This is a genomic window from Phyllobacterium sp. A18/5-2 (genome assembly GCF_025452215.1).
Taxonomy (GTDB): domain Bacteria; phylum Pseudomonadota; class Alphaproteobacteria; order Rhizobiales; family Rhizobiaceae; genus Phyllobacterium; species Phyllobacterium sophorae.
The window spans coordinates 1,318,906-1,376,576 of record NZ_CP104967.1; the positions used below are offsets into that span (position 1 = coordinate 1,318,906).

The window sequence follows — 57,671 nt, forward strand, 5'->3', positions numbered from 1 at the left end:
TTGCCCATGTCGTTTATTGTTTGCGATCGATATTGGTTGGTTCCGTCTCGTCAGCGTCAGCAACGTCAACCGATACGCCATCGTCATTATCCGAAAGTGGCATTCGATGGTAATGGTCTAGGGATTGAACCTTTTCTTCGGCGGCATCACAAAGGACCTGCCAGGTTCTTGCCAAACGTTCTGCAGCTTGGCGATAGGTTTCCTCGACTTCCGCGCTTTCCATAAGTTGCAGCACCTCATCAAAATCGCGCGCGCCTTTTTCAATCACCGTACGCAAGCGGGCGGCGTGGTCAAATGTCAGACTTGGCCGATCGAGAGCCTTGGGAACTTCTTCAGCAAGCTTCTGAACGAGTTCGGCGTGTCCCCTTAACCTTGGAATCCAATCAACAGTCATGGAATTTTCCCCCAATGGAAACTCACCAAAGGATACTACCCCATTATAACAATGGTTCCAACGTAGTGGCTCTTGCGCATTACCGGCGCGCAGGCGAACCAGGCTGAATCGGGCATTTGCCGAAATTAGAAAACACGGGAAATAGCCATTTTTTGCACTGCCGACCTTTAGGCTAAATACTGCATCGCCTGCTAATCAAATGCATTTCAGGCGGCTTTTAGTGGCCGTACCGGGCTAGTGTCCCAACCGGATGACGCGCGGGCAGAACATTGGCAAGATGGTCAAGTCCGTTCGTCGTGGTGTAAAAAGAGCGAACACCGCGCCGCTTCGATGCATGATCGATCGATAGCAGTCCATTGCGCAAAAGCCATTTCATTCGATAACGCAGGAGGTTGTTACCGCATGGCAGCCATCTCCAAATAGGCTCCATATCACGATCGAAATGCGAAAATGGAACATAGGCCGTCGGGCGCGCAGCCAATTTCAAAATTTGCACATCCATTCGGTTCAATAACGTCGTCATGTAGGTGCGCGTTTCCGTTTGTCGAGAGCGCAAAATTGCATGGTAGTTATGCCTTCTGCGTCACCCCAATTTCAGTGAAATGGCGATGGCGAAGATACAGTCTGTCCCGATCCGGTCACCTAATCAAGCCCGTCGAATTAAATCCCTGCCCATATTGAGAACAGTGGAACAACCGCGTTGGGTTCTTCGTTGATCAAACTGTGATCGGCTCATCAATATCACGCAGCGACCCAACGCGTCGTGGTTGCGAACAAAATGCTCCATCACGGGTTCAATTGTCGAACGATCTGTGGTACTAGAATATATCCCACACGAAAAGTAACTTCTCCGCACTCCTCGTGCGTTTAATGCATATTTTTTGCAACGAAAAGATGAGTAGGTATATTGGAACATCTTAGCTACGACGCAGCCGGCAAGATAAACTTGAACAATATTTACAATAACCCTGATCCGACTGCTTACTTTTCGACTTTATCGCGGCTCAGTTATCGAATTCCTCAGGACGCAAAACCTCGATTTCAACAGTTAATCGAGGCGCGGCGTAAAACCACCGAGACCGAAGCGTCTAAAGTGGTCGATCTTGGTTGCTTGTATGGGGTCAATAGCGCCCCTCAAGCACGGGTTTTCCATGGATGAACGCTACCGAATCTGTGAAACGGCGGAAGCCGACGATCCCGCGTTTCTTCTTCAGCAAGACCGCGATCGCTATGCTGAACGGAGCGATGCCGCGCTTGAAATGGTTGGTGTCGATCCGGCGGGCCGCGCGGTGTCCTATGCGGTAGATGCAGGCATACTCGACGCGGGTGTCGCGACCAACCTCGAGGAACGAGAACCGACAGCACAAGACGTTGCGGTGATCGAAAACGCCGATCTTATCATTTCGACGGGCTGTGTTGGCTATGTTACAGAGATTTTGCTGGAACGACTCCTGCAAGCGAGCCTCGACAGCCGCCCTTGGATGGCGCATTTCGTGCTGCGCATGTTTGATTTCGGTGCTGCAGAAGAAATGCTGAGCCAACACGGCTATGTCACAGAAAAGCTGCAGGGCCTGTTTCCCCAGCGCCGGTTTGCTTGCACCGAAGAACAGCAGCACGTGCTCGATAATCTTTCCCGGTTGGGCATCGATGCCACGGGTGCTGAGGAGACCGGTTGGTACCTCGCCGAATTGCATGTTGCACGCCCGGAAGCGGTCGCGAAATCGTTGCCGCTCAACGAGGTCCTAAAGGACAATTCTCTACATACCGCTTAAGCTGTTAGGAGTGATGACGGCAACCACTGGTAGCGTCAAATAGTGCAGCCGCCACGAGTGTGCGCTTATTCGATGGTTTTTGAATGCCTAGCGCCGTTCGAGAGCGCGAAGCGGATCAGGTTGCAGCACCGCTCGAAATGAGCCGATATTCGGCTTTATCAAAACAATCGATTTATCGAAACACGAGAAATTTCGATGTGGGCGCCCATTGAGTTACCGGAAATTGTTTTGAAGATGATAGTGATCTGGAGAATGTGGCACGTTCTTCGGAGTCCTGAATGCGTGAGCTAATACGAAAGCGATATGATCCCGAGTGGGAAGACATGTCGGATTATGTTGTCCATTTCACCAAGAAGACACCCGAGAATGATTGCGTGCGCAATATGACGAGTATGTTGCTCGCCGGAGAGATCGAGGCAAGAACGAAGTTTGGGGTTGGTCGGTACTATCCCCATTGCCCGAGTTCGGTTTGCCTGAGCGAAATACCAATTCATAATCTCTCACGAATTAAGCGACTTCGGGGATCGTATGGAATTGGATTTACCAAGGAATTTATTGGGCAGATTGGCGGAGGACCGCTCTTTTACACCATGGATGAAAGATATGAGGCTGTTGCGGAGTTAATGTCGCAATCAAGGAACGATCCGAAAGCGCCAATTTGGATTTTGGTTCCCTTCATCGATGTGCTCAGGACCAATTATCAGTTCGATTGGGAGCGTGAGTGGAGGGTACCGCATCATATCAAGTTTGACCCAAAAGATGTGAGCTTTGTGCTCCTTCCCGAGGATGAACACGATGTTTTTTCCGCCTATTGCATTAGCAAACACGCAGAGGGATCCATGCCGCTATACGACTGCCCGTTGATTGATCATCGCTGGCCGAAAGAAAGGATAAGGGTTACGCTCGGCTGATGCATGGTCGAGATGCGTGACCTTTTCACCGCACTGATGAATTTGTGGTTGCAATTTGGCGTACGACTTGTGCCGCGCAACATGCGTCTCAAATTGCGTTATTGAACATCCCGTCATGTTGTCGTTACCCGCCCGCTTTCAAACATGAGATATGGCTTGGCTACACCGCATCGATAGATCAGAGCGATAGTCCGTGAGCCGTCTTCGAGCGGGTCTGGGAGGCGGGATCTCGTGAATGGAACGGTATTCCAGGAGACAATGCCAAGGCATCAAAGTCCGACTTTGCGCAATGTCGGCGCTGCCGGTTATCTGTCGAGCGAGTTGGCGATGGTGCTGCATTCGCACCGCCCTGCATCGGAACCTTAAACTTTCGCATGAACGGCGCCTGTGTCGGCTAGGCGCAACAAAGAAACCACTTACCCACCCCAACATGCCTCGTTGTGTCATAAATCCTTCCGGCTACCCAGCCGGAAGGATTGTCCACGAACTATCGTATGAAATGGGTAGCAGGGAGCACGAGGTCGGAAACCTTGTATTTGTGAAACTCGCTTGTTGAGACGGTGTCCAATAGCTTGAACTTTTCGACGAAGACGCGATCGGAGAAGAATTCCGCGACGTTGTTCTAATCGCGGATTGCCTCGATGTTGACGACGGTTTTGCCGTCGGTGCTTTTTGACAGGTTGCTCCAAATAAATCCTTTCGTTGCGCAACCTAGTGCACGACATCCTGGATGATTTCGAACGCTTCCTCCTGTTTGCCCGGGTGGGCATGGATGACGTTCACGATGAACACGGTGGCTTCGGGAGTGATTTGAAATTCGGCCTTGTGAGGATGTGTCACTTTATCTCCATTCGCGATTGAGGGCGGCAGTAAGATCCGCGGGCTCGAAGTTAGGCCGCGACATGCGTTGAAGAAATGGGCTATTGCTCCATTGATCACGGACATCAGCGTGCGCAATGGAGTGTACCCGGGTGGACAATATCGGCGCGTTGAATGTATTCATGGTTGCGGCGGAAACCCGCAGTTTTGTAAGGGCGGGCGAAGCCCTCGGCGTCTCGTCATCGGCCGTTGGCAAAACAATGGCCCGCTTGGAGAAGAGGCTCGGTGTTCGGTTGTTTCACCGTAACACCCGCAGCATCGCGATCACGGCAGAGGGGATCATGTTCCTTGAACGCTGCCGATGCGTTTTTTCGAGATAGAAGCGGCCGAACAGGAGCTGTCGCAAATCAGCATGGCCGAGGAAGGACTTGGTCTGGCCTGTTGCCGCTGTTCACCATCGGCAGGCAGATCGCGGATGAAAGGCTCGTGGCGGTTCTTGACAAGCACATTGAGGTTGTCGGCGAGTTCCGCATTCTGTGGCCGTCGAGTCGGCACCTGTCTCCTAAAATACAGGCCTTCGTAAAGTTCATGGCGGAAAACCTGTTTCGTTACTGACGACGTTATCTTCAAAAATGGCGATGAGAAACTGCAATGCGTGACGTTACCTTGATTTTTGCCATTGATAACAGTCGTCCTTTTGGCTTGCCAAAGCGAACTTGATGATCGACCGTCTGAACGGGCCATGGGACGCGTTCGCACGAGGCGACATAGCGCTATTGCTTCAGTCGGGCGAGCGTGGGTCAATTGGCGTGACCGGACGCAGATCCAAAATGAGTTCAAGCGCACGCGCTGCGGCCAAGACATGTCCCTCGGCACGTCCGCGGCCAACAATTTGCAGTCCAACCGGGCGTCCATCGCTGGTGAACCCGCAGGGAAGGCTAATCGCCGGCGAAGTCGTCAGTGTGATCGCGTATGCGATCGCAGCCACTCGACATAGTTTGAGAATGTGTAACCGGCACACTCCTTTACGTACCGCTCGCTCGCGGGATAGGCGGCAACGATCGTGGCGGGACAAAGAAGTAGATCAAAGGTGTCGAAAAAAGCATTCATCCTGTGGAACAGGGCAGCGCGATTGTTTTCCGCCCGGATCACGTCTGCCATGGAGTAGCTAAGGCCCTTTTCGATATTCCAGACGACTTCCGGCTTCATCTGGTCTCGATGCCGTTTCAAAAGCTCTGCATAACTTGAGGCGAAGGCCATGCCCCGCATGACCTGGAATGTATCATGTGCCTCGGAGAGGTCTGGATGTGCCTCGTCCACAACGGTACCCATCTCGCTAAAACGTGTGGCCGCAGCGCGACAAATCGCAGCCACCTCCGGATCAACCGGCGTGATGCCAAGATCAGCGGAGAAAGCAACCCGCGCTGGCCGCCAGCCAGAACGCGCAGCAGCAAGGAAGTTTTCAGTCCTCGGCAACGACAGAGGGTCTGCGGGACTTTCGCCCGTCATCGCATCGAGAAGAAGTGCCGTGTCTTCGACGCAACGACCCATCGGGCCCTTGACGCTCAGCAGGCTATCGATCTTGGCTGCTTTATGGCTCGCAACGCGACCGGGACTGGGGCGTAGTCCCACCACACCGCAGAAGCTTGCGGGATTGCGTAAGCTGCCTCCAAGATCAGACCCTTGTGCCACCCAAGCCGTCCCGGTGGCAAGTGCGACGGCGGCTCCGCCCGACGAGCCCGCGGCGGAGAGTTTCGTGTTCCAGGGATTGAGTGTAGTGCCGAAGACATCGTTGAAGGTATTGCCGCCCGCGCCAAATTCTGGCGTGTTCGATTTGGCGTAAATGACGCCGCCTTCCGCCTCAATTGTCTCGACGAGAATGTCAGACTTGTCGGGAATGTGATCGGCAAAAATGGTTGAGCCATAGGTGGTGCGCACACCGGCCACGTCGGTCAGGTCCTTAATGGGCACCGGCAGCCCTGCCAAACGGCCGCGGCTACCCACTGGTCGTTGCATTAGCCGGCGCACTTGATCGTAAGCGCGATCAAAGCAGAGGATCGGCAGCGCATTGACGGCACCTTCGACAATCGCCATACGGGCCTCAAGAGCATCGAGACAGTCGAGCGGCGTCACCTCACCCCGATTTAGCAGATCGACGACGTCGCAGGCGCGCATGCGCGTTAGACCCATATCCCCAGCCATGATCTAATCCTCTGTCGAAGCGCCCAAGACAAGTACTATACGTGTCTTGAGAGTGGTGTCCAACCAGCGTCTCGAGACGATAGTTTGATTTCCGGAAAATGGTCCTTGAGGAAGGCACTGCACGTAAAATTTCTGATGAGCAACCAGTTGGGGTCCTCAGACGTTTCATCCGGCGGCACAAGTTTCCTCGAAGGATTATCGTCGTGGTCGACCGTCATTCCATCATCAAGGCGCACAAGCCAGGTGTACTGGCCGCGTTTCCTTACGACCGGATGACTGTGGAACGGTTTCGGGAAACCTTTCCTCGTGCGCGATGGAATGACCAAAAGCGTGCGTGGTTTGTGCCGGGCAAGACAGCTGCGCTTCGCCTGGACCGCTGGTTGGCGCGCGAGACAAATCAGGCGCTTCCTCACGCCGACGCCAAAGGCCGCGACGCCTACGAGTTTGAGCCGATCGCCAGCTCATATCTTGAGGTGGCCGACGATTTGCGTATCCGAACCCCGTATTCGAAAACTGTCATCGATACAGTGCGGACCATCCCCTGGGCGCACTGGGATGAGGAATTGCGGGCTTGGCGCGTGCCCTTCCGTTCCTATGAAGAACTGTTACGTCAGTGGAAGTCTATTGAGGCCGCGGCTCGTCGCACCGAGCCGGAGGAACGAAAGCGGCGATTGGAGGAGCAAAAGAATTCCGCAGCTTATAGAGCTGCCCGACTTCGTTACGCAGAACGGCGACGGCGACGGTACCCCCTGCCATCACAAGACATGCCTCCCCTCAGGCGCCCATTGATGACCGAGCAGTATGGCGTCGTGGCTTTTACGGATCTTTCCGGCGAAATTGTCGATCCGGACATTCTGCGAATATTCTACCCGCACGCTACTCCTGACCGGTTCACCTATATATGGGGCACGTGGCGAACGCCGACGCTCCAGGAACTTGTTGCAACATGGCCGGCTCGTCATGAACCCAACGCGATGGAACGTTCACGCGGATGGTGGCAGCCGACTCTAAGCGAGTTGAGAATAGCACGCAGACGGGCACGCTCGATGGAACGCCGAGGGCGGCGGCCTTCGTCCTTCATCACAGCGTAGCACGCATGTGGGCGGTGCAATTGATCCTGGACGCGATGCTTTTCTCTTTCCAACGTTTGGGAACATTCAGCGCCTCTAAAAGTTAACGCTCCGAATAACGCGGTTGGGGACCCACAAAGGCCGCCCAAGGCAAAACCAATCACCAGATGACAGCGGAATGCGCGTCTGCGTCACTGCATGCCGGAATTGTGCTGAATCCTGCAGCCGCATTGAAGCTTAACCGAGGTGCTGGCTTCCGAGCCCCGCAAGGAACACGGCCATCACAACGTGCTGTCAGGCATGTTCGGCGGCTGTTGCATCTCATCGGAGTCCGTAAGGGCGTCTCATCTGGCAGCTGTATTGGCAGCGGCTCTTCCACGGCAGGCGCCGGGGTCGGCCTTGCGGCTCATCGCGCAGCGCTGTCGGCACGGGATCGGGTTTCGGATCCGGTAGTGGTCTCCTTCATGCTGCCCCACTAAACCGCTGACGCCGGAGTTTGTTCCTCGCGCTGCAACCTGGGCGGCGAAGTGCAAACCACTCGCTTGCGTACAACCTAAGATTGATTATCATTCAGTGGCAGAGCGGTAACGGTAATTGGAGGGGGCCATAAGCAATATCCGGAACGACTTTATGGAGCGGATAAAGAACGTGATCCGCGAATATCAAGAGATTGCTGAGAGGCTTGAAGCCGGGAAAGATCGTGTTTATCGAAAGTCGCGGTCTGGGGAAGATGAAGATATTTCCGTCCAAACCGCTGACCACTATCGGCGTCTACTTACTCACTATACAGAAATTGTGGAGCGTAACGAGGCTATTAAGACGCAACCGGGAAAGAAGCAGGCGGATAAGAAGCGCTAGCCATGGCCAAGTTGGGGATTCTTCAGACAGTGCGGAACATCAACTTGCCTTGATGAGCTGGCGGCGTGACGTAAAACCGCGATGCGGCCACACCCGCTTATTTCTTGTGTCTTAACAGGTCAGCTATAAACACTGTTTTTATCAGCTCACCTGGCTCATTGTAAATACGAACGACCCACTCGGTCGGATCGAGATCCTTCTATCACTGCATCGATCAGTGTCTCTCTTGCCGCTTTTTTGGCGGCGTCAATCGCAGCTTCGTAGTCGGGGAATTCAACGGGAGTTATATCGTCGAGAAGTGCGTCCTCCTCGAAAACGAAACGAAATAATGCCATGAGTAAACCTCGCGCTACAGCTATAGAGATGAACTCGCGCTGTAGGATTTCGTTCCGTTGTATTTGTCATAGGAACACCATCTCGCTCAACGTTGGGCCTCCCTTGCCTTTCCGTTATCAGACAAGCAAGGCGCGGCCTTTAAGGTGCGCCGCTTTCTTCTCTCGCAGCTCGCGCCAAGGAAGCCGTGAAGCTCTTCCCATGCGCCCGGCGAGTGTTCCCTGTCCCCAGGTCCGCCAGTCAGCTGCAAATCACTCTAGCCCGTATACTGATTTGCAGCTTTAAATTGATTTCATTTTCTAGGGATCACTACCTAATTCTAAGGACACCCGGCAAGGGGCCACCTGCATGCGGGCACGAACGAGTGGTCGCATAAACCATGCAGCTCTCATGCGTGAATTACATTAAATTAATACTTCTGGTTGCAATTCTGATATTGTGAGCCTGCTGGTGTGTGGAATTGGGGAAGACACATGACAATCCGGCTCGCGCATCTCTCAGATATTCATTTCGGACGCAATTTCGACCTTGCACTTTGGAAAGCCGTCAGATGCGAAGTCATCAATTTTAGACCGCACCTGCTCATCGTGTCCGGGGATATGGTAGACAATCCCAACCCAATCCAATTGCTGGCCGCGAATGCCAAGGCGTGCACACAACAGTTGGAGACCTTGGCCCGATGTAACAGTAACGTACTTTTTTGTTTCAGTAGGACGAGTGATCATTTGAAAGCGGGCTGCCGCTTGTCTATTCGCCCCCTAAAAGCATCCGCCATGAACATGGGAGGAACGCATGGGAAATCTGCGCATATTGGTTTCTTCGCTGATGGAGGCTTTGAGTAAGCAGCGCCCGCAATGGCGTTTCTACTACGCTCTTGCAATGGCAAGCGCGATGGCAGTCTCCCCCACTGCAGCGCAGACGACGTTAACGGACATCGGTACCCTTGACCCCGCGACCGCTCTTCCCAGCAAGCCGCCTGGCTATTCGCCTTATGCGGGCCGAAACTTCCCGAGCCGGGTGTTCTGGGGAGACACGCATCTTCACACTAGCGCCTCGATGGACGCCGGCGCCTTCGGCAATCGCCTCGGCTACGACGAAGCCTACCGTTTCGCTCGCGGCGAGGAACTGACCGCGTCTGGTGGTCAACGCGTGAAGCTCTCGCGGCCACTAGATTTTCTCGCCATCACCGACCATTCCGATAATATGGGCTTCTTCCCCGCTCTCTTTGCCGGCAACCCAAAAATGCTCGCAGACCCGACCGGCCGGCGCTGGTACGATCTTGTACAAAAAGGCGGCCAAGATGGCGTCAAGGCAGCGCTCGAGATCATCGACAATTTCTCGCGCGGCACATTTCCCAAGGCGCTGGAGTTTCTGCCGGGGTCCGACGGTTATCGCTCGACCTGGGATCAGATGATTGCCGCGGCGGAAAAATACAATGAGCCGGGACATTTCACCGCCTTCATCGGCTACGAATGGACCTCACAGGTGCCGCCCGGCAACAACCTCCATCGTGTTGTAATCTATCGCGACGGCGGGGAGCAGGCGAAGCAGACCCTTCCGTTCACGACCTATCCCCCTGCTGGCAGCACCACTCCAGAGGATCTCTGGAAGCACCTCGCCGCCTACGAGGACAAGACCGGCGGGCGGGTGCTGGCCATCTCGCATAACGGCAATCTGTCGAACGGCTGGATGTTCCCTACCGAGACCAACCCTGCCACCGGACGGCCTCTGTCAGCGGAATATGCGGAGACGCGCGCCCGTTGGGAGCCGCTCTACGAGGTGACGCAGATTAAAGGGGACGGCGAGGCGCATCCCTATCTCTCACCCACCGACGAATTCGCCGGCTACGAGCTGTGGGACGTAGGCAACCTGAACCTCAGCGAGGCGAAGAAGCCCGAGATGCTGCAGAGCGAGTATGCGCGCACGGCGCTGCAGACCGGACTTCAGCTCGAAGGCAAGCTCGGGATAAATCCGTACAAGTTCGGCATGATCGGCTCGACCGACAGCCACACCTCGCTCACTACGGCCGAGGAAGATAATTTCTTCGGCAAGCATTCAGGTTCAGAGCCCAGCCCACATCGCGCTGAACACGAATTCATGCGAAATGGCGACCTATTCCTCACAGGCTGGCAACAGGTCGCTTCCGGCTATGCCGGCGTGTGGGCGACCGACAATACGCGCGAGGCGCTCTGGGACGCCCTGCGCCGCAAGGAGGTCTATGGGACGACCGGCCCTCGCATGCTCGTGCGCTTCTTTGGCGGATGGGACTTTACCGAGGCCGACGCGCAATCGCGCAGTCCCGCCTTCGCAGGCTACAGCAAGGGTGTGCCGATGGGTGGGGACCTAACTGCTGCGCCCGCGGGCAAGGCTCCGACTTTCCTGATGGCAGCGCTCAAGGACCCGCTCGGCGGCAATCTCGACCGCATCCAGATCGTCAAGGGATGGGTCGACGCTTCCGGCGCTCGCCAGGAGAAGGTCTACGACGTGGTGTGGTCGGATGGCCGGGTGCCCGGTGCCGATGGCAAACTGCCTGCGGTCGGCAATACCGTCGACGTTGCGACGGCCACCTGGACAAATACGATTGGCGCTTCCGAGCTGATCAAGACGTGGACGGACCCGGATTTCGATCCGACTCTGCGGGCCGTATATTACGCCCGGGTGCTCGAGATCCCGACGCCGCGCTGGACGGCCTATGACGCCGTGCGCTTCGGGGTCAAGATGCCCGAAGGCGTGCCGATGTTCGGTCAGGAACGCGCCTACACCTCGCCTATCTGGTACACGCCGGGTTGAGTGGAGGCGACCGTGAATTTCCTGCGGGAACCCCTGCTCCACTTCCTTATCATCGGCGCAGCTCTCTTCGGCTTGTTCCGGTTCGCGGATGTGGGCGCCTCGACCGCATCCGACGAAATCGTCGTCAGCTCCGGCCAGATCGGCAGCCTTGCCGCGATCTTCAGCCGAACCTGGCAGCGGCCGCCGACCGCAAAGGAACTGGATGCGCTGGTGAGCGAGCACATCCGCGACGAGGTTCTCTACCGCCAGGGCGTGAAGATGGGCCTCGACAAGGACGACGTCGTCATTCGGCGGCGGATCCGGCAGAAGATGGAGTTCGTCGCGGAACAGGCGGCAGATGTCGAGCCGACCGAGGCCGAATTGAAGGCGTTCGTTGGCGAGCATCCCGACTGGTTCCGTAGCGAGGCCCGTTTCACCTTCGACCAGATTTATTTCCCGGCAGGTGGCGCGGGTGTTCCGAATGCAGAAGGGCTGGAACGCGTGTTGCGCGATTTGAACGCGGGGACCATAGAGGCCTCAACCCTCGGCAGCCCCTTGATGGCAGGAGCCGAATTCCGCGATGTTTCGAGGTCGGCCGTGGCGCAGACATTCGGCGAGGAATTCGCCGTGGGAATAGACAAGGCGGCCCAGAGCGGGTGGACCGGTCCAATCACCTCGGCTTACGGCACACACTTGGTTCGCGTGACCGCGCGCGTCGAAGCACGCGAGCCTCCCGTTGAGGACGTCCGCGAGGCGGCGCGGCGGGAGTGGCTGCATGCTCGAAAAGTCGTCGCCAACGAGGCGCTATACCAGCGGCTTCGTTCGATCTATGTAGTCAAGGTGGAAGCCACTCCTGCCGAGGCGATCGAGGAAAGGCGAGCGGAGGTCGCACCGTGACTCGGCTTCTCATCGTCCTTTCGGCAGCGTTGATCCTCGTTTCCGGTCATGCTCATGCACATGACCTCAGACCTGCCTACCTATCCATCACCGAGAGCCTGCCCCAAATCTACTCGGTGCTCTGGAAAGCACCGGCAATGGGTGAACGCAGACTGGCGGTCTATCCCCGACTGCCGCTAAGCGCGGCCGAAAGGACGCCGCACGAAGGCGCCATTCTCAATGACGCCTACGTCGAGCGGTGGACGGTGCACGCACCGACGGGGTTCGCCGGCGAGACCATTACGTTCGACGGATTGCCTGAGAGCCGCACGGACGTCTTGGTGCACCTGGAGCGGCTAAACGGCGAAGTCAGCACCGCGCGCCTGACCCCGGCCAACCCGTCCTTGACGGTACCGGCGGTCACCGGCTGGCAGCAGGTGGCCGCCACGTATGTCTGGCTGGGCGTCGGGCACATTCTCTTTGGCATCGACCATCTATTGTTCGTACTGGCGCTTATACTGCTCGCGGAAAGCTGGAAGCGCATTGCCGTCACGGTCACTGCGTTCACGGTCGCGCACAGCATCACACTCGGCGCAGCGACGGCTCGGTTATCTTAGTGTGCCCGGGCCGCCGGTCGAGGCGACGATCGCGCTAAGCATCGTATTGGTCGCGGTGGAGATCGTGAAGTCACGACAAGCAGGAGAAACAAGCCTCACCGGGCGTTTGCCCTGGCTCGTTGCCTTCGCGTTCGGCCTTCTGCATGGGCTGGGCTTCGCCGGCGCGCTCAGCGAAATCGGTCTGCCGCATCACGCGATCCCAGTTGCGCTGCTGTTCTTCAACATCGGTGTGGAACTGGGACAGCTCGCCTTTGCGGCAACCATCCTGACGGCATTCGCGGTACTAGGCCGGCTCTCGATCGGAGTCATTCGATCCCGAGGGAGTGCGCCGCACCCTTGGGCGCGGGTTGTCGCCGCTTACTGCATCGGCGGTATCGCCTCGTTCTGGCTGATTGAACGGGTCGGTGGGTTCTGGGCATGAAGGAAAGAAACTGCGAGGGCGCGAGCGATCTGCCGGCACGCCCCGCAATCGCGTCGATCAGCATGTTCTCCGCGTGTTACAGTTACGCACTTCCCCGACCGCCTAACCGGGAATAACGTCCGGAGCCCAAGTGGACGTTGGCGGCCGACCGATGTCAAAATGGCCCCTGCGCCGGACCGAGGATTGCGCTATCCCCTCAGGCTGCCACCTTGTACTTCGTTTGGTTCTCAACCTTCTCTTTGAGTACCGTCCGTGTTGAGCAACCGAGTGGCCAAGTTCCCGCTGCTCCGAGCTCGCCAAGCCCTGCAGGCCAAGAGCAGAACATTCGCCCAACCAGTTGGGTAAGCCCATCAGTCTGTTCAATTAGTCTGCTCAGCTGTTTGGGTCGCAGTGTTAAACAGACTCCTACCAGGTTGGCTCAAACCCAGAGAGTCAGGAAACAGTGCTGATCGCACAACAAAAGGTCAGGAATTAGCACGAAACGGAAATTTATGTCGGTCTCATGCCGCAGGGTGAGCTGTTTTGCGTCCGAAGATACAATAAGCGCGATCACTCGGCCGGCATTTGTAACTTCCTCGATGACACCACCGAACATGGCGACCGCGACACCACGTATGGGCACGTTGACTCTTGACCGCACCGGCCCAATACTTTGGGTTGGCCCTAATTTCCAACGATTTGGCTAGGGAGGAAGCAATGGAACCCGTCAATCGCAGATCCACACTCGCACTCGGCCTTACAATGGCTGCAACGCCTCTGATCGTTTGGGCGACACCAGCAGCCGCCCAGACTTACGGTCCCGATGAGGGCAAGGAGCTTGCACCCGGTGTCAGAGAAGTAGCGCTGGGCGAACGGGCATCAAACATAAAAGCGTATGCAATGGTCAAGCTGCGCGATGTCGTGATCCAACCCGGGGCGAAGACGCCGGACAACGTGATGAAAAACGACATGCTCTGCCACATGACTGAGGGGGGAGCTGTCGGTCGTTCAGAACGAAAAAAAGTTCACAGTCAAGAAAGGCGAGGTTTGGACCTGCGCTAAAGCCGATACGACAGAAGGCACGCAGAACACGAGCAGCGCGGTTGCGATCATGCGCGTCATCGATTTGATGCCTGCATGAGGAGGTAACGCGTCGAAGTGCGACAGCAGCCCTAAAAATGAAGCCGGCGGCGACGTTACCATTATGCGGCCGCGCGAAAAGAGGTCGATGCGGCATGCGCTTGGCATCAACCGTTCGGCCTCACGATAGGCCTCTTCGGGCTTGCGGGAATGCTCACGGGCCTTGCCATGAATCACTGACCGGGTGGATTTGGTTAACTTCGGTTCGGCGCGTTTGGCGATGATAAACGGCTCATGCGATCCGCGAAGTCCGTAACCGGTTCCGAATGACACCTTGCTCTTGGACATCTTCACCCACACGCCTTCGGTGCAATACTCGAAACCCCATGCCTTGATGGTTGTGAGCTGCTGCGGAAGCATTGGAGCCGTGCACCAGAGCCAGAGCACGCAATTTGGAGCGGCAGATCTATGATTGGCAATGCGTTGATTTCTTCCAACGCCATGGTGTCGTAGTGTGCCTGAACCTGCCTTGGCACCGTATCTCGAAAGCATCCTTTCCGCTCAACAGTGGGAGGCAAACTGATGGCTATGGCAATCCGCAAGCTTCCCACTGCCTTTTCGATCACCAAGCCGGCTGTAGTGAAGAAACCACGGCAGAAGATCGCGGCACATCTCGATTTCATCCGGTCGTTACCTTGCTTGATTACCGGCGCGCGTGACGTCGAGGCTGCCCACATCCGTTATGGGAATATGCGGTGGGGAAAACGCTTAACAGACATAGGGGAAAAGCCTGACGATCAATGGGTAGTTCCCCTATCGACAAAAATGCACCGGGAGCAGGTCGGCGACGAAGAGCTGTGGTGGCGCGAAAAGGGTATTGATCCCGTTTTGGTCGCGATGGCGCTGTGGCGCGCGACCGGTGACGAACAGGCCGGCGAAAGCATCATTCGCGAAGCGAGGATTTTATGACGGGCACCCACATGGTTGCTTTCATCTTCGCCCTGTTCGTTGTTGGTTTGGCGTGGGTATTTTCGCCCTGGTCGCTTTGGCTGGCATTCTTTGTTTTCATGTTCGTCAGCTTCTATCGTTGGCTGACCGTAACACCCCACGATCCCTATGGGAGATAGGTGAAGTGACAATGCTGCCATACATCTATCGTTGGAACCGGATGGATCGCAAAGGTCAGCCCTGCGAGGTCACAGCGCGCGGAACGATGAATAGCTGCTGTGTCCGGTTCGCGGACGGCTACTCCATGGTCACCAGCCGCAACGCCATCCAGAAAAATCGCGGCGATACGCCTACATCGCCAAAGCCCGACCGTTTCGAGGTGTCGTCATGAACACCGCTGTCCTTCTAATGGCGCAGTACAACGGCTCTGCCATCATTCCAGTCGAAAGGTCTGCAAAGACTACTTCTCCCATCTCACACCAGAAAAATTCGTCCGCAAAGTCAGTCTAGGCGAAATCACCATTCCACTCGTCCGAATGGAGCACAGCCAGAAGTGTGCCAAAGGCATCCATCTGCAAGATTTGGCCAACTATTTGGATGAGCGCCGCGCAGCGGCGGTCAAAGAAATCAGGCAGCTAACAAGCTAGATTCAGGATTCACTAATCAGAGCCCGAAGGCAAATGAGGCTGGCCTTTATTGGCCGCTCCCGTTGCTGTGGTCGATCAAATACCCGCGATAACTACGGAAGCCAGGTTGGTGCGCTGACCGGCCCGAGCGCTGCAAAATAACCTGTCGAAAAGGGCTGCGAGGCCCAACCAACAACGAGGTGCAACTGAGACGGATGGGCTATGCTGCCCCGACACGGTAATTCAGCTCCAAAGCTAACAAACGTATACACCAGCCACGCAGCGCCGAACGGTGCGCCTCGCACTACGTCGTGCAACGCCAGCTACACTGACGGGGGTGAGCGGACGCCCGACCCGCGCCTCTGCCGACGTGACGAAACTGATCCCTGGAATCGGCATCTCCATTCCCGCTTCCAGCAAGAATGATGAGACGATTCCCGTCATCAGGGCAATCTTGAGTTTTTTTGAAACGCTCATTTGGTGCCTCCCACAGCGAAATGGTCCGGAATTTCATCGATGTTTACAAGTTTCTTCGGGTCGTCGACCTTGTTGGCATCGGTCGGAGCTTTGAAGGAGAAATTGTCCGCAACGACATCTGTCCCGGTCTTCCAGTCGCTGATCTGAACGCTGTATTGTGGTCCCTGATCGGCTTTGGGATCGGTGATGACGTACCTGCAGGGATAAGGTTTCTCACCTTGCGCAACCCAAATCTGCCAATCGACTTCCTTCGCCCGGAATGCCAGATGATCGCATTCGGTGCCTCCGATCACACCGCTGCCGAGATCCTTAACGTCGACCACATCTTGCATCAGCTCGCCGTAGACGTCCCCCACGAGGAGATCAGCGCCCGGCACGGGCCTGTTGTAAGTGTACCGCAACTCGTCGATCAGATGGTCGATCGTCCCCGGAACTTCGAACTGGGTGTAGAGATTGTCATCTTTGCCGAGAAGCGTCAGGGTCTTTCCGTCAAATGTCATCTCGACGTTGGCAAATCCGCCCGAGCGCGTCGCGCGGATCTTGTCCGGCCTGCCCATTTCCATTGTACCGGAACTGGCCAGCATGATTTTCTGGTGCTCCTTGGTGACGACCTCAAGATTGGTGTCATATTTGAAAGAGATGGTCTTTTGCGCCGCCAGGTAGTCGGACATCGCCTTGAGGATTGTTTTGGCTTCGGCCTCACCGGCCGATGCGCCTGTTGGTGTTCCGGACGCAATGATCAGAGCCAGCACCGCTGATGAAAGCGCGGTCGAAATGAAATGCACGGATTTAAGATCTGTTGTGACCATAGAAGATATGCCTCCCCTTTTTGTTGTCGCACATCCTTCGGATGGTGTCCCCAGCGCGCTCACCGTAACACGAAGCGGACATGCCTGCGCGTTGATTTACCAAGAGCCAGCCCAGCATAATGGCTTACGATTCAAGTCTTCATAACGCTTCTGGCTTATGGCGCGGGATGATCAAATAAATTAGATTTGGATCGACAAGGCAGGATATCTTTCCCGCAACAATTAAAACACATCGATTCTGATTGTATCCTGGATGCATCTGAATGAGGGGGAAGAAATGGTCCAACCGCGTCAGGATATTACCCGGGTGACTCTCGCTGTGCTCTTCATAGGCGGCCTGCTTGTCAGCAGCGCCTGGATAATGCTTCCATTCCTGCCCGCCACCATCTGGGCTTTAACCTTGGTTATCGCCACTTGGCCATTGATGATTTGGGTGGAACGCCGTGCGGGCAATCGGCGCGGTGTTGCCGTCCTGGTGATGACAATCGTTCTGCTGCTGGTGTTGATTGTGCCATTGTGGCTTGCCATCACCATGATCGTCGACAACGTCGACGCCATCAAAGGTCTCATCCAAAGCGCGCTCACGTTTCGGCTGCCCCCCGCTCCGGAATGGTTGGATCGCGTGCCACTTGTCGGGGCCCGCGTGAGTGAAGCTTGGAGTAAACTAGCAGCCGCTAGTGTGCACGATCTGGCACCAACGCTTGATCCCTATGCTGGTGCGGCGGCCCAATGGTTCGTATCAGCAGCAGGGAGCCTGGGCGGCATGTTCCTTCACTTTCTACTGACGACCGCAATAGCTGCGGTGATGTACGCACGTGGCGAACAGGGAGCCGCTATGGCAATTCGGTTCGGTCGTCGTCTCGCTGGTGACCGGGGTGAGATGGTAGTGCGCCTCGCCGGACAAGCCATTCGTGGCGTGGCCCTCGGCGTGGTGGTTACCGCCGTTGCGCAGAGCGCGTTGGGCGGTATCGGGCTGCTTGTTGTCGGTATGCCATTTGCCTCAGTGCTGACTGCAGTCATGTTCATTTTATGCCTGATCCAGATTGGTCCTGGGCTGGTGTTAGTCCCGGCGGTCATTTGGATGTACTACTCTGGCAATGCGATATGGGCATCGATACTTCTGGCGTTCACAATTGTCGCCGGGGCGATGGATGGCTTTCTCCGCCCCTATCTAATCCGCAAGGGAGCAGACTTGCCGTTATTGCTTATCTTTGCGGGCGTCATCGGCGGTTTGGTAGCGTTTGGGATGTTGGGAATTTTTGTCGGCCCGACGCTTCTGGCGACCGCTTATACGCTATTGCAGGCATGGATGGCGGACACCGATAACGAAAAAGTCGTCGTCCGCAAACATTTCAAGAGGGCCTTGATGAAACTTGTCGGGGTCGCCGACGGGTGCCTCAGTCGCCATCGTCCCGGTCGTCATCATCATCGTCATCGTCGAGATCGCGAAGGATCGACGACTGGAAGCAGGAAGATACGCCAGTCCTCGTGACCACCAGGCTCGCCCGACTGGCCAGCCGTAGCGCGACTAGCTTGCCAGGCTTCGGCTTCTTTCGGGAGCGCTCCACGCAAATTGATTTCCGAGACACCGTCCCAGAGGGAACGGCCTTGGTTTTGGAACACATGCAGGTCCCGCCGTAACCCCTCGTCCGACAGACGGGCCTTGGCATCATCTTCGGTTGCCGCGTCAAAAGCGACAATTCCTCGTCCTGATATCTCGGCCACGTATACGGTCATTTTTCGATCCTCTCAGAGCTGGGTTGATGGGCTCCCGATGGCTGAAAACGTGCGGTGCAAGTGCGCTGATGCAGTTCCACTACCCGACAGCACATTTTGGTCTGGGTCAGATTTCCGGGACCCTTCGCATCAAATGTAGCGCCGTCAGCTCAGCTTTCGCCCTCCACCAATTTCAATTTTGCTTCAGCGGCCTTCTTGCGTGCGATCGTTTCGCCCGCAGCGGCCACTGCACCTCCCGAATGCTCCTCGCCGGCGACCTGCACCGTCGGTGAGGCAAATCCGATACCGTTCTCCACAAAGGCTTCGCGGATCATCGCGTAAGCGCGCCGCCGGATGGTGGATTGGTGGCCGGGTTTGGTCATCATGGCGAAGCTCAACTTGATGCCATAATCGCCGAACTCCTCCACGCCCTTCATTTTTACCGTTTCGATGATCTGCGGGCCGAACTCCTCATCGGCGAGCAGGGCACCACCGACGCCCTTCACCAGCTTTTTGACCTTGGGGATGTCCGCGTCGTAGCTGACCGAGATAAAGAATTTGTCGATGACCCAGTCCCGGCTCATGTTCTGCACGGCACCTAGGGTGCCAAATGGAACGGTGAAAATCGGGCCGCGATGGTGGCGCAGTTTGACGGAGCGGATGCCGAAAGATTCAACGGTGCCCTTGTAACTGCCACTCTGGATATATTCCCCCACCCGAAACGCATCATCGGTCATGTAGAAGATGCCGCTGATGATGTCCTTGACCAGCGACTGCGAGCCGAAGCCGATCGCGACGCCGAAAATGCCGGCGCCTGCAATCAATGGACCGATCGCAACGCCGAGCCCGGACAAGACCATCATGATGGCGATGGCGGCGATCAGCACGGCAAGGAAATTGCGCAGGATCGGCAGCAGGGTCAGGAGACGCCCGCTACGGGCCAGCGCAGCTTCATCGCCGCCTTCGATGCGGGCGCGTTCGATACGCTGGTTGATAAGGCCCTTGACCATATGCCAGATCAGATCGGCGGCGAGCAGGATCACCACGCCGCTCAATACGCCGCGGATGATGCGGCTGGCAGCCTCGTCCTCCATCAACCCGCTTGCGCGCATGCGAACGACGGCGGCAAGCCACGCGGCGGCGAGCGCGATGACGATTACCCTAGCGCCCCGTTCAATGAGCACTTCGAAGATCGGGTTCCTGGGCTTTGCCTTATCATCAGGGCCAGAGAAGAACGACTTCACGATTGTGCTGGTCGTCCTCAAAATCGACGGCAGGATGAGCGCATAGATGCCGACCCACAAAGCCCCGCTCGTGCCGGCAACCCACAACACCCAGAGCAGGCACAGATAGAAAGTGAGCAGCCACTCCTTGACGCGGTGGACTCGAGAAGCAACGGGGGCTCCCGGGCGGTTCCAAACGGTTTCGAGTGCGACCGCCAGGAGGCCAAGGCCAATTGTGTAAACGATCAGACTCTTGACGTTGGGTGTAAAATTAAGCGCGATCATCACGCGGGCCACCGCCCATCCCGTAAAGAAGATACCCGTGAACAAGGCAACCCGTCGATACCAAAAGGCTGCCATCACATCATCCATCGAAATCAGGCGAACCGGGGCCTGGCTGCCGTCATTCGACTGCCGGTGATCGATTCCAAGCAGGATTGCGGTCATTCTCATGATCACGCGCCAGGCGATCAGAGCGACCAGCATGGGCAGCATGATTGCAGCAAGCAGCGGCGGCCAGGTGAAAGCCAGGAATGCACCGATGCTGGCAAAAGTAAAAACCACCAGCGGTGCGATAGCGGCGAAGATCGACCGGCCGATCACGTGATGCCGTGCTGGCGTGCCTGCCTCAATCGTAGCGGAAGCAATATTCCCCCGGCTTGCCTGGCTGACCAAACGCCGGAAGGCAAATTCGGCACCAAAGCCGAGCGCGGCAAATGCGACGAAGAGCACCAGGATTGCTCCCGGACGATGCCCGCTGATTTCGGTCATGATCGTCGAGCGTGCGCCCATGAATTCACCGGGCAGCGCCGGAATGGCTTGCCCCAGGCCCCGCAAATGCGCTCGAATGGTATTCGACCAAACCATGAAGTCGCTGGCTGTTGGCACAGCAGGTATCTCTGCAGCGGCTGGCGGCGTACCCTTTGTGGCAATCCAGGTTTTGATTTCCGGATCATCCAGGAGTTTGATCAGTTCCTCAACCTTGGCCGGCGTTGGCGGCGCAGCTACGCTCTGCGCTTGCGAAGGCGTGAGAGACGCGCACAATAAAGTGAGGCTCAACGCCAGCAGGACGCTTACCTTGGCGGTCAAGTCCCGGATTGCAGCCATGTGCATTCAAAACCCCGACGTGCAGTTTCAACAATATACACTCAAGAAGTCGGCCTGTCTCAATTACAATGGGTGCGGGGAGGCTCCGCCAAAGGCGCTCACTTACGAGGACATCCCTGACTGCAAATCCAACAGAGCGTTAGTGGCCACCCAACACGAGTGTCTGGACGGGCAGCAGCAGCGCCTGCATACGGAGGATCATGGCATGCACAATCGCGACCGTATCCACGACATGCAGGAACAGCCATTCTGCTGTGCCAATATCTTTCGCGGCGAGAGCTTCGTGGTTGTTGGTATAGGCATTGGCGATGCAGCTGCTGCCTGGCGGCAAGCCGGCCAGCAGACCGGGATAGAGCGGTTCGAGGAACACGGTGAGCGTCCCTCCCTGGGCAATCTGTCCTACATCGAGCAGTTGGTCCGATGCACGGAGTTGCCCAGCGGCAATGACATCCTGGACCTCGGTTACGACCATGGGAATGATCGTAAAGGGCTTGCCGATGCACGTGGCCTCGGCAATCATCCCCTTTTTCATCACCTGCGCCTCGATCTGACCAAAGCCGGCAATTAGCGCTACCCGTCCTGCTTCTTCGGGAACGAGGATCCCTGCGGGTCGTATCATCGTATTGACAATGTCGCCGGGCCGGAGCGTGAACTGCTGAACCGTTCCCGCGACACCGGCCCGAACCAGGGTCTTATCCAGTTCGACCTGTGCCTGCGCCAGCGCTGCCTCTGCACTCGCCTTCTGAGCAGGCAGGAGGGATGAGAGTTTTGTCTCTATCGTCCGCTTGTTGGCGACAGCGGCGTCGAGCGCGCCCTTCCGGCCATCCGCGGCGATTTGCAATCGCTCCACCTCTCGAACCGAGACGTCCGCATTGCGCCGCAAAAGCTCTTGCCTGGTTGCCAGCTCGTCCAGAGACTGCTGGTATGCACCTTGCGCCTGCTGGATGAGACCGTCCGCTGCCGCAAGTTCGGTTTGTGCCACAGCGGCCTCGGCAACAGTTTCAGCGATTTGGCGTTGTGCCGTCTCCCGCGCTGCCTCCTGTTCAGAACTGTCGAGCCGAAACAGCGGATCGCCGGCTTGCACCTTGGCATTGACCCCGACGAATACTTCAGCAACACGGCCAGTGGTTTCCGGAAGGATGGTCACGGTGCGGAATATCGCGGTGACGTTCTTCGTCGACGGATGATAGTAAAAGATGAGAGTAATCAACGAAACAGTCAGCAACAGACACGCCGTAATTCCCCAGCGCAACTCATACCAAACGGTATAGAGGTTGATATCCCGGCCAAGACGCTTGCCTTGCACATAACGACGGAAGAGATAGTCCGGAAAGACTGTGAGCATGGAACAGAGAAGTAATTCAAACATGCTCAGACACTCCGCCCGCAGTCTCAGATTTCGGCTCTGGTTCGGGGAGCGAAACGATTGCCTTATCCTCGCCAAGTTTATCACGTCCGGAAAGCTTTTCGAGCGATTGTGCAATCGACACCATCGGCGTCGAGAAATCCGGCAAATCGATCATCGCCAGCAACAGACCGGCGATCCAAAAAATATGGTTATGGGTAAAAAGAGAAATGAGCGCGAGCACGGCCACAATCTCCATTTGCACTTTTTTGCCCCGATGCGCCATGTGCTCGGGCAGTGCATGGAGTTTAAAATAGAAATTACCGACTATGAGGACCATTGCCAAAAGGAAGACGACGACCACGTTGAACAGCCAGTCGGTTTGGCCGGGGGCAGCGATAAAAACTGGCAAGTGTTCTATCGCCGCCGGATGTATATTGTCGGCCAATCCCCAACTCCCCAAACGAACGTCACGGGCCCCTTCCGGACAATTCGGCCTCTACGTCATTAATTTGTATCATATCAATTTAATAAGAATGAACATAAAACACGCTTTCTGATACTTATTGTACCATGCCGCAGTCTCTCTGCGGTGCAATCGCGTGTAGGTGTGCATACTGCGAATGGCCGCCGGCTCGGACTTCGCTACCTCCAGATCAGCACGGAATGCTGGCTCCGCATGGAGGCGCGCCGCGACGGTGGCCCCCATGACCCGCGGCTCTCTGCATACGCGCGTGAGAATTGCATCGGTTTGGTCCGGCGAGATCTCGCTGAGGATGAGGGCGGCCCATGCCCTCCTGGACAGACCCGCGTCTGTGCTTCGGCAGCGCACAATGATGAACGCCGCCGCTGCCTTCTCTCTATTTTGCTTGGAACAGATTGGGTGACGTACGCGTCAGGGTGGTCCGTTTGTGGAGTGATGCCTCATGGCAGTTTCTGCCAAATTTGATACCTGATCGCCAGGGGTTTTACCTGTAGGTACGACGATAGTACGACATTCAGAAATACCTGTGACCAAGCATATGATTAAAAATCAAATTTCGAACGTCATTCCAATCCATCAGCGTCAGGCCTGAGATTGGATTCTTACGTGTCATCAAGCAAACAGCTCGGCCCCCCGGGTGGGGTTCCGATGGGTCGGGCTTGGTTTATGTTGATTACCGCGAAGGATCAAATCACATAGTAAATATTGCTTACTCCATGTTGCGGAACTGACCCGCTCCTTCTCCGTTCGGTTCGATGGAAGATCGACGGTTCAATGGGGTAAGAATTGTGGCCAGCAAGACTGGACGAATGCTCGTTGTTACCTCGCTACTTCGCGCTGTTGAACAGCTCCTCAATTATTGGCCTATTGAGCGAGGCGAGAAACTTTCCGCAGCCAGGTGCGCGCTCCTGTTATGCCTGGAACGCAAGCTACCACCCGATGCTGCACGCAGCGCCTTCATCGAAGCGGCCAAAGAAGCGGGCAATTATGTCGATGAGCTGATACGGCTGGCGCCAGCTGGAAAAGTGAAAAAATGGCATAAATCCAAGCACGGCCGCTCGGGATCTAGCCGCCTTAGACAGACGTTTCCTCGATCGCGTAAGCGCTATCCAGCTGATTATTGATGATTATCTGCGCCGGAGAAAATCGTAGATCGCACGACGCCCGCGAGCGATGACTTTAAAGCCGCGTCGCATTGAGCCCGTAAGCTCTCTGAAGAGAGACAAGGTTTACGGTCATTGTTCCCTCTCGCAATTCATTGATTTGGGCGGGCTATCGGTAAGCCGGGAAAAAGCAAAAGCCGAACTTCCATACAAAAACGCGCAGCATCAGACGCGCTTCGGTGGCTCCCGCACCTCATCGGGATTTGGGAGGGGCATCTCGTCCGGCAACTGAATTGGCGAGGGCTCCTCTACTGGCGGGCCCGGAATCGGTGGATCGTCAGGCAACGGGATTGGTACAGGATCTGGGTACGGGTCAGGTTCCGGACCCGGGATTGGATCGCCCATATCATTTTCTCCTTGTGATGCATGGTTAACTGCTCACCGCAAGAGAATGTTCCAATGAGTTGGCACATCAATACGGTGTGGCCGAAATCGCGACGTGGATCCGCTTCTTGTTAACCCGGTCGAGTCATATTCAAACGGCACGGCTTCGCAATCGACGACATCGCATTTCCTTGCACCAGAACCTCAACTGTCTACCCGCAGGCCCTAGAGTTTTCATGGCCCTCGTTCCCTATAATTTCGCCTCGCGACACGCTTGCGGTCGATGTCGGATCAACTATCATCCCCACCATGTGTAATCTTTACAACACTACAACGACTAACGAAGCGGTGGGGCAGCTCTTCCTGCCGATTAGTGATCTTACCCATCGACTGACGCCACAGATGGATGTCTATCCGGACTATCCGGCCCCGATCGGTCGCAAGGACGCCAACGGCGATCGCGAGTTGGCACGAGCCCGCTGGGAAAGGCCAACGCTACCGCAGTTCGCAAAGGGCGAAGTCGACGACGGCGTCACCAACATCTGCAATGTGAAATCGCCGCACTGGCAGCGATGGTTTGGACTGGAAAGCCGCTTCGCTGTAGCGGCGACAAGCTTTTCGGAATACGGCCCACATCCCTATCCTGTAATGAAGAAAAAGCCACCGCACTGGTTTGCTCTAAATGCGTTGGGAAGAAGGAGGAAGGTCCGGTGCACGCCGATGTCTTCGCCTTTTTTAACAACCGTTTATCTTGCGAACGGCCGGGGAAATCGACATCTGGATGAATGCGCTCGCAGAACAGGCCCTGCAAATGCAAAAACCCCCGCCAGAGGGAGAATTGATCGTTTTGCCCAACCGAAGGCAGAGGAAGACGAGCCGCTACTGCTCTAACGGGAGGATTGAGCGATGCCGTGGAAAGTCAGGTTTCGCGACAAGGATTTCAATGGAGATGAAAGCTGGGATCGCGCGTTTGAATTTGAGGTTAGGAAGGCAATGACGGACACGCGCGAGCTTTCGGGCTCTGCAGAAATAATCTTTCATGCGAAGGACGACGATCTTATCGACGATGTGACTTTTCACGAATCTTCCGATCCAGACGAGTTTCCGTTTAGTGGCATCCATGGTCATCATCCTGAACTCGGTGAGGTATTTATCTTCTCAGGAGTGCCCGACGAAGGCGAAGGACAGTTGATCGCACTTTATAGTGCAAAGGACTTCGGTGACCCGCCATACAACGATGAGCGCTTTACAGGTGACGGCTCGTGACCATTCCAAAACCACAATATCCGCCAAATCATCCGGATCGCTTCCGAGATTGTCAGCGGGCAATAGAAGATCGAATGTTGGAGTTGCTGGGTGAAGCTCAAGCAGCCGGATGGACCAAAGAAGAAATCTTGGCCGCGATGATCCAGGTTGCTGAAAACACCCATCTGGCGATGCATCCAAACGTGTTGCTTTCGGTCGAGACCGAGTTGAAGCGATTGCGAAAGAAATGAAATATCTGCTGGTCCAATCTTCAGGGGAAATCAAGGCATGATTTTTGAGAGGGTTACTCGAATTGCTTTCGGCGTCGCGAGTGCATTTCTCATGTTACTGGCCTTTGGATTGATCGCGTATGCAGCCTACGAAGTAGCAAGAGATTTATTGGCATACAGTGTCAACATTGGAACCACTCTGCTCGAAGCAGTGGGATATACCGTCATCGCAATTGCAGTATTCGATGTCGGAAAATACCTCTTGGAGGAAGAGGCAATTCGCGCACGTCAGATGCGTCAAGCGGCCGAAGCACGAAGGAGTCTGACCAAGTTCATTTCAACGATTGCCATAGCAGTGTTTCTTGAAGGATTGGTCGCGGTATTCGAAGCTGGGAAAAAAGATGTCCCGATGATGATATATCCCACCCTTCTCCTGTTCACCGGTGTGATGTTGCTAGTTGGATTGGGCGTCTATCAAAGATTGAGCGCGTCTGTCGAAAGCGAAACCTCGGATCGAGATGCGCGCCAGGCAACGCGCAGCAAACGCGCCGCATCGACCGTAAAACAATAGCAGGAACGATGTCGAAAACCTTGGAAAAGCCCGCCTACCCTTCCCGCATCGAGATAGGACCTGCCGGGCCCCTTGAACATGACTGCATGCGTTTCGGTTACAAGGCGCTGGAGCCTTCGGTTTTGAAAAGCGATAAGGTCGGGGATGGTCATATGAAGATGGCCGGTGAGGGCTGAATTGACCCCAAGATCACGTGTTGAGCAGATTGACAAGGAGATCGGCGTGAAGCTCCGAGAATTCCGCTTGGCGGCAGGGTTCAGTCAGGTGCAGCTTGGGGCAGCAATCGGAAGATCATATGTTCAGATCCAGAAGTATGAGAGCGGTGCTAACCGCATCGCCGTTGCCACGCTGATCCACATTTGCCGGGCACTTGAATTAAACCCAATGGATATCATCGGCGAATACGTTGATGTGCATGAGCCGACACACAGTATGAGCAGTCAACAAGCTGTCGCAGCGGGGAAGGAGGCCGAGCGCTCCTCTAGAAAGAAGCCAAACGATTTTTATTGGAATTGGCGCCTTAAGCGGAAGGCTCGTCCAAGACGAGGCTGAAGAATGTCGCAACGCATGAAGACTACAAGCCATTCAGAATCGGCTCCGTCCTGCACGGCGGAAAGGCTATAGGCCGAAGCTTGAGACCTGCAAGGAAATCCTCCTGTTGTGCCTGGCTGGCGAATAAGCTATCGCGCATGTGGCATTTGTAGACGGCCAGGGGCTGGCACCTACATCGCTCGCCACCACAGCGCTACCTGGCGGGTAGACTCGAACCGCGATGGAGCAAACGAACGCGCCGGAGCTCTGCGCCACCATACCGAAGGACAGTGGGCGAATGCTTGACAAGTGCGGGTATCAAGAATCAACTCAAATTTTGTTGTTCCCTTCGCTGGTGATACCGGAGACCTAGCATTTCTGGCTCCAACTTGGTCGAATCAAGCCTCACCGGTGAAATGGCCTTGTCGCCCATTCGAAGTAGCGTGCCAGGCTGAAATCGAGCGCCGTTCCACCAATGCCCCAGGCCTGAGTTACGTTGCAATCGGGGCTCTTTGATTTTCGGTGAGACGTGGATCGCCGGACTCTTGTTGCAGCATGCAGGGTTTTTAGGAGCGAAAATGGAAAAGGCGATGGGTGTCGCTTTGGCGATTTTTCTCGTCTTTTTAATACTCTACTTAGCGGTTCGCTTGGTGGATTGGGCGGTGTAGGCGCACCTTCGAGCCCGCCCCAGCGACTTCGATGCAGCCGTCTGCAGCAATGGTGAGAACTGAGAAGGCTCGGGTTAGTATACAAGCATGCTAAACAAGGACGTGCCGCTATTAGGCATGGTCCTCATCGCGCTAACGGGGAAACGAACATCATAAATTTTTCAATACCGGCGCAGCCTTGACTTGCTGCCCCCAATCCGGATCGCTACTTGTTGTCAGCGCCCCGGTCCCTGCCCGTAGCGGCAAGGCTCTCTGTTGGCCAACGGCGCCGCAAAGAGCTCAGCATCCATAATGAATTGTAGCGAACTCACGACTGATTGATAGTCGTTGGCTAATGCTCCAAAATGCCGAAGCTGGTACCAGCACGGGGCTCGGCGCTCCGCATTTTTCTGCTTTGGTGCGCGCGTCGGGCTCCACAGCTGCGGTCCCTTTTTGGCTAAATTCCGTCAACCTTGCCAGCGCAATTCAGCTCGCAAATGATCGATTATTTCGTGAAATTTTCGAGTGTTAGAACAGAATACTCAACCTAAATAGTTATTGTTGTGGTCACTGGAAAAAGTATACAATATAAAGGCTGGAATCCCTCCCCCGGATGCAGCAAGGACCCGGCGTCCACTCTCCAAACCGACGTCGGGTGCGGAGTCTGGCGCCGATTCCTCAATCGAAAGAGCGCCAGGCTTTCCGTAAAGTCTTGATGGCCGTCCAAGGGCGTGTCTGATTGACCAAGCAGAGGCCTCGCGGGAGGTATTCTTCCCGGATGCGATAAGCCAAGCCTCATTTTGTTGGAACCATTTCGTATAGATGCCCCGGCATTGTCCAATACCGCATGTCTGAGACACCTGGGACCCTACCGTCGTTGTGGATTGGCTTGGTTTGTTTACAGCCAAGTCCTTTTTCCGCCTTGGGAACGCCCAACGACAGAGTCCGGCGATCGAAATTTGAAACCGATTAGCCTTAAAATCTAAACACATACGCCGAGAATTATAGAAATAGGGTCACGAGTGGCGGCGCCAGCTCATGGCCGACATTGTGGTAAAACTCGGTATTTGCAAAAGAGATCCCTCTGGCCATTTAGGTACAGTCCAACAGGTTTCTGGCCTCCGGTGAGTAACCCGCCATCAAATAATCGGCAACCGTGGGGTCTTTGCTCCGTGCCGAGAGTGAGCGAAACGAAAAAAGCTTCGCAAGAAATTCTATAAGACAAAAGTCCCGGCAGGCCGGATTACTGCGCAGTTCCGGCAGGGTTTTTGGTCTGAGTGTCGCCACCGGTGCCCGTCTGAGGTGTCGGGCTTTTATTGGCAGGAGCATTGGTCGTCGATTGATCGCCGGAAGGCGGTGTCGCATTATTCAAAGGCGTGTTTTTTCCACCGGTGTCGGTGTTCTGATTTGTAATCGTTGCGCCGTCGTCCGCGCTCTCGCCAAACATTTCGGCAGCAGCCCAGGCTACGAGTGCGAGAATCAACCCACCAATAAGCACCATGAGAATCGGCCGACCGAGTGGGCCCTGCCGCGCTTCCTTTGCGGTCTCACGAACCGGTGTTTGTGAATTTTGCTTGTCCATGATGTGCATCCTTTTCTCATAGTGTTGAACATGCGAAACGACAGATAGTTCCGCCAAGGGATGGACATCACGGCATTAGGGCCAACTGACTTGGTATTGAGGTTTGCAGTTTCGCAAGAGATCCCGGATCTGATGGTGCAAGGGATGACACGCCCGCATGTTCCCGAAACAGCAGCCATGAGACGATCGAACGGGATGAGCACCCCCCGGGTCAATACCATCGGTGTCGTTCGTTATCGGTGAGGGCTCGTCCAACCAGTAAGCCCAGGAAGAAGCCAAGGACGCCGACGACACCAAGGACTGATGTGGTCGTTCCCGGGTGGTCTCGCGCCACTTCGGAAACAGTTTGCGCCTGCGCCCGCAGGCCCTGGGTCACACTTGACACGGTCTTCGACGCCTGGTCGGAAGATTTCGCGCGTGCCGGACCAGCAACTTTGGATGGCTGAACTCGGACGGGGGTTTCCCTTTTCGTAATTTTTTTCCGAGGCGATGCGATCGGTTTTTCCAGCTTTTCTTGGCGATTTTCCGTAGCTTGAGGTTTTTCGTTGGGAGCGGAGGTCTCGACCATTTGAATCTATCCTTTATGCATGAATGGATATTCAGCAACGGCTCACAAACATCTTGGTTCCGAAGGCGAACTCACCCAGCCGCCCAGTCGAGGTGCTTTCGTCCAAATCGCGTGGTATGTCGAGCTGCGATCGACGGTTCAAACCTCGACCGGACGGATGGTGTCGATCCTTATTGACCCTTCAATCACGCCGCGTTTGAGATCGGTGCGATCGCTGTCAACTTCGATCACCGTATAAAGTTTGTCGTCCCTGAATGCGCTTGCATTGATCGTCGTCACATCGTCCGCAGGCGCAGCATCGATCTCCATGAAGTCGAGCTCCCGTCCTGCTGCGACCAATCTGGCGTCGCCAGCGGTCCGTGCGGCGACCAGCACCTCACCCTGAAAAGGCGAATTTTGCCAGCGAGGGTCCTCCGCTGAGGCTGTGGGAACCAATCGATTTGATCGGATCCGGGAAGTGGCGAAGAGCGGCCGGCGGCATCTGATTGTTGCGCTTCGCTTTCCACAGAACGTCCAAAGGTGGTGGAACTGCTGCGATCAAATACCTCTTTGTCGTCTGGTTTGTTAATGTCGGACATGGGGATCTTCCTTCGAGAGACTTCGTATTCGCGAAACGGAATATTCGGCGAATTGGTTCCGATCGGGCTGCGGTGTAGACCCTGTGGTGCTCCACTCGCCCAGGTTCCCCAGCATGCATGGCTGCCAAATGTTGGGCACGAACTGCTCGCTCTTGTGGTGGTTCAAGGGAGCTCGACCAAGCGATATTACGTCTGGATCCGTTCACTGTTCTCAACTGGCGGTAACCCGCAGACCGACTTATCCTCCCCTTCAATTTCTGAGCGATACTGTCTGCCGGTTGAATTTGGAGGCTCACGTGGTATCGTTGCAGATCGTCTTTATGGTTACAGTTTTCATAACTATCTCAAGCGCCCTTGCGGCAACGTGCATCGTGATTTTCGGCGATACGCGCCGCAACGCTGGCCAGCGCTCCGTCGCCGAGAAAATGGTTCAAATTGCAGCAATTGGTGCCGCAGCGATCGCATCATTGTTGGTCATCACTTAATCGGCGTTCGACCGGCGTATGGGCCCGTGTGTGTCTTCAGCGTCTGTATTGATCCGACGAAAACGGCAAAATAAGGCACACACGGAGCCCATCGCATCGACAGAAGCCGTTTCGCTCAACAGATATACCCGCGACCGCCTGCACCGAATAATATCAGCACTGTCGAACCGCCGTTCTGGCAATCTGAACGGGGCCAGCGCTGAGCCGTCGGAGTATCAAGCAAAGCCTACCTCGAAAAGTATCTGGATGGAGTTCCGTAGTTTGGCCGGGATCCGACTGGAGGCGCTAACGAACACTGGTGCGATGCGGCCATGGCTGCAATTGCTCGTCGATTTGGAATTCAACAGGCGCGACACAGTTGTGCGGCTTGAATTACAGGATCATGCGGCCACATTTCGATCGAGGCAATAATGCGGACCACCTCTCGGAAAACGTCAAAGTTGGTCGGCCAGGCCCAAATACGCCGTCGGCGCGGGCCGAAACCAAACTCGGTTTATTGTCATGTGAAGTTCGGAACCTTAGTTCATCGATGACGTTTGGCTGAAACGAAATCACGCGTAATGAAGTGAGGGTACCATGAAACGCATACTCATCGCACTCAGTGCAATGTCATTCATCGCTGTCGCCAATGCTCAAGAGACAAAGCCAGCAACGGATGCTGAGACTCCAGCGATTTCGACCCCTGATACTCAAAATCCTGCGGCTCCAGTGGCCGGTGAAAACAGCTTCACGGAAGCACAGGCCAAGGAGCGGATTCAGGAAAAGGGCTACACCGATGTTTCAGCTCTCACCAAGGGCGAGGATGGGGTGTGGACTGGCACGGCCATGAAGGCGGGCAAGTCGTTTGAAGTCAAGTTGGACTTTCAAGGCAACATTACTGAATCCGCAAAATAAGAAACCATCGTTGGGAGAATCGCCATGAAAACAGTTACCGGACTTTACGACAATTACGCCGATGCACGCGCTGCTGTAACCGCTCTTGAAGATGCCGGCGTCCCGTCATCTGACATCAGTCTCGTCGGCCGCAATGGAGAGGGTGAAACAAACGCTGGTGAAGGTGCCGCGGCAGGAGCTGGCATTGGCGCAGTCGTAGGTGGTGCGGGTGGCCTGCTTGCCGGGTTGGGAATGCTGGCCATTCCTGGCGTCGGGCCGGTTGTTGCGGCAGGCTGGCTTGCAGCGACCGCAGCTGGAGCTGCAGCAGGTGCAGTCGCAGGTGGCGCTGCAGGAGGCATCATCGGCTCGTTGACAAGCGCCGGTGTAGACGAAGATGAGGCACACGTTTACGCCGAAGGCGTTCGCCGTGGGGGTGTCCTCGTTTCCGCGAGGGTGAATGATGATAGCGAGGACGTTGCCCGCTCGATCATAAATGAAAATCGCGCTATCGACATCGATGCGCGGCGCGCAATGTACCGTGAAGAGGGCTGGGAACGGTTCGACGAAACCAGTCCGGATCTAACAGAGGAAGAAATCGCGCGCGAACGTGATCGTGCAAGGAACTATCGTCCGCTATAGCGCTTCACTTAAGGGCTACGCGGCAAATGGTTGCGTAGCCCTTTCGTACGCCGTTGGCCAAGGCGTTGACCGAGTGAACATTCTCATAAGCTCGGCCGCGAATTGCGGTGGAATGATGTCTAATATCGGCGGTCGCCAGCCCTTGTATTGTTGAAGCCAGCCATTTAAGCTTCGTTACAGACCAAGCTTGAAGCACGCGGGGTCGGTGCTATCTTTCGCACATCATCGAACGCAGAAGAGTCTGCATGTGCTCGGACAGGTCTAGCTCACCCCGCGCCTCAATCTTCAAAAGATATCGAGCCTTGACATGGCGATCCCAACTGCTAACCGCAGAACAGGCGCAGACAGCCAGCAATGCTCTCTCCTCAGCCCGGCTCGCTCTGTCAGCGTGGCCTGGGTTGCTGCCATTCACTTCGTGGATTGCCTTGGCGAACGCCGCATATGTCGCCCTGTGCGCTTTGATCAGCGCCTGCAGATCGCGGGACGATCCCCGGTCGCGGCGTAGCGCATCTGTGGCGAGAGCCGTTGTTCCCACCGTCGAAGCTATGACGGCGCTGCCGGAATTAAAAAGCAAAGCGCGGCGGTTGATCCTGGACATGGCGAACTCTCCCTGGTCTCCTCTTCACTTCATCCCGGGCGGACACGGCCGGCCCGCGTTCACAGTATCACGACTGTCTGCCCATTCATGTCAGGATGGATGAATGGGCACCGGCACAGCAAAACCAGACGATGCTTGTCACAGAGGGGAACCGCTCGCCCGGTGGAACTTGCTTGGCAAACGAAGCGACGAGAGGGGTATGATCGCGGAGCTAAATTTGATTGCTTCGTTGAGTTCTGGGCCTGAGCTACCCCAGCGGAGCTGCACATCCCCACCGGATGGATTTTTGCAATAGCTTTCCATGTGAAGCTTCACCTATGCCGTCGGCAGAGCAAGAATTAGGAAAGCTCTTTGACAATGAAGTTGGCCCAAACAGTGTGCGAAATCTGTTGTTTGGTGGGGTTTCTGTTTCGTAATCGTATTCATCCAAGACGGTCAGAAAACCGTTCTACGGCGGCACGAGATCGTCTGGCGTGGTGAAACCCAGTTCGCACTCTTGGCAATGAGCATAAATAACTTGATTGGAGAGGTTTCGTTGAAGAATGAGCCACCCTTGCCGGCAACTCGGGCATTGTCCGACGTGGTAAAGCTCATTGAGTGGGGCGCTGATGGTCATGTGCGATTAAGGCATATACCTCGATCTGCTGCAAGCTATCGGTTTGGGCTGGGCCTGACCGGCCAGCGTGCTCTATCCTGGATCCGCAGAAGCTGCAAATCAGTTAAACGATCTGGGGCATTTGTGAACCGGCTTTCGACTGGAAAAGGGCGTGATCACAAAAACGTTCCCCGCCGCCAGCGCCGAGATTCCACAAAAGCTCATTGAGCACGGCCTATGGAAGCCTGTAGTCTCCTTCAAGCAAATCCCAAGCGGCGGTGTCGCTTACCCAGGTTATCTTGAACGTTCCGCTACCGCTTATGCCCTTGTATTTTTGGGTACCCCCCACAAACTTCCACTCCCCATTGAATGTTGGCGGCGCTCCACCGGTCACCTTGTACTGGGCAAACACCTTCGAGCCGTCGCCAGCCGTAAATGTCTTGTAACCCCCGCTCACCAGGCCACCTGAGTCATTGAGGTCGACAACTTGGTAGCGTGCATTATCCAAGAAAGGTTTCTCGCCTTCGCTGAATACAATGCCATCCAATTCGGTTAACATGAGCTGATGGTCGCTTTGGTCAGCAACCTTGACTGTCGGTTGATTGGTGACAATAAGCACTGCTTTGCCCTTCCAGTGCCCGCTCTCTTCGGCGGAGGCGGTAACAGACCAGGCAGCGATTGACATCGCCGACAATGCGACGGCAATAAGCTTGAACATTTTGTCCTCCCTATTACCCTCCCGCTTAGAGTGGATACCCGGCTGATCGACCTGTCAAATCAAATGACCCAACGGAAGTTCGACCAGGGAAGCGGCACAGGCGTTAGCAAGATATGCCCGCAAAAAAGGTGTGTGCTCAGCCAATATTTGACCGGCAAGTATGTCTTGTTTTGAAGTCCCCTGTGCTCATCAAACCATTCACCTAGCTGAAGGACTATTTGGCTATTTTTGGTTGATTAGCCGATCCACGGCGTCCTTGGCCTCTGCAATCAAAACGATACAATCGCCCCTATTGACTGGCTTGTTCATTTTCACCTTTTTGTTTTTTAACGCGGTATCGAGATCCTCTACGATCGTTTGGCCGAAAGACGTTACTCCTTGAAGTCGGGAAATAATTTTCACCGCGTCACTTCTCTTTGTCCTGTAAAGTGGATCGTCGCAAAAATAGGATATCTTTAACAATTCTAGCTGGGCCTGAACTATTTCATCTCCCTTTTCGATGCTTCCAATTGAAACAAATGCGCCAAGCAACAATACAGCAATCATGGCATTCTCCATTTGATTATTTTCTCAAATGTTGATGGGGTTCGATTACCAATCTATTTATACTGCAGGCTTTGGAACTAATCCCTTCGATTTAAGTATTAAGATCGTATCGGCAAAGCCGCTCCCAGCGAAACACTAGAATTCCGCTGTTCGAAATGAGCGGCGGAGCTGCCGATTCCAGGGATTGCGCGGCGTAGTGCGAGGCGCACCGTTCGGCGCTGCGTGGCTGGTGTATACGTTTGTTGGCCTACGGGGCAAAATTACCGTTTAGAGGCAGCATAGCCGAACCGTCTCAGTTGCACCTCGTTGTCGGTTGGGCATCGCAGCCCTTTGCGATAGGTTTTCTTGCAGCACTCGGGCCGGTCAGGGCACCGACTTGGCTCGCGTAGTTATCGCGGGTATTTTGATCGACGACAGCAACGGGAGCGGCCAGTATCAGGCCGGCGGCATTTCCTGCGGCGGCCGCCGTGCCGGTTGTCGCCACGAGTATCTGGTCGCCTAGCCCTACCCTGTTGTCCGTGAGCGTCTGGCCTTCCGAAATGCGTTTGCCGATGAGTTGCACAACCTGCGGAGATTCGGCGAACTTGCTGTGATTGAGATCATCGCTGACTTTAATTTTGGTGAGGTCGATCACGGTAATTTTGTTGGCTTCAAGTTCCTTTTTGTATGGAGACTGCTCGGGGTCGATTGATCCAAGTCTGGGAATGTCTCCCCAGACGCGACGTGACAATGCCAGCGCGCGGTCGTCACGAGACACGAAAAGCGTGAACTGCGGATGCTGTTTCCCCATATCTGCGATCTGCGACCGGAACACGTCGACATCGACATCGGGAGCCGCCAGCATAACGTTCTTGAATTTCACGGGAAGCCTACCATTGCGGATCGCCATCTGTCGCAGCGACTCCAAGGCGAGCCAGTTTCCCATCGAATGCGCTAGAACTGAGACTTCCTTCACCTCGGGATCGCGCGCCAGGTACTGGAACAGATTCTCCAGCGCATTGCGGGTGTAATTGGTGCTCTCGCGGTCATAGCCATAGGCGAGCAGGCTTCCGCGCGACGGCCACGTCACCAGCACGGGTGCGCTGTGCACGCCCAGAATCCTGGACGATCTGCGCGAAACGATAGACGGAATCCTCGAACCGATTGTTGAACCCGTGGATAAAGACAAGAACGCTGCGGTCCGGACTCTTCCTGACCGAGGCGCTCAGCCATTTTTTGGCCGCATCCAGCGTTAATTCGTCCGCCTTCAGCGTGGCGAAATCGGTCGCCGGGTTGGGAGGCAGCCTTTTCGGCCAGGCTACTTCACCTTCTTTGCGAACATTTTTTGGCGGAATCGACACGGTGATGTCGGCAAATGCGGGCATCAGGCCCCGCTCACCTGTAAACATCTCACCACGGTTGGTAGAGCGACTGCGGGTCGTTGTCACCAGCATTTCCACCCTGCTCGACGAAGGCGCAGTGTCGGCCACCGGCAACAAGACATTCTTCGGACGTCCCGCGCAGCCTGCCACAAGCAACAGTACCGCGAAGATCGAGAACCCTTGTAGACAACCGACAAGCAAAAGTGACTTTCTGGCCATTGGGCGGAACTCCCCACACCATCGTTTCGCCGATTGAACAGAACCCCCCGGTTCTATACCGCTCAAACGACAAGCGCGATCACAATTCCAAATTGAATAAAGTAGAAACAGGTCACCCACCAATACCAGAGGAACCCTGTTGCCGCAAACGTCGTAGGTATCCCCAAGGTTTGGGCTGCGATGGATTTTCTCAATGTCTGGATCGGGCCATTAGGGGCGATCCTCTGCTTTCCAGGACCTCTGGCGATATCGCTTGTCCGCGTCCTCGACCTCCCGCTCGATAAAATCAGCCCAATATCCTTTGATCGGCATTTCCAACAGTAGGGTCTGGGAATGAGTTGATCGTAAAGGCAACTGTCCTTGCAACCCAATTTTTGAGCGAGATTCTCCAGGTCGAGTTTGGAAGTGTGCTAACATTTAATGGAGTTGCAATGGGCCTGGAGAATATACTCATTGTCGATTGATCCGCCGATGGTGTGGTCCGGCTCACATCTGCGCCGGACGCCAAACGATCCGCTTCTTGTTGACCCTCCCGCGGCCATCTTCAAAGGGCACGACTTCGCAATTCACCACATCGCATTCCTTGCCCAAAACCTCACTCCGAAGAACTAAGGATGTGGCAAGCCGGTGAAAGCGCCTTGCGTAGACACTGCCTGGTTTGCACGCTGACCTAGACGTGATCGAGAGCAGTATAAATTCGCTAAGGCTCGACGGGCCATCAAAATGTGAAGCGTTGCCGGTGCGCACTGTTCCCTGATGCGATAGTCAGGAGGCGTGTTTCAGCAAAGTGTAAAGCAGATGGAACGAGTTTTGAAAACCGCCGCTGACGCTCAAGACCCAGTATTATGGCTTTGATCCGCAATATCGCATGAGTGCCTGCTCGTCCTGAAACTGTGCCTTCATTATTTTTTCAAAAGCGCGGATGTGCTGATTGACGACTCGCTGGGGTAGCGATGTCTGTTTGAGCGATTGTTGATAGCTGCCATGAGCCAAGCTTTTGGGAAAGAGATGATCGCCACACAGTTCATACGAGCCGCGGGCCAAAGCAGCGTAAGCGATGTATTCGGCATTCTTCCGAGTGATGCCGCCTGCAACCATTTCGCGAATGTGAACTTCGAACTTTTCCTCAAATAGAATTTCAGCGTAACTTTCAGCATGAGAAACGCCGCAAAGAGCAGTGAACGCTCCAATGCCGAATATTGCATGTCGTAGGTTGATCGTTACCACCATTGATCGTCCTCCACTCAGGCCCGAGTTGGTAACCGTAGGGCTACATGGCCCGCGTCTTTGCCAAGGTCGAAGCTACCTCATTGGCCGCGTAAGCTTTTTTGCATCGACCGTTATCGGTCTGCTGACGGCCATAGGCCTGATAATCACCTGCTTGCTTTATAACGTCAACCAGGCAGTAGAAAATGGCATTTGTCCGACCGGCTCGGGAGGCGCAGGTGCGGTGCAGCCACAGAAACGTAAAAATCTGGCTGAACCCGCCCCGAAGCAAACCTTGGTTCCCGCACTATTTTATGCCCATCAAGGTCTTCAGCTCTGAAACTTTTTTCATGCAACCTTGTTCATCGCCGGCGTCGACCATCTTGCGCGCTTCGCTCATCAATTGACCGATTTTGTCAGCCGGTTGCTCGGAAGGTTGGGCGGTAACCTGTTTTTGATGTGGTGAAATGGCTTCCACAGCACCAGTTGTCGACCCGCTGGTTTCAGTCCCGGTGCCCTGCTTGCCTGATAAGACTTCCTCCTGGTGCTTGGTGGCAGGCATTCCGGTACTATCGGTGGCCGCTCCGGTCTCAGCGCTTATAGTCGGTTGCTTGAGATTGTTTAGCTCTTCTTGGCAGTCGGCGACCGCCGGGGCAGCAAAGTAGAGCGTGACCGCTGCAATCGTGAATATTCGAACAAACATTAGACTCTCCATGCTCAAAGATTTCTTCTCCTCATAAAAACGACCTCGGGCGCCAAGAGTTCCTCAAGAACAGACCGGCACTGCATAGTTTCGAAGGATTGGCCCGATAAGTCCCCGATTGAACCAGCTAAACCACGTGTTATTTGACAGATATTCGGTTTAGGAGCAGTCTCAAACAGTTGCATGTCTGCACCCCTGCAACAGGAGGCCCGACGCTTTGGCCACCCTTCGATAAGTAGCCACCGCCGGGCCTCATCGGTCCACAAACCCAAATCATTGAGGTGTCTGGTTGTCGCAAGTTTCGCTGCGGACTCATCCTCCGGACCGCCCCTAATGTCACAAAAATCAGTCACGAACCGAACGGCCCTTGGCAGGATTGAAATGCGGTCACGCCTAAAGTGCGCCTTTCTCCCCGGGGTTGAGCGTTCATCAACTTTCTTCAGGCAGTAATTAAAGCCAAACAGTCGACTCTACTCTGATGTGCGCCGTCTCACGTCAGCGATGACAGCCATCCTGATGGCTCTCTTACTCGGCCGTCGACCATCCGGTGGGGTCGGTTAACGAAATTCGGCCGACGACGCCTGTTGCGATCGCGTGGACTGGAATGCATGTTTATCTCGCCAATCGATGGGGCCACGGCCATAAGTGATCTGAGTCCGTCCCAGTTCGAGGAATTATGAAATGGCGGCCCCTAAAAGCCGCCCTCCACTTCATCAGAGCAGTCGATAGCAGTTAAAGACCGAAGATTGCCAGCGGATACCAATATCCATCACTGTGGCGCCGATAGCCACGGCGATGCTCGCGATATCCACGATGACCATGCCAGTACCCGCGCCGATCACGACGGCTCTCGTAGCGATGTTCTCGACGATCGCGACGGCTTTCATATCGATCTTCGCCGCGATCCCGGCGATCCCAATGCTTCTTTTTCCGATATTCATAGCCTCTATCGTCACGGTATTGGACTTGCGTCACTTGAGAAGCGGCTGGAACGACCTGAACAGCCGTCGGTGCTGCAGTGGCCGCACCAACTGATGTCACTGCCATAATGACGGCGAGAATTGCCGCAGTTAATAACGATACTATTTTTTGCATGGTAACTCCTGTTAACAATTTGCGAGTGGTGCGCCTTTGACTGTTAACGGAGCATGAACGGAAATCACTAGTTCCTTGGCATAGGCTTGAAATAGGTTTCAATTCATATGGGCGGCGGTCCAGGAACAAGGTTTTGGCTGCAAGATTTATTTTCGGGTCGACTGCCTTAATCAGCTTGTCATATCCTTGCCATCAAACTTGCATTGCAGTGACTGGATTGTCCTTTGAGGAACTCTTTTCCACAAACATGCGTAGGTCTTCCGTGCTGAACTGCACTCCCGCAGACGGGGCGAACAGCTGGGCTGAAGTGACAACACCTTGCTCCATCGACTGTCGTCAGCTTGGTCCTTCGATGGGACAAGTTTCGTTTTTCTTCCAAGCGATACCTTGGGAGCCTTGCAATCGCGCGAATGTTCACCCTGGATTGCGAGCATTAGCCCTCACTTCTAAGTCGAAATTATTGAATCACAGCCTGTGATCGATAACGTGCGTAGCCGGCAGCTACATGCCGGTGCGTTATGTCCCCGATGCGACGTTTTGCGAGATTTGAACTTATTATTCCCTCTTAAGGAGTCCCGCTCGCGGGCAAGGTCTGGGCGGAAGGCTGGTATTTGCGCTCCTTTTCACACGCCAGACCTCTGGGGCTTAACCAAAAATGCTCATTTGACGGTCTATTGCTGAAGCACGCTTTCGCTAGCACAATGGTGAAGTGTTCCCATGGAGGTTTGCCGTGCAGCCGGGTCCCTTGCATACGAGAGAGATGGTGATAATTGCCATTCTTATTGCGGCCGGCATATTCGCGTTCGGCGGCGCTGTATCTTATATTGGCAAAACCAGACCCAGCTTCGATGCTCCGCCGGTCGTTGCGCGAGTTTAGCTTTCTTCCTTGGCCGGAGGCAGAAAATTCATGGGGCGCAATTGATGCAACGCGGAGCGCTACCCTGTTCGGTGGGAGCTGGGCCTTGCATCTTTTGATCGTGTTGCCATTCGTTTCGCCCTCAGCCTATAGGCTGGGCTCTGTTCCGAAGCTTGGGCTTCACGCTGCTAGGTTTTTCAGCGCGATGGTGTCCGACTGCCCGCTATGCTTCGCTGCTGTTGAGAGCTTTTCTCCGACTGGGTTTGTTGAGTCTCAGTTTGCTGAGCGGGATCTTTCTTGAGGATTTCCGTTTGCGCGAGCGCTCCCGACGCTACGCCGAGAGTAAGAACGAGCGCGCCTTTAAAGATAATGCTCTTCACTGAACATCTCCTCCTGATGAAATCCCTTCCGCAGCTCAACTCATTAATTTCGTCATTGTTCCGATTTTTTGATTTTTCTCAGGATCCCCCGCGCTTACGGGTTTAGGGCCGATCACCATAGGAGAAAACCATAAGATCCTGCATTGCCACCCGTGGGGGAAAGAAGGATTGCGCCAGATAACTGCCGGACCCAGTTGTGTGGACTGAACAGAATGTCCCGCACGTCATCACCTATGTCGTGGTCACCGCTACTGTAGATCCCACAACCCGTAAAATCATTAGCCGCGGAACTTACGACCTGAGAGGTGCGAACCTCTCAGGGTCACGCATCTCAACAAATGGGGCATGCCAGATGAAGTAGAGCTTTCAGGTGCTCACGGCCACCTTCATAGCCAACGATTGATGCAAAAGGCGTCATGGCCACGCCGGTTCGGGCCTTCGACACGAAAGCCCGATAAAGGATAATCGCGAACAGAAGAGCCGCAATTAAAAAAGACATGTGATCAGGATTTTTGCCATAAAAGCCCGCCGTCTTGCTCCGCAGGGTGAATGATATCGAGGCTTGGGTGCAAGCGCTTTTGTGATAATTACTGCGGGTTCCATCAGGTTTGAACGCGCTTTATCAGGACGAAGCCGAGCGAGGCAGCCAGGCACGTCAAGTGCTGTTGTTCAATCGTGGCCCTAAGGGGCACCGAAATACTGCAGCACTGTTATAGTGTCGTGCGATCGCATACGGCTTTTCAGCCTCTAACCCAAATGCGCCTCGCGCTGTGACAGCGTCGCGACGAGATCGCTGAAACGGTCGCCCTGCACTGCGATATGCTGGCGGAGCAGCGTACGCGCCAGTTCCGCTTCTCCAGACAAGATGGCTTCGACGATTCCTCCATGTTCGCTAAATGACGTCTTCATCCGATTGCGCACCCGAAGCTGGAGCCGGCGATACGGCCGCAAGCGTCGATGCAGTGCCGTGCACTGCTCGATCAAAAAGCTGCTGTGGCTTGCAGCGTAGATGGCGTGATGAAACAGTTCATTGTCATAGTAATAGGTATCTGCATCGTCGGCATTGGCGGATTGTTCGCATCTGGCATGAGCCGCAAGTAGCCCGGTCCGATCGGTGTCCGTGTGGCGGCGTGCGGCCAGCGATCCGGCCATTCCTTCCAATTCGGCCATCACCTCGAACATCTCATAGATTCGGTGAGGTCCTGGCTCGACAACCACGGCGCCGCGACGGGGGCGCATCTCAATCAAGCCGATTGCGCCAAGCTGCATCAACGCTTCGCGGATAGGTGTTCGCGACACGCCAAAATGCTTCGCCAATTGCATTTCATCCAGCCTGTCGCCTGGCGCGAACTGGTTCGTGACAATCCCGTTTTCAATCTCATCTCTCAGTCTTTGAACGATATTTTCGGCCATGATCCCTCTAAAAATGCACAATTCTCATTCTTGCATACAAGAATATTGACTTTGCATGCATAATCGTCGATACATTATATATCATTCGGGCGCGAGATTTGGAACACCGTTACTGTAGACCGCCTGTTTGACCAATACCGTGCATCGGAGTTCGCAATGACTGGTACGACCTACTTCAGGGACATGGTCCAGACAATAACGGAGCGAGGCCGCAAGCTGTGGGCGTTCGCCCCCCGTGCAGAACGACTCCCCTCCGGGATCTTGGGTCTGGAGCGCCTTTGTGAAATGTTGCTGTCGAGCCGCGGCGAAGCATCCGGGATGGCCCTTGCTGCAGAAATATTGCAGCAATGGTCGCGCTTGAGCGAAGACGAACAGCGCGATTTCATGCTTTTGCTCTTCGAGAAATTCGGGCCGGATTCGAAAAGGCTTGATGCCGCCATCGAGACATACCGGGCCGAGCGGACCTCACGGGCCGTGCTCGAGCTTCATCAGGCAGCCGAACCCCGCCGGCAGGAACTGATCCGGCGTCTTAACCTTGCGCCAAGCGGTATCTCCACGCTTGTCAGTATGCGTGAGCAGCTGTTGAGGTTGAAAACCGATACCCCAGACCTTGAAACCGTCGATGCAGACTTTGCCCATCTCTTTGCCTCCTGGTTCAACCGTGGCTTTCTGATCCTGCGTCCGATCGACTGGTCGACACCTGCCCATATCCTGGAAAAAATCATTCGTTATGAGGCGGTGCACGAGATCGGCAATTGGGATGAATTGCGTCGGCGCCTTGCACCTGCCGACCGAAGGTGTTTCGCCTTCTTTCACCCGCAGCTTTCTGATGATCCTCTGATCTTTGTTGAGGTGGCGCTCACCCGGACCATTCCTGAGAATATCTCCGATGTCCTTGGCGAGACGCGCGCGCCGATACAGGCGCAGGATGCGAGAACTGCCGTTTTCTATTCGATTTCAAACTGCCAGGCAGGCTTGCGCGGCATCTCCTTCGGCAATTTCCTGATCAAGCAGGTGGTAGAAGATTTGCGCAGGGATCTTCCCAAACTGGATACGTTCGTCACGCTCTCACCGGTCCCGGGATTTGCCAGCTGGCTGGCGCACCAAAGGCGTAGCGGGCATTCGACTGTCCTCAGTACCGAGGATCAGGCCGCCCTTGGCGCACTCGACGATGCCGAATGGCCAAACGATCCGGCCAGGTCTGCGGCCGTGAAAACTGCATTGATGCCAGCTGCCGCGTGGTATTTCCTCCAAGGGCGCTCGAAAGATGGGCGCCCAATCGATCCCGTTGCCCGATTTCATCTTGGCAATGGCGCGCGGCTGGAGCGGATGAATTTTCTCGCCGATGGATCAAGCAGGGCGATGCGGCAGGCGCACGGCCTCATGGTCAATTATCTCTACAAACTGGACGACATCGAAACCAATCACGAAGCATTTGCCCAGCGCAACGAAATCGTGGCAGCACCGGCGGTCAAGAAGTTGCTGCGCAGTGATAAGCCCGGCCGCCGCCTTGCTCGTGCAAAGGAGCCGAACATGAAAGACAACCAGTCCGACAAGAACAAAGCGAACAGCAAGGAATTGGATTCATGAGCAATCATCTGTTTGACGCTATTCGCCGGTCGATTGCTAAAAACGACGCCATCTTCATCGAAACCGCGCAAGGAAATCGCTGGACCTATGGCGACATGATCGAATGGTCCGGGCGGCTCGCAGGGGCCATCGATACGCTGGGTGTCAGACCCGGAGATCGCGTTGCCGTCCAAGTGGAAAAGAGCGCTGAGGCGCTGATGCTTTACCTTGCCTGTATCCGATGCGGGGCTGTCTATCTGCCCCTGAATACGGCCTATACACGGGCAGAGCTTGATTATTTCATTAGCGATGCGGAGCCACGTCTTGTCGTGGCCGACCCGACGGCTGCAGATGACATCAAGACGATCGCGTCCAAATATGGCGCGCTTGTCGAAACCTTGGATGAACGCGGCGGCGGTTCGTTGATCGAGCTTGCAAACGAGGAATCACCGGATTTTGTTGACGCCTCGAGAACGGCCGATGATCTCGCTGCTATCCTTTATACCTCTGGGACGACCGGCCGGTCGAAAGGGGGCGATGCTTACGCATGCGAACCTGTTGTCGAATGCCTTGACCCTAAGAGATCACTGGCGCTTTACACCGAACGATCGGTTGATCCATGCCCTGCCTATCTTTCACACCCATGGTCTTTTCGTTGCAACAAATGTCATTCTAGCTTCCGGCGCATCGATGTTGCTTTTGCCGAAGTTCGATCCAGCGCAAATCCTGGCATTGATGCCGCGTGCTACAGTCTTGATGGGAGTTCCAACCTTCTATGTCCGCCTGCTCCAGCATGAAAGGCTGAACCGCGAGGCCGTGGCCAATATGAGGCTGTTTATTTCCGGCTCGGCACCGCTTCTGGCCGATACCCATCGGACGTTTCAAGAACGCACCGGCCACGCCATCCTCGAGCGCTACGGCATGACGGAAACCAACATGAACACCTCCAATCCCTATGACGGCGAACGGATAGCCGGGACTGTCGGCTTTCCGCTTGCAGGTGTTAGTGTCCGCGTGACCGACCCCGAAACCGGCAAAATCCTGGGGCAAGATGAGACCGGCATGATTGAGGTGAAGGGGCCGAATGTCTTCAGGGGCTATTGGCGCATGCCGGAAAAGACAAAAGCGGAATTTCGCGACGATGGTTTCTTCATCACAGGCGATCTCGGCAAGATTGACCGGCAAGGCTATGTCCACATCATCGGCCGCGGCAAAGATCTGGTGATTTCCGGCGGTTACAACATTTATCCGAAGGAAGTTGAGAGCGAGATCGACCAGCTTCCCGGCGTTGTCGAATGCGCGGTCATCGGCGTGGCCCATCCTGATTTTGGCGAAGGGGTTACCGCCATCGTGGTCAAACAGCCGGGGTCAAACCTTGATGAACGGGCTGTTCTTGATGCGCTTGGGGACCGTCTTGCACGTTACAAACAGCCAAAGCAGATCATCTTTGTTGACGATCTGCCGCGCAACACAATGGGCAAGGTACAAAAAAACGTCCTGCGCGAGCGGTACTGCAATCTTTATGGTCGCGCACGTGCATGAAGCAAGCAAGGCTGCCATCGGGAGGATGAGAGCCGCGAACGAGGCGTAAGGGGAGCTCACGCCACATCAATGAGGAAAGGACGGCCGTCCTCTGGCGCGCCGTATAGGGAGGATTTTGCCGTGAATATCGAGATTTTATCCATTCTTGTGCTGATTGGCATGTTCGTTATTGCAACCATCCTGCCCATCAATATGGGTGCGCTTGCCTTTGCCGCAGCCTTCATCGTCGGCTCCCTGATCATGGGAATGTCGTCCAACGATATTTTCGCCGGTTTCCCCAGCGATCTGTTTTTGACGCTTGTCGGCATCACCTACCTGTTTGCGATTGCCCAGAATAACGGAACAATTGACTGGCTGGTCGAGAAGGCCGTCCAGCTGGTGCGCGGACACATGGCTCTCATACCCTGGGTCATGTTCCTGGTCGCAGCGATCATTACAGGCTTTGGTGCACTCGGTCCGGCGGCTGTTGCGATTCTCGCCCCCGTGGCCCTGCGCTTCGCCGCCCAATATCGCATCAGTCCGGTCATGATGGGGTTGATGGTTATTCACGGTGCTCAGGGCGGCGGTTTTTCGCCAATCAGTGTTTATGGCGGCATCACCAACCAGATCGTTGAGAAAGCAGGCTTGCCCTATGGGCCAACGACGCTGTTCCTATCAAGCCTGTTCTTCAATCTCGCTATTGCCATTGTCGTCTTCTTCGTCTTCGGCGGCTGGAAGAGCCTGCGTGCGCACACCGCCGCGTCGGGGCCGGATCCGGATACGCACCTGGCGGGCGCATCGCGCGCAATTGTCGGCCATGGCGGCACGCCCGCCTCTCCGGCCTATCACCGCAGCGACGTTTCACCCTCGGGCGCGCACATTCCATCGAGCCAGGGCCTGACCCACGAACGACTGCTGACCTTGATCGGGCTGACAGCGCTTGCCATCGGTGCCCTGGTCTTCAAATTCAATGTGGGCCTCGTCGCCATCACCGTCGCTGTCGCCCTGGCGCTGGTGTCGCCCAAAACCCAGAAAGCTGCGATAGACAAGGTCAGCTGGTCCACAGTCCTGCTGATTGCCGGCATCATCACCTATGTCGGCGTCTTGCAAAAAGCCGGCACAGTCGACTACGTGGCATCGGGTATTTCAGGATTGGGAATGCCGCTGTTGGCCGCACTGCTCCTGTGCTTTACGGGTGCAATCGTTTCGGCCTTCGCCTCCTCGACCGCGTTGCTCGGCGCGATTATTCCACTGGCAGTTCCCTTCCTCATGCAAGGACACATCAGTGCCATAGGTGTTGTAGCCGCCATTGCGATTTCGACCACAATTGTCGATACCAGTCCATTTTCGACCAATGGTGCTCTGGTGGTGGCTAATGCGCCCGAAGGCGAGCGCGATGATGTTTTGCGCAAGTTGCTTATTTACAGCGCCCTGATCGCGATAATCGGCCCGATTATCGCTTGGCTCATCCTTGTCGTCCCCGGCATGGTATAACGATAGACCGGGGACAAGAACGGCGTGAGCGGGCACCATCCATAGCGTCGCGCCGGTTCCTGCCCTCTTATCCCAGGTCAGAGCTTGTATGGCGTGTGCATTGGCGCTGTTGTCGGGATCGCACCGACAGGAGCCTTCGTCATACCCAGCGGTTTTTCCCGATTGAATCACCGCTGGAGCCCGCTGCGCAACCGGCTTGCGAGAAGCATTGCACTACTTCATTCTAGCCAGCTTTGCGGGCCGCATCATCCCGTTTGATCTCAGGATCGCAATTCGAGCAGGCACGCTGCCCACAACGGACCAGGCGTCCATCAGCAGATGCAATGATTGCTGCGACCGCCTTGGAACACGGCCTGCAGGTCGTCACACGCGATCTCGCTCATTTCGAACCCCTTGGTGTGGTGTGCGTCGACCCTTGGCAGTATACGTCAAGTTCTGACCGGACCTGAATGGAGGTCGCGGCTGCGCAGCGCGTTTGGTGGACCTCCGAAAATGACGGCCAATATCTCCTTGAAAATCTACAGACTTCCGAGTGACCACTTCCAACTGCGGTAGGCCATTGATTCACATGGCAAGTTCCCGTCGCAATACTTCGAGCCATTCCATGGCAATCACACCATCATGAATTGTCGGGGCAGCAGTTGTGGCGCCGCCCAGCGCCGGAACCACATCGGCCAAGAGTGAATAGTAACCTTTCGGATCTTCATTTGCCGCCGCCGTGAAATTCGGCTTCCACGTCAGTGTATCGACATCGTCGGCCAGCGTCGCATTGGGATCATCCACCTTGAAGGGCGGATTGCGGTTCCACCGCACCTCGATCACGTCGTCCACCTCCAGACGCTGGTGATCGCTCATCAGTTCGATACGCTCCACCGGCGTACCGCGCGACTGGATCGTGCCCATGGCGATATTGCCGATGGCACCGCACTCAAACTCGAATCCCACATGAAAAAGCACCCTGCCCGGTGTCTTTTCGACCTTCCGGGCCGAAATGGTCCGTACCGGCGACACAAAGAACGACGCCAGATCCATGTAGTGGACGCAGTGGTGAAGGAAGAAGCCGGTGTAGTCGACATTACCGGTGAAATATCCCGGTGCCGTCATGTAATACCCCGTCAGGCCCAGCACCGGCCCGAAGCGCCCCGATTTGATAATATTATGGGCGATCTTATTGCCGACGGAATAGCGCTTCATGAAACCAACGAGCAGTGGTTTGCCTGATCGTTTCGATGCTGCGCGCAATTCGCGTGCGCCCTCCGCCGTGCCTGAGGGCGGCTTTTCCATAAACACAGACAGGCCGCGATCGAGGGCTTTCTTGCCGAATTCTAGATGCTGGTCAGGACCAACCGCCATGCCGATGGCATCAATACCAGGCATGCGGATCAGTTCGTCGGCATCGCTGGTCAAGCGCTTTACGCCAAATTGGCGGCTTGCATCGGCAAGACGTTTAGCGTCGATATCGCAAAGCGCAGCGATTTCGACATCGTGCCTTACGAGTTGAGGCAGTAGCATTTGGGTCGCATGAATACCGCAACCGATCCAGCCGATTTTCAATGTCATCGCCGATATTCCGTCAGTATGAGATGGGATTTGATAAAGGCTGCGCTCGCCGCCAGGCGCTCGCTTTCGTCCTCATGCGGGGCGCGCCACTGCGCGAAAGGAACGCCGAACCGGTCGTCATTGCGACGAAAAGGTTCGAGTGATATCGGGCCCTTATAGCCGATTTCGTGCAGCGCCCTGCAAACCGCGACCCAATTGGTTGAGCCAGTCCCTGGAAAGCCGCGATGGTTCTCATTGGCCTGAAAATGCACAAGATGTGCGCCGCCCAGTTGGATCGCCTCCGCGATCGAGGCCTCTTCCATATGCATGTGAAAGGTATCCAGCATCAGTTTGATTGCCGGATGATCGACTGCCTCAAGAAGTTCGATGGCCTGCTGGGTGGTGCAAAGGACGTCACTTTCGAAACGGTTGAGCGGCTCGACTGCTAGCAGGACACCTGCTTTTGCCGCGTGATCGCCGGCCTCCTTCAGCCCCGCAACACAGCGTTCCTTCCGCGCTAGCCGCTCTTCCTCTGACACTGGCAAAGGCGCGCGCCCGGCAAACACCAGCGGATTGCCGGTCAACGGCCCGCCGACGACCGTAGCACCAAGGGCCGCTGCGCAATCGGCTGTATAGCGCAAATAATCTATCCCGGCGCGATGGGTGCTTGCGTCATCTGACGAGAGGTTGCGCTGAAGATTGACACGCGCTGCAAGCACGACGCCAAGTCCTGCATCGTCCAGGGCACGTCGCGCTTCGGTAAGTTCGATTTCACCGGGCTCGGGCACGAGCAGTTCGACAAAGTCGAAGCCCAGATCGCGCATTTTCTTGAACAGGGGGAAATGCGCAGCAGTAAATGGCCTAGCATATTGCATGGAAATCAATCCGATGGGATTCATCATAGGTCCTCTTTGAAAAGCATGGGTCATCCCTTCACTGCGCCTTGGGTAAGGCCTCCGATAAGCCGGCGTTGGACGAGAAGGAAAAGAAGGGTGGCAGGCAGTGCACCGACGACACCGCCCGCGGCAAGCAGTCCCCACTCGATCTGATATTCGCCGATGAGGGTCTGGATCGCCACCGTAACGGGACGAACATTGCGGCCTCCAAGCGTCAGGGCATAGAGGTATTCGTTCCACGCGGTGATGAAGATATAGATGCCGGTTGAAATGATGCCCGGCATCGCCAGGGGCAGGACGATGCGCTGCAAGGCCTGAAGCCGCGAACACCCATCTATCATCGCCGCCTCATCGAGGCTGCGCGGTATGGCGCCAACGTAGCTGGTGAGCATCCACACGGCGAAGGGAATGGCCACGGTCGAATTGGCAAGGATCAAGCCGATATGCGTATCGAGGATGCCGATCTTGCGAAACAGCACGAAGAGCGGCAGGATCAGAAGCACGATCGGAAACATATTGACCAGCAGGAACTGCAGCATGACCACTTTTCGCCCTGGAAACCGGAAACGCGACAGTGCATAGGCAGCCGTGACGGACACCACGAGACCGAGGATGACCGTGCCAGCGGCAATGATAAGGCTGTGGAGCATATTGGCGAGGAACGACGTCTGTTTCAGCAACCGGACGTAATTATCCATACTCCATCCCGTCGGTGACAATGACACCCCCGTCGCCGACAATTGCGCGGTTGGCGTCAGGGAGGTCAGGATCATCCAGACGAAGGGCCCAATGGCAAGCAGGATGATCAGGACAACAGGAATATCGGTCGTCAAAATGCGCCGCATCGTTGAGGGCTTGTTCATCTTTCCACCTCGCGCAAGGTGCGAACGATATAGACCGCAACAATCGCTGCGAGCAGAATTGTGAAGGTGACGGCGATGGCGGTACCATAACCGAAATCGAGATTCTGCCGTGCCCTGATAAATGCATAGAGCGGCAGGGTATGCGTTGCATAGCCCGGACCGCCGCCGGTCATAACGAAAATCACATCCATCGAATTGGCGACCCAGATGATGCGCAGCAAACCCGCTGTCGCCAGAACCGGCGCGATGCCTGGGAGCGTTATGTGGACGAACTGGCGCCAGGTGCTTGCCCCGTCGATCGACGCGGCTTCGTATTGGCTCTGCGGGATGCCCTGCAGGCCGGCGAGGATCATCACCGCAAAGAACGGGAAGCCCTGCCAGGTCAGTGTTGCAATCACCGCATAGAGTGCGAGTTGTGGATCAGCGAGCCACGGAACGGTCGTTTGGATGATCGAGAGGTAAAGCAAAATATCATTCAGCACCCCGGTCGTTGGATCGTAGATCCAGCGCCACATGAGCGCGATGACGACGCTTGGCAGTGCCCAGGGGATGATGACCAGGGCGCGGGCCAGGCCGCGCCATGGGAATTCGCGATTGAGCAGCAGCGCGGCGACGAGACCGAGCCCCATTTGCAGCGGCACAGTTAGGCCGATCCAGATGGCAGTGTGGCCGAGTGAAGTCCAGAACACCGGGTCGCGCAGCAGCTTGATGTAGTTTCCAAAGCCGACAAAGCGAGTGGCGTTGGGTTTCCACAAGACCAGGTCATAGAAGCTGGTGACAAGCGCCTGAACCATCGGAAAGAACACAATGAACAATGTCACAAGCACCGCAGGTGCCAGCAACGCATAGGGCATCAGCCTGCTGCGAAGCGGGCGAACCTGCGCAAGGTCGTGTGGTACGGGTGGTGCGAGCGTCGACATGAACTGACTTTCCGGCGGTCATCGAAAGGGGGGTGGTAGAACCTGCTCGCGCTATTGCGCGAACAGGCTTTCGAGTTGCTCCATCATCTGCTGCGAGGTGATCTGGCCGGTCAGCGCCTGCTGCATCGAGGTCTGCCAGGCGGTGTTGACGAACTCCGCAGTTGCGGTGCTTTGCGGCAGCACGTGGGCGAAAGGCAGCGACTGAACCGTTGCATCGACAAAGCGGCGTTCATGCAGCGTCCAATGTTCAGCTCCACTCTTTGTCACGGTCATCTGGCCAGTTGCCTTGTTGAAGGCCACGTTGTTCTCGCCTTCAGCCAGGAAGGAAATCCACTTCCAAGCAGCATCCTTCACCTGGGACGAAGAGAAAATCGCCAGGGACTCGTCGCCATAGGAGGTCCATTGGTTGCCAGCACATTTGGGGGCGGGAACCGCGGACACCTTGTCACCGAGCGCTTTGACCAAATCATTGGACGAGCCGATATGATGAATGGTCATGGCCGTCTTGCCGGCCTTGAATGCTGCGACAATTTCCTGGAAACCGTCATTGGGGGCTGATGGCGGGATGACCTTGTCTTTCTGGAACAGATCGATCAACCACTGGTTAGCCGCCACAGCCTTGGCGTTGGTCAGGCCCCCTGGCTTCAGTTCAGCGCCTTGCGAAAAGACGAATGTGCCCCACTGGTCCCATCCACCCTTGCCGCCGCGCAAGCCAAAGCCATATGTATCGGGCGCTTTGGTCAGTTTTTGGGCTGCTGTGCGGAATTCTTCGCATGTCGTTGGTGGATTGAGGCCCGCCTGCTTGAAAAGATCGGCACGATAATAGAGATACAGCACCACATACTGGATCGGCAGATAATATTGCTGTCCATCCGGACCCTTGTTCAACTCCAGAAGATTGTCGAGAAGATCGGCCTTGCCGGGCCAGGCATTGATACGTTCACCAATCGGCTCGAGCGCACCCATTTCTGTCAGTCGAGGCTGGGCAAAAAGCTTGACCATCCCAGCGTCCGGCGCGTTGCCGCCGACCAGCGACGTATAGAGATTGTCATAGTAACTGTTCCACGGAACATTTTCCGCCTCGATCTTGATGTCAGGATTCTTCGCTTCGAATTTAGCCACGAGATCCGACATCGGATTTTCCGGATTGTCGAAATGGTACCAGAAGCGGACCGTTTCAGCCGCGTTGGCGGTGCTTACAGCAAGGCCGGCCGCGAGCGCACAGCTGATGCTCAGTTTCTTGAAAATGCTCATTGTTTCCTCCACCTTTGTTATGGTTCATTGACTGCCGCGGATCATTCCTCGAACAGCCTCACCGGCGGCCGTAAGCGCCTCCCGCGCCGCGGCCAGTTCATTCGTGTTTTGCAAGAATCCATGTGTTACTCCCGGCACCACGGTGACGGGATCATGGCGACCGACAGCCTTCAGCCGTTCAGCAAAGAGAAGCGTGTCGGACAATAGCGGGTCGATGCCAGCAGCAACGAGATAGAGCGGCGGCAATGCACGCAGCACAGTGTCACCGGCGCGAAGCGGCGCGGCCAACGGATCGCGGCGGGCATTTTCATCCGGGCAATACCAGTTCCAGTATCGTTGCATCTTGCGGCGCGTCAGACCCGGCCCCTCGGCAAATCGTCCATATGATTGCGTATTGAAATCGGCGCCAAACGTGCCGTAGAAAAGGAGCATGCCTGACGGCAAAAAATGCCCGGCCCTCTCTTCATGCATGACGGCTGCAAGCGCGAGATTGGCACCGGCCGAATCGCCTGAAACGATAAGCGGTCCGGCAGATACCCCCGCTTCTAAAGTTGTGGTGAATGCGCCGCGCAGGCAAGCGACAACATCGTACAAGCCTGCTGGAAACGGATGTTCCGGTGCAAGACGATAGTCGGGAACGAGTACGGGCAGTCTGGTTTCATTGGCAAGAACGCGCGCACATCGTTCATGCGTCTCAGGACTGCAAAACGCGAAACCTCCGCCGTGAACGAACAGCACAGCACCGGCGCCCGCACCATACGGTACAAGCACGCGCATGCGACATGCGGAAGAGCCGATTTTCGCGTCAGCGGCAACAAGAACGTCTTCGGCTTGCGCCATAGGCGGCAGGTTCACATTATTGCGCGCGTTTATACGCTCCGATTGCGCCCTTCCCTCGTGCGGCGGAAGCAATGTGGGATCGGGCTGCGGTCCCAACTCCTGTTCAACGCGGAGCAACAGTGCGCGCATTTCCGCGGAAAGTTCCTTGGAAAAACCAGCGGCATTCATTGATCAGCGTCCGGAAACACGGTCGGTCCGAAGTCAACGATCGTCGCGATATGGTGATGCAAGGTTTGCGTTGCGGCGGAAACATCGCCCTGTTCGATGGCTTCAATTATGACGCGATGCCGCAGTGCTGTCGCCATGAGATCGCGCGAACCGATACTTCTGGATATCTTGAAGCGATGATTGTGAACGAGGCATCGGTGCAGGATCGGATCCAGCGCTGGAAGGTCAGCATCGCGAAAAATTCGCCGATGGAAATCCCGATCGAATGCCGCGAGTTGCAGTTCATCATCGCCCTTTGCCGCCTCGACCATATCGCTTGCAAGCGCGCGCAGATCGAAAACAAGCGTACGGCTCTTGTAGCGCAGAGCCCGGACAATACCATTGCATTCGATCTGCTGCCGCACGCGGAACATCTCGACCGCTTCATCAACGGTGCAAGCTGACACTTGTGTGCCGCGGTGACCCTGACGTCGAACCAGTCCTTCTTCTTGCAATAGCAGCAATGCTTCACGAACTTTGCCTTGGCTACACTGGAACCGGGCTGCGAGATCCAGCTCCGTCAACGGTTCTCCTGCACGCAACTCGCCAAGCATGATGTCGCGCTTCAGCGAAGCGAACGCCACGGACGCTTTGGCGGCAACCGTATTGCGTGGCGGGCGGTCTGGCCGGGGAGCGATGGAGTCAGGCACTGCAGACTCTCCTATTGAGCTGAACGCATTTAATTATCATTATTGATATTGATATTGATATTGATATTGAAAGTCAATAAGCTATTGGCGGAGGAACAATTTATGACAGCAATCAGCCTGAAGCAGATCAAAAAGCTCTACGGGACGGTTCCCGTAATTCACGGCGTCGATATTGACATTGCGAGCGGTGAGTTTCTCGTACTTGTCGGACCGTCCGGGTGCGGGAAATCCACTCTGCTACGCATGATCGCCGGACTGGAGGAGATCAGCGCCGGAGAATTGAAAATTGGTGACAAGGTGGTCAATGCCCTGCCGCCGTCGGACCGAGACATAGCTATGGTCTTTCAGGATTATGCGCTCTACCCGCATATGAGCGTTGAAGAGAATATGGCATTCGGACTGAAGATGCGCAGTGAGTCCTTGAGCGAGATTGATCGGCGCGTAACGGGCGCTGCCGATATACTCAAACTTCAGGATTACCTCGAACGGCGCCCCGGACAGCTGTCGGGCGGCCAGCGTCAACGTGTTGCCATGGGCCGTGCCATTGTCCGCCGCCCGAAGGCCTTCCTGTTTGATGAGCCTTTATCCAATCTCGATGCTGCACTTCGCGTCGAGATGCGCCTGGAAATTGCCAAGCTGCATCGCCGCATGCAGGCGACAACTGTTTACGTCACGCACGATCAAGTGGAAGCGATGACACTGGCCGATCGGATCGTCGTCATGAATGCAGGTGACGTGGAACAGATCGGGCACCCGCTCGACCTTTATCGCAAACCGGCAAGTCTGTTTGTTGCACGTTTCATCGGTAGCCCGACGATGAATACCTTCCCAGTCGGTGTTGTTGAAACCGCCGGCAATAACATCGTTGTGGAGTTGCCGGCCGGCAGAGCGACGATCAAGAGTCCAAACGCGTTGTCCGACGCAGCAAGGACAATAACCTTCGGCATTCGTCCGGAAGACTTGACAGTCTGTGACGCTGGCCAGGCATGGTTCAGCGGTGAATTGGTGGTCGTCGAAAGGCTTGGAAGCCAGACCTTTGGTTACCTCGACGCCGGCACAGAAAAACTGATCACAGTCGAGTTCCCGCGAACAGCAGAGGTTCAGGTCGGCGATCGGATGTCGGTCAAAGGCGATAGTTCCAACGTTCATCTTTTCGATAGTGAAAAAGGACAACGGATCAATTGAACATGCAAGCCACTCCTGCCTGACGAGATCGTTGAGCCCCAAGCTATGGACCCCCCGGATTGAGAGGTGCTTGATACGTTCAGCGTCAATTTTTGCCGTCTCGGTGCCGATGGCAATGGCGCATTGAAACGATGGTCCTCACAGCATTGGCGCGGTGTTTGTCAATAGTCCTCAAGAAGAGGGCCACGATGCCAGCGGTATTGACCGCTTCGGCATTTTGCCACGGCCAGCTGAGCGTGGACTATCTCGTCTTGCCTAGCTTTCCCCTTTTCTTCGATAATATCCGCGATCAGTTCGACTGGTGGCCAGGGGTTCCCTTCTCGAATGTGTGCTGGGACCACCAACGAGCCCACCGCAATCAGTGTGCGCTGGTTCATCATGTCTTCACTTGGTTAACTTTTGAACACATGATTTGGGCAACATAGCCGTTGCTATACTTCCATCAAATCCGACAACGCCGCACCAACGAAATTTCCGCACCACGAGGTACTCAAAATCAATATAGCTCTTGCTATACTATCGCTACAATGCTCTACTTCATTTAAGCTGCTAACCGGAAGTTGCTGGATAATTGCCGAAACGAGCACAGATGAAATCAAGTTGCCGTTCGTTGAGAAGAGTTGACGATCACTCGAACGGCGAAGTGTGACGCATTCAATACTGCCAGTCCCGGGGGACGCGAGCTTGCTGGGTATTGGTCAGTGTCTGTTGAAGTTCATGTCCACGCATCCAAGGGATCAGTCATGTTCAGGGGCCAAAAACAACTTTTCAGAGCCACAGTATTCTTTTGGATAGTGTCAGGTATGGTTGCGTTATGGTTGGTCGGTTGGCTTTTGCAGTAGAACCAGGGTTCGTCGCTCCCGTGCCTTGTCGCGCAATGTCCGATTTGCGCCGCTAATAACCGCGACATTGCCACCGAATGAACAATATTTTTGGACAAATTTGCCTTCTCCGCGCTCCTCATATGTTCTGCGTGTACTGACATTGCCTTCCCAAGTTCTCTTTCCGCCACAAACGTCGATCGTTTAGTGGGAAGTCATCATAGGGGGAGGTTCCGCGTGGTCGCCAAGCGACAGGTACTGCCAGACGAGTCGCACCTGCCGTTCGATCAGAAGGGGCCTTCATGCACGAGAAATAATTGCCGCTTTTTCTGTTCCCGTTTGCCGGCGTTGTGGGCTTTCATATCTGCGCGTCAACCAAGCTCCACTTGATTTCTGACGGCCTGCTTAACCATCTTTGACGCGCCACAGTGTATTTGACCAGCCCCCTGTGCTGTAGCGAAGCCAACCCCCTGCGAATGGACGCCTTAAGGGCGGCGCTCCTCCAAGCATGGATTGTATGGTCCGCATCTTCGCATCGGCCAAATAGCATCTCGCATAGAAAGAAATGCAGTTCTTTTGACGTCCACTTAGACCCTAGGAATGCGTCAGATCGCATGACTACAAGAATAGCCTGTTCAACTTTTGCAAGCCGGACACCGATGAGGGAAGCGAAAATCCCCTGAAGCATCCCGACCGTTCTTGACCTGGACTTCGGGCTCGGCGACGACTTGTCCGATTTGCCAGCATAAACCATCAGGTATGCGTTGCTCACGACAGAATTTAGATCGCTGATTGCGACGGTCGCGATTTCGGCACAGCCGAATTCCGCAACGGGACGCACATAATCGATACGATCAAATCCGTTGATTGCAACGCGAACGGTCATTTTATCCTCTCCTTGGGTACTTTTGTGGTCTTCCGCGGGATTATGCGTGCAGTTCACTTTCTGCCACTTCAGTTGTCATGGTCTCTCCCTAGCTTCGCCCATAGGGCTCGAGTGGTATGAAACCAGTTACCGATGGATAAGTAAAATTTAATATATTTAGGAGCACGATAAATAACATTAACTACCAGTGCAATGCGATAGGATCGTTAAGTGGATGATGTGATGAAGCACTTAAGAAGTGGCCAAAATCGACTTAACAGCGCCATCCTAGCACATATCTAATAGCCCAACTTTCGGAGTCTGCCGACGTCCAACCTGCCCTATCCATGAGACCGTTGCAATTTGTGTAAGAAAAACAATTCGATAGTCGAACCATCCGAGCCCGTATCCGGGAACACTTTGCTCGCCCTATATCCAGACCGCTTCTATTGGCCGCATACGCCAATTTCGGACCACATAGATGCGAGCGTAATGCTCCACCAACTCTCTAAACTGACGCTCTCGAAACGATTTCCGGCGTTCCGCCGTATGACCATCGCAATCTTGTCGAAGGAAACCGCGAAATAAGCTGTGGAGCCCCGAGACCCTGCCTCCTATTCCGGGAGATCGAGCCCACGCTCCTGTGGCCAATAGCATTTCCGTTGTAGGCATTTCCGCGATTCTTGGGGCCCATCAACGAGGCTTAGACTTGGGCTCTTTATTGCTTCTAAAACTGCCAAGGCCTGCGGATGCACGTTGACCGTGGACTGGTCGGTCTCGTCTACTTGCTTCACGTTTCGCATACCGCTGACCGCCCGAGCGCAAAGTTCTTTTTTCCAGGGTCGGGGAACATTCGCCATGAAGGTTCGTTCCTTTCGCACTCGTCACACAAGTGGCCGGGATTTATGGAGGAACGTATCATGGTTGAAAAGACATTGGAAAAATTGTTCCACGAGACGCTGAAGGATGTTTACTACGCCGAGCGCAAGATTCTGAAAGCATTGCCGAAGATGGCTAAAGGGGCAGCTTCTTCCGAGTTGAGGGCAGCCTTCGAAAAACACCGCGATGAAACCGAAATGCATGTC

General features: G+C 55.4%; 50 protein-coding genes and 11 pseudogenes (1 of these 61 running past the window's edge). 31 read left to right on the forward strand and 30 right to left on the reverse strand.

What is annotated here, in order from left to right:
- Positions 1-13: 13 nt before the first annotated feature.
- On the reverse strand, positions 14-409 hold the full coding sequence (locus N8E89_RS25060) for a hypothetical protein (protein WP_262262499.1): 396 nt from the start codon (positions 407-409) through the stop codon (positions 14-16).
- Positions 410-1,545: 1,136 nt separating this feature from the next.
- On the opposite strand from N8E89_RS25060, the gene N8E89_RS25065 reads away from it, so the two are divergent.
- Both N8E89_RS25065 and N8E89_RS25070 read left to right on the forward strand, forming a co-directional pair.
- Positions 1,546-2,166: a hypothetical protein gene (locus tag N8E89_RS25065; RefSeq protein WP_262262500.1), complete on the forward strand. Its 621-nt coding sequence runs from the start codon at positions 1,546-1,548 to the stop codon at positions 2,164-2,166.
- 278 nt (positions 2,167-2,444) lie between these two features.
- Entirely contained in the window at positions 2,445-3,077 is a 633-nt protein-coding gene (locus tag N8E89_RS25070; protein WP_262262501.1) for a hypothetical protein, read from the forward strand.
- A 487-nt stretch (positions 3,078-3,564) separates the two neighbouring features.
- On the opposite strand, the pseudogene N8E89_RS25075 reads toward N8E89_RS25070, so the two are convergent.
- Positions 3,565-3,917, reverse strand: a pseudogene (locus N8E89_RS25075) (antibiotic biosynthesis monooxygenase).
- A gap of 131 nt (positions 3,918-4,048) precedes the next feature.
- Between N8E89_RS25075 and N8E89_RS25080 the strand changes: the two are divergent.
- Positions 4,049-4,511: pseudogene (locus tag N8E89_RS25080) on the forward strand (LysR family transcriptional regulator).
- A 166-nt stretch (positions 4,512-4,677) separates the two neighbouring features.
- Here N8E89_RS25080 and N8E89_RS25085 read toward each other — a convergent pair.
- Positions 4,678-6,098, reverse strand: a pseudogene (locus N8E89_RS25085) (amidase).
- Between the two features lie 203 nt (positions 6,099-6,301).
- Between N8E89_RS25085 and N8E89_RS25090 the strand changes: the two are divergent.
- Positions 6,302-7,189, forward strand: coding sequence for a hypothetical protein (locus N8E89_RS25090; RefSeq protein ID WP_262262502.1), 888 nt, complete (start codon positions 6,302-6,304; stop codon positions 7,187-7,189).
- A gap of 609 nt (positions 7,190-7,798) precedes the next feature.
- The gene (locus N8E89_RS25095; protein ID WP_262262503.1) at positions 7,799-8,026 is read left to right on the forward strand and encodes a hypothetical protein; all 228 of its coding nucleotides are present in this window, start codon (positions 7,799-7,801) and stop codon (positions 8,024-8,026) included.
- A gap of 155 nt (positions 8,027-8,181) precedes the next feature.
- On the opposite strand, the gene N8E89_RS25100 is transcribed toward N8E89_RS25095, so the two are convergent.
- Positions 8,182-8,361, reverse strand: a complete 180-nt coding sequence (locus tag N8E89_RS25100; protein WP_262262504.1) for a DUF6894 family protein — start codon at positions 8,359-8,361, stop codon at positions 8,182-8,184.
- Positions 8,362-9,238: 877 nt separating this feature from the next.
- Between N8E89_RS25100 and N8E89_RS25105 the strand changes: the two genes are divergently transcribed.
- The 5 genes and pseudogenes from N8E89_RS25105 to N8E89_RS25120 all read left to right on the forward strand — a co-directional run bounded on the left by N8E89_RS25105 (position 9,239) and on the right by N8E89_RS25120 (position 14,162).
- Positions 9,239-11,149: a DUF3604 domain-containing protein gene (locus tag N8E89_RS25105; RefSeq protein WP_410010466.1), complete on the forward strand. Its 1,911-nt coding sequence runs from the start codon at positions 9,239-9,241 to the stop codon at positions 11,147-11,149.
- A gap of 12 nt (positions 11,150-11,161) precedes the next feature.
- Positions 11,162-12,025, forward strand: a complete 864-nt coding sequence (locus N8E89_RS25110; RefSeq protein ID WP_262262506.1) for a peptidylprolyl isomerase — start codon at positions 11,162-11,164, stop codon at positions 12,023-12,025.
- Entirely contained in the window at positions 12,022-12,621 is a 600-nt protein-coding gene (locus tag N8E89_RS29140) for a HupE/UreJ family protein (RefSeq protein WP_315975711.1), read from the forward strand. The genes N8E89_RS25110 and N8E89_RS29140 overlap by 4 nt, the downstream gene beginning before the upstream one ends.
- A gap of 1 nt (position 12,622) precedes the next feature.
- On the forward strand, positions 12,623-13,042 hold the full coding sequence (locus N8E89_RS29145) for a HupE/UreJ family protein (RefSeq protein WP_315975712.1): 420 nt from the start codon (positions 12,623-12,625) through the stop codon (positions 13,040-13,042).
- Positions 13,043-13,738: 696 nt separating this feature from the next.
- Positions 13,739-14,162 (forward strand): annotated as a pseudogene (locus tag N8E89_RS25120) (hypothetical protein).
- 128 nt (positions 14,163-14,290) lie between these two features.
- On the opposite strand, the pseudogene N8E89_RS29150 reads toward N8E89_RS25120, so the two are convergent.
- Positions 14,291-14,653: pseudogene (locus N8E89_RS29150) on the reverse strand (MT-A70 family methyltransferase); the annotation flags it as partial.
- Positions 14,654-14,689: 36 nt separating this feature from the next.
- On the opposite strand from N8E89_RS29150, the gene N8E89_RS25130 reads away from it, so the two are divergent.
- From N8E89_RS25130 to N8E89_RS25145, 4 genes and pseudogenes are all read left to right on the forward strand, one after another.
- Complete coding sequence (locus N8E89_RS25130; RefSeq protein WP_262262509.1) at positions 14,690-15,070, forward strand: DUF968 domain-containing protein; 381 nt, start codon at positions 14,690-14,692, stop codon at positions 15,068-15,070.
- Complete coding sequence (locus tag N8E89_RS25135; RefSeq protein WP_262262510.1) at positions 15,067-15,228, forward strand: hypothetical protein; 162 nt, start codon at positions 15,067-15,069, stop codon at positions 15,226-15,228. The genes N8E89_RS25130 and N8E89_RS25135 overlap by 4 nt, the downstream gene beginning before the upstream one ends.
- A gap of 5 nt (positions 15,229-15,233) precedes the next feature.
- The gene (locus N8E89_RS25140) at positions 15,234-15,440 is read left to right on the forward strand and encodes a hypothetical protein (RefSeq protein WP_262262511.1); all 207 of its coding nucleotides are present in this window, start codon (positions 15,234-15,236) and stop codon (positions 15,438-15,440) included.
- A pseudogene (locus N8E89_RS25145) lies at positions 15,437-15,696 on the forward strand (pyocin activator PrtN family protein). Before N8E89_RS25140 ends, N8E89_RS25145 begins: the two are co-directional and overlap by 4 nt.
- Positions 15,697-15,930: 234 nt before the next feature.
- Here the strand turns inward: N8E89_RS25145 and N8E89_RS25150 are convergent.
- Complete coding sequence (locus tag N8E89_RS25150; protein ID WP_262262512.1) at positions 15,931-16,152, reverse strand: hypothetical protein; 222 nt, start codon at positions 16,150-16,152, stop codon at positions 15,931-15,933.
- The gene (locus tag N8E89_RS25155; protein WP_262262513.1) at positions 16,149-16,961 is read right to left on the reverse strand and encodes a DUF2092 domain-containing protein; all 813 of its coding nucleotides are present in this window, start codon (positions 16,959-16,961) and stop codon (positions 16,149-16,151) included. Before N8E89_RS25155 ends, N8E89_RS25150 begins: the two co-directional genes overlap by 4 nt.
- Before the next feature lie 277 nt (positions 16,962-17,238).
- Here N8E89_RS25155 and ydiK point away from each other — a divergent pair.
- A pseudogene (gene ydiK, locus N8E89_RS25160) lies at positions 17,239-18,240 on the forward strand (AI-2E family transporter YdiK); the annotation flags it as partial.
- A gap of 118 nt (positions 18,241-18,358) precedes the next feature.
- On the opposite strand, the pseudogene N8E89_RS25165 reads toward ydiK, so the two are convergent.
- From N8E89_RS25165 to N8E89_RS25180, 4 genes and pseudogenes are all read right to left on the reverse strand, one after another.
- Positions 18,359-18,698: pseudogene (locus N8E89_RS25165) on the reverse strand (hypothetical protein).
- A 149-nt stretch (positions 18,699-18,847) separates the two neighbouring features.
- Complete coding sequence (locus N8E89_RS25170; protein WP_262262514.1) at positions 18,848-21,007, reverse strand: mechanosensitive ion channel family protein; 2,160 nt, start codon at positions 21,005-21,007, stop codon at positions 18,848-18,850.
- A 139-nt stretch (positions 21,008-21,146) separates the two neighbouring features.
- Entirely contained in the window at positions 21,147-22,376 is a 1,230-nt protein-coding gene (locus N8E89_RS25175; protein WP_262262515.1) for an HlyD family secretion protein, read from the reverse strand.
- Positions 22,369-22,800 (reverse strand): hypothetical protein, encoded by a 432-nt coding sequence (locus tag N8E89_RS25180; protein ID WP_262262516.1) that lies wholly within the window; start codon positions 22,798-22,800, stop codon positions 22,369-22,371. Before N8E89_RS25180 ends, N8E89_RS25175 begins: the two co-directional genes overlap by 8 nt.
- 845 nt (positions 22,801-23,645) lie before the next feature.
- Between N8E89_RS25180 and N8E89_RS25185 the strand changes: the two genes are divergently transcribed.
- From N8E89_RS25185 to N8E89_RS25215, 7 genes are all read left to right on the forward strand, one after another.
- Positions 23,646-23,960: a DUF982 domain-containing protein gene (locus N8E89_RS25185; protein WP_262262517.1), complete on the forward strand. Its 315-nt coding sequence runs from the start codon at positions 23,646-23,648 to the stop codon at positions 23,958-23,960.
- 672 nt (positions 23,961-24,632) lie between these two features.
- Entirely contained in the window at positions 24,633-25,214 is a 582-nt protein-coding gene (locus N8E89_RS25190) for an SOS response-associated peptidase family protein (RefSeq protein ID WP_262262518.1), read from the forward strand.
- 15 nt (positions 25,215-25,229) lie between these two features.
- A complete protein-coding gene (locus tag N8E89_RS25195; protein ID WP_262262519.1) occupies positions 25,230-25,589 on the forward strand; it encodes a hypothetical protein in 360 nt (119 codons plus the stop codon).
- Complete coding sequence (locus N8E89_RS25200) at positions 25,586-25,819, forward strand: hypothetical protein (protein WP_262262520.1); 234 nt, start codon at positions 25,586-25,588, stop codon at positions 25,817-25,819. Before N8E89_RS25195 ends, N8E89_RS25200 begins: the two co-directional genes overlap by 4 nt.
- A 37-nt stretch (positions 25,820-25,856) precedes the next feature.
- Entirely contained in the window at positions 25,857-26,369 is a 513-nt protein-coding gene (locus N8E89_RS25205) for a GNAT family acetyltransferase (RefSeq protein WP_262262521.1), read from the forward strand.
- A gap of 8 nt (positions 26,370-26,377) precedes the next feature.
- Entirely contained in the window at positions 26,378-26,545 is a 168-nt protein-coding gene (locus tag N8E89_RS25210) for a hypothetical protein (RefSeq protein WP_262262522.1), read from the forward strand.
- A 1-nt stretch (position 26,546) separates the two neighbouring features.
- The gene (locus tag N8E89_RS25215) at positions 26,547-26,921 is read left to right on the forward strand and encodes a helix-turn-helix domain-containing protein (RefSeq protein ID WP_262262523.1); all 375 of its coding nucleotides are present in this window, start codon (positions 26,547-26,549) and stop codon (positions 26,919-26,921) included.
- 1,869 nt (positions 26,922-28,790) lie between these two features.
- On the opposite strand, the gene N8E89_RS25220 is transcribed toward N8E89_RS25215, so the two are convergent.
- The 3 genes and pseudogenes from N8E89_RS25220 to N8E89_RS25230 form a co-directional block, all read right to left on the reverse strand.
- A complete protein-coding gene (locus N8E89_RS25220; protein ID WP_262262524.1) occupies positions 28,791-29,129 on the reverse strand; it encodes a hypothetical protein in 339 nt (112 codons plus the stop codon).
- Positions 29,130-29,340: 211 nt separating this feature from the next.
- Positions 29,341-29,697 carry a hypothetical protein gene (locus tag N8E89_RS25225; protein ID WP_262262525.1) on the reverse strand — a complete coding sequence of 119 codons (357 nt, stop codon included), beginning with the start codon at positions 29,695-29,697 and terminating at the stop codon, positions 29,341-29,343.
- Positions 29,698-29,835: 138 nt separating this feature from the next.
- A pseudogene (locus N8E89_RS25230) lies at positions 29,836-30,275 on the reverse strand (hypothetical protein).
- 296 nt (positions 30,276-30,571) lie between these two features.
- Between N8E89_RS25230 and N8E89_RS25235 the strand changes: the two are divergent.
- From N8E89_RS25235 to N8E89_RS25245, 3 genes are all read left to right on the forward strand, one after another.
- Positions 30,572-30,760 (forward strand): hypothetical protein, encoded by a 189-nt coding sequence (locus N8E89_RS25235; protein WP_262262526.1) that lies wholly within the window; start codon positions 30,572-30,574, stop codon positions 30,758-30,760.
- 576 nt (positions 30,761-31,336) lie between these two features.
- The gene (locus N8E89_RS25240) at positions 31,337-31,654 is read left to right on the forward strand and encodes a PepSY domain-containing protein (RefSeq protein ID WP_262262527.1); all 318 of its coding nucleotides are present in this window, start codon (positions 31,337-31,339) and stop codon (positions 31,652-31,654) included.
- Between the two features lie 24 nt (positions 31,655-31,678).
- Positions 31,679-32,272, forward strand: coding sequence for a general stress protein (locus N8E89_RS25245; protein WP_262262528.1), 594 nt, complete (start codon positions 31,679-31,681; stop codon positions 32,270-32,272).
- 208 nt (positions 32,273-32,480) lie between these two features.
- On the opposite strand, the gene N8E89_RS25250 is transcribed toward N8E89_RS25245, so the two are convergent.
- The 8 genes and pseudogenes from N8E89_RS25250 to N8E89_RS25285 form a co-directional block, all read right to left on the reverse strand.
- Positions 32,481-32,870, reverse strand: a complete 390-nt coding sequence (locus N8E89_RS25250) for a hypothetical protein (RefSeq protein ID WP_262262529.1) — start codon at positions 32,868-32,870, stop codon at positions 32,481-32,483.
- An 830-nt stretch (positions 32,871-33,700) separates the two neighbouring features.
- A complete protein-coding gene (locus N8E89_RS25255) occupies positions 33,701-34,183 on the reverse strand; it encodes a hypothetical protein (RefSeq protein ID WP_262262530.1) in 483 nt (160 codons plus the stop codon).
- 222 nt (positions 34,184-34,405) lie between these two features.
- Complete coding sequence (locus tag N8E89_RS25260; RefSeq protein ID WP_262262531.1) at positions 34,406-34,729, reverse strand: hypothetical protein; 324 nt, start codon at positions 34,727-34,729, stop codon at positions 34,406-34,408.
- A 292-nt stretch (positions 34,730-35,021) separates the two neighbouring features.
- Positions 35,022-36,246: pseudogene (locus N8E89_RS25265) on the reverse strand (alpha/beta hydrolase).
- A gap of 906 nt (positions 36,247-37,152) precedes the next feature.
- The gene (locus N8E89_RS25270) at positions 37,153-37,539 is read right to left on the reverse strand and encodes a hypothetical protein (RefSeq protein ID WP_262262532.1); all 387 of its coding nucleotides are present in this window, start codon (positions 37,537-37,539) and stop codon (positions 37,153-37,155) included.
- 283 nt (positions 37,540-37,822) lie between these two features.
- Complete coding sequence (locus N8E89_RS25275; protein WP_262262533.1) at positions 37,823-38,218, reverse strand: hypothetical protein; 396 nt, start codon at positions 38,216-38,218, stop codon at positions 37,823-37,825.
- Between the two features lie 713 nt (positions 38,219-38,931).
- Positions 38,932-39,159 (reverse strand): hypothetical protein, encoded by a 228-nt coding sequence (locus N8E89_RS25280; protein ID WP_262262534.1) that lies wholly within the window; start codon positions 39,157-39,159, stop codon positions 38,932-38,934.
- Between the two features lie 2,137 nt (positions 39,160-41,296).
- A complete protein-coding gene (locus tag N8E89_RS25285) occupies positions 41,297-41,962 on the reverse strand; it encodes a GntR family transcriptional regulator (protein WP_262262535.1) in 666 nt (221 codons plus the stop codon).
- 156 nt (positions 41,963-42,118) lie between these two features.
- Between N8E89_RS25285 and N8E89_RS25290 the strand changes: the two genes are divergently transcribed.
- From N8E89_RS25290 to N8E89_RS25305, 4 genes and pseudogenes are all read left to right on the forward strand, one after another.
- Positions 42,119-43,552 (forward strand): malonyl-CoA decarboxylase, encoded by a 1,434-nt coding sequence (locus N8E89_RS25290; RefSeq protein WP_262262536.1) that lies wholly within the window; start codon positions 42,119-42,121, stop codon positions 43,550-43,552.
- Positions 43,549-45,073 (forward strand): annotated as a pseudogene (locus N8E89_RS25295) (malonate--CoA ligase). Before N8E89_RS25290 ends, N8E89_RS25295 begins: the two are co-directional and overlap by 4 nt.
- Before the next feature lie 120 nt (positions 45,074-45,193).
- Complete coding sequence (locus tag N8E89_RS25300; protein WP_262262537.1) at positions 45,194-46,546, forward strand: SLC13 family permease; 1,353 nt, start codon at positions 45,194-45,196, stop codon at positions 46,544-46,546.
- 323 nt (positions 46,547-46,869) lie between these two features.
- Positions 46,870-46,995: a PIN domain-containing protein gene (locus N8E89_RS25305; RefSeq protein ID WP_262262538.1), complete on the forward strand. Its 126-nt coding sequence runs from the start codon at positions 46,870-46,872 to the stop codon at positions 46,993-46,995.
- Between the two features lie 115 nt (positions 46,996-47,110).
- Here N8E89_RS25305 and N8E89_RS25310 read toward each other — a convergent pair whose 3' ends face one another.
- Genes N8E89_RS25310 through N8E89_RS25340 form a run of 7 tightly spaced genes read right to left on the reverse strand, consistent with a single transcriptional unit; the run spans position 47,111 to position 53,715 of the window.
- Positions 47,111-48,106 (reverse strand): Gfo/Idh/MocA family protein, encoded by a 996-nt coding sequence (locus N8E89_RS25310; RefSeq protein WP_262262539.1) that lies wholly within the window; start codon positions 48,104-48,106, stop codon positions 47,111-47,113.
- The gene (locus N8E89_RS25315; RefSeq protein ID WP_262263328.1) at positions 48,103-48,984 is read right to left on the reverse strand and encodes a sugar phosphate isomerase/epimerase family protein; all 882 of its coding nucleotides are present in this window, start codon (positions 48,982-48,984) and stop codon (positions 48,103-48,105) included. The genes N8E89_RS25310 and N8E89_RS25315 overlap by 4 nt, the downstream gene beginning before the upstream one ends.
- A gap of 26 nt (positions 48,985-49,010) precedes the next feature.
- The gene (locus tag N8E89_RS25320; RefSeq protein WP_262262540.1) at positions 49,011-49,844 is read right to left on the reverse strand and encodes a carbohydrate ABC transporter permease; all 834 of its coding nucleotides are present in this window, start codon (positions 49,842-49,844) and stop codon (positions 49,011-49,013) included.
- The gene (locus tag N8E89_RS25325) at positions 49,841-50,764 is read right to left on the reverse strand and encodes a carbohydrate ABC transporter permease (RefSeq protein WP_262262541.1); all 924 of its coding nucleotides are present in this window, start codon (positions 50,762-50,764) and stop codon (positions 49,841-49,843) included. Before N8E89_RS25325 ends, N8E89_RS25320 begins: the two co-directional genes overlap by 4 nt.
- Positions 50,765-50,815: 51 nt before the next feature.
- Entirely contained in the window at positions 50,816-52,018 is a 1,203-nt protein-coding gene (locus N8E89_RS25330) for an ABC transporter substrate-binding protein (protein WP_262262542.1), read from the reverse strand.
- Between the two features lie 24 nt (positions 52,019-52,042).
- Positions 52,043-53,026, reverse strand: coding sequence for an alpha/beta hydrolase (locus N8E89_RS25335; RefSeq protein WP_262262543.1), 984 nt, complete (start codon positions 53,024-53,026; stop codon positions 52,043-52,045).
- Positions 53,023-53,715 (reverse strand): GntR family transcriptional regulator, encoded by a 693-nt coding sequence (locus N8E89_RS25340; RefSeq protein WP_262262544.1) that lies wholly within the window; start codon positions 53,713-53,715, stop codon positions 53,023-53,025. The genes N8E89_RS25335 and N8E89_RS25340 overlap by 4 nt, the downstream gene beginning before the upstream one ends.
- A 102-nt stretch (positions 53,716-53,817) precedes the next feature.
- On the opposite strand from N8E89_RS25340, the gene N8E89_RS25345 reads away from it, so the two are divergent.
- The gene (locus tag N8E89_RS25345) at positions 53,818-54,900 is read left to right on the forward strand and encodes an ABC transporter ATP-binding protein (RefSeq protein ID WP_262262545.1); all 1,083 of its coding nucleotides are present in this window, start codon (positions 53,818-53,820) and stop codon (positions 54,898-54,900) included.
- Between the two features lie 1,179 nt (positions 54,901-56,079).
- On the opposite strand, the gene N8E89_RS25350 is transcribed toward N8E89_RS25345, so the two are convergent.
- On the reverse strand, positions 56,080-56,607 hold the full coding sequence (locus N8E89_RS25350; RefSeq protein ID WP_262262546.1) for a hypothetical protein: 528 nt from the start codon (positions 56,605-56,607) through the stop codon (positions 56,080-56,082).
- An 899-nt stretch (positions 56,608-57,506) separates the two neighbouring features.
- On the opposite strand from N8E89_RS25350, the gene N8E89_RS25355 reads away from it, so the two are divergent.
- Positions 57,507-57,671: the beginning of a YciE/YciF ferroxidase family protein gene (locus tag N8E89_RS25355; protein WP_262262547.1), read on the forward strand. Its footprint extends 336 nt past the window's final position; the window shows 165 of its 501 coding nt (coding positions 1-165); the start codon lies at positions 57,507-57,509; its stop codon lies off the right edge, out of view.

What these genes read in the sequence shown, in the direction of transcription:
- N8E89_RS25190 (WP_262262518.1), top strand. Translation starts at nt 24,633, where the DNA reads ATGTGTAATCTTTACAACACTACAACGACTAACGAAGCGGTGGGGCAG.
- N8E89_RS25105 (WP_410010466.1), top strand. Translation starts at nt 9,239, where the DNA reads ATGGCAAGCGCGATGGCAGTCTCCCCCACTGCAGCGCAGACGACGTTA.
- N8E89_RS25250 (WP_262262529.1), bottom strand. Translation starts at nt 32,870, where the DNA reads ATGTCCAGGATCAACCGCCGCGCTTTGCTTTTTAATTCCGGCAGCGCC.
- N8E89_RS25205 (WP_262262521.1), top strand. Translation starts at nt 25,857, where the DNA reads ATGATTTTTGAGAGGGTTACTCGAATTGCTTTCGGCGTCGCGAGTGCA.
- N8E89_RS25345 (WP_262262545.1), top strand. Translation starts at nt 53,818, where the DNA reads ATGACAGCAATCAGCCTGAAGCAGATCAAAAAGCTCTACGGGACGGTT.
- N8E89_RS25225 (WP_262262525.1), bottom strand. Translation starts at nt 29,697, where the DNA reads ATGGTCGAGACCTCCGCTCCCAACGAAAAACCTCAAGCTACGGAAAAT.
- N8E89_RS25185 (WP_262262517.1), top strand. Translation starts at nt 23,646, where the DNA reads ATGCTCGTTGTTACCTCGCTACTTCGCGCTGTTGAACAGCTCCTCAAT.
- N8E89_RS25170 (WP_262262514.1), bottom strand. Translation starts at nt 21,007, where the DNA reads ATGGCTGCAATCCGGGACTTGACCGCCAAGGTAAGCGTCCTGCTGGCG.
- N8E89_RS25315 (WP_262263328.1), bottom strand. Translation starts at nt 48,984, where the DNA reads ATGAATCCCATCGGATTGATTTCCATGCAATATGCTAGGCCATTTACT.
- N8E89_RS25100 (WP_262262504.1), bottom strand. Translation starts at nt 8,361, where the DNA reads ATGGCATTATTTCGTTTCGTTTTCGAGGAGGACGCACTTCTCGACGAT.
- N8E89_RS25285 (WP_262262535.1), bottom strand. Translation starts at nt 41,962, where the DNA reads ATGGCCGAAAATATCGTTCAAAGACTGAGAGATGAGATTGAAAACGGG.
- N8E89_RS25220 (WP_262262524.1), bottom strand. Translation starts at nt 29,129, where the DNA reads ATGGACAAGCAAAATTCACAAACACCGGTTCGTGAGACCGCAAAGGAA.
- N8E89_RS25155 (WP_262262513.1), bottom strand. Translation starts at nt 16,961, where the DNA reads ATGGTCACAACAGATCTTAAATCCGTGCATTTCATTTCGACCGCGCTT.
- N8E89_RS25070 (WP_262262501.1), top strand. Translation starts at nt 2,445, where the DNA reads ATGCGTGAGCTAATACGAAAGCGATATGATCCCGAGTGGGAAGACATG.
- N8E89_RS25270 (WP_262262532.1), bottom strand. Translation starts at nt 37,539, where the DNA reads ATGGTGGTAACGATCAACCTACGACATGCAATATTCGGCATTGGAGCG.
- N8E89_RS25255 (WP_262262530.1), bottom strand. Translation starts at nt 34,183, where the DNA reads ATGTTCAAGCTTATTGCCGTCGCATTGTCGGCGATGTCAATCGCTGCC.
- N8E89_RS25290 (WP_262262536.1), top strand. Translation starts at nt 42,119, where the DNA reads ATGACTGGTACGACCTACTTCAGGGACATGGTCCAGACAATAACGGAG.
- N8E89_RS25350 (WP_262262546.1), bottom strand. Translation starts at nt 56,607, where the DNA reads ATGACCGTTCGCGTTGCAATCAACGGATTTGATCGTATCGATTATGTG.
- N8E89_RS25240 (WP_262262527.1), top strand. Translation starts at nt 31,337, where the DNA reads ATGAAACGCATACTCATCGCACTCAGTGCAATGTCATTCATCGCTGTC.
- N8E89_RS25095 (WP_262262503.1), top strand. Translation starts at nt 7,799, where the DNA reads ATGGAGCGGATAAAGAACGTGATCCGCGAATATCAAGAGATTGCTGAG.
- N8E89_RS25135 (WP_262262510.1), top strand. Translation starts at nt 15,067, where the DNA reads ATGACGGGCACCCACATGGTTGCTTTCATCTTCGCCCTGTTCGTTGTT.
- N8E89_RS25150 (WP_262262512.1), bottom strand. Translation starts at nt 16,152, where the DNA reads ATGAGCGTTTCAAAAAAACTCAAGATTGCCCTGATGACGGGAATCGTC.
- N8E89_RS25280 (WP_262262534.1), bottom strand. Translation starts at nt 39,159, where the DNA reads ATGAATATCGGAAAAAGAAGCATTGGGATCGCCGGGATCGCGGCGAAG.
- N8E89_RS25330 (WP_262262542.1), bottom strand. Translation starts at nt 52,018, where the DNA reads ATGAGCATTTTCAAGAAACTGAGCATCAGCTGTGCGCTCGCGGCCGGC.
- N8E89_RS25065 (WP_262262500.1), top strand. Translation starts at nt 1,546, where the DNA reads ATGGATGAACGCTACCGAATCTGTGAAACGGCGGAAGCCGACGATCCC.
- N8E89_RS25260 (WP_262262531.1), bottom strand. Translation starts at nt 34,729, where the DNA reads ATGATTGCTGTATTGTTGCTTGGCGCATTTGTTTCAATTGGAAGCATC.
- N8E89_RS25310 (WP_262262539.1), bottom strand. Translation starts at nt 48,106, where the DNA reads ATGACATTGAAAATCGGCTGGATCGGTTGCGGTATTCATGCGACCCAA.
- N8E89_RS25275 (WP_262262533.1), bottom strand. Translation starts at nt 38,218, where the DNA reads ATGTTTGTTCGAATATTCACGATTGCAGCGGTCACGCTCTACTTTGCT.
- N8E89_RS25305 (WP_262262538.1), top strand. Translation starts at nt 46,870, where the DNA reads ATGATTGCTGCGACCGCCTTGGAACACGGCCTGCAGGTCGTCACACGC.
- N8E89_RS25325 (WP_262262541.1), bottom strand. Translation starts at nt 50,764, where the DNA reads ATGTCGACGCTCGCACCACCCGTACCACACGACCTTGCGCAGGTTCGC.
- N8E89_RS25335 (WP_262262543.1), bottom strand. Translation starts at nt 53,026, where the DNA reads ATGAATGCCGCTGGTTTTTCCAAGGAACTTTCCGCGGAAATGCGCGCA.
- N8E89_RS25175 (WP_262262515.1), bottom strand. Translation starts at nt 22,376, where the DNA reads ATGTTTGAATTACTTCTCTGTTCCATGCTCACAGTCTTTCCGGACTAT.
- N8E89_RS25320 (WP_262262540.1), bottom strand. Translation starts at nt 49,844, where the DNA reads ATGAACAAGCCCTCAACGATGCGGCGCATTTTGACGACCGATATTCCT.
- N8E89_RS25210 (WP_262262522.1), top strand. Translation starts at nt 26,378, where the DNA reads ATGTCGAAAACCTTGGAAAAGCCCGCCTACCCTTCCCGCATCGAGATA.
- N8E89_RS25195 (WP_262262519.1), top strand. Translation starts at nt 25,230, where the DNA reads ATGCCGTGGAAAGTCAGGTTTCGCGACAAGGATTTCAATGGAGATGAA.
- N8E89_RS25130 (WP_262262509.1), top strand. Translation starts at nt 14,690, where the DNA reads ATGGCAATCCGCAAGCTTCCCACTGCCTTTTCGATCACCAAGCCGGCT.
- N8E89_RS25245 (WP_262262528.1), top strand. Translation starts at nt 31,679, where the DNA reads ATGAAAACAGTTACCGGACTTTACGACAATTACGCCGATGCACGCGCT.